This is a genomic window from Psychromonas aquimarina ATCC BAA-1526 (assembly GCF_000428725.1).
Classification (GTDB): domain Bacteria; phylum Pseudomonadota; class Gammaproteobacteria; order Enterobacterales; family Psychromonadaceae; genus Psychromonas; species Psychromonas aquimarina.
In genome coordinates, this window is record NZ_AUAM01000036.1 from 1 (window position 1) to 48,811 (window position 48,811).

At 42.8% G+C, this 48,811-nt stretch carries 36 protein-coding genes and 1 tRNA gene; 8 read left to right on the forward strand and 29 right to left on the reverse strand.

Annotated elements, in window-relative coordinates:
- The 11 genes from G337_RS26275 to G337_RS0113710 all read right to left on the reverse strand — a co-directional run.
- Positions 1–863: Ig-like domain-containing protein (locus tag G337_RS26275; RefSeq protein ID WP_037027516.1), on the reverse strand; the 863-nt coding region annotated here is incomplete at its 3' end.
- Positions 864–1,739: 876 nt separating this feature from the next.
- A complete protein-coding gene (locus tag G337_RS0113665; protein WP_028864393.1) occupies positions 1,740–2,459 on the reverse strand; it encodes a DUF445 domain-containing protein in 720 nt (239 codons plus the stop codon).
- A 370-nt stretch (positions 2,460–2,829) separates the two neighbouring features.
- Entirely contained in the window at positions 2,830–3,261 is a 432-nt protein-coding gene (nusB, locus tag G337_RS0113670) for a transcription antitermination factor NusB (protein WP_028864394.1), read from the reverse strand.
- Positions 3,262–3,266: 5 nt separating this feature from the next.
- Positions 3,267–3,734: a 6,7-dimethyl-8-ribityllumazine synthase gene (ribH, locus tag G337_RS0113675; protein WP_019616520.1), complete on the reverse strand. Its 468-nt coding sequence runs from the start codon at positions 3,732–3,734 to the stop codon at positions 3,267–3,269.
- A gap of 83 nt (positions 3,735–3,817) precedes the next feature.
- Positions 3,818–4,924 (reverse strand): bifunctional 3,4-dihydroxy-2-butanone-4-phosphate synthase/GTP cyclohydrolase II, encoded by a 1,107-nt coding sequence (ribBA, locus tag G337_RS0113680; RefSeq protein WP_028864395.1) that lies wholly within the window; start codon positions 4,922–4,924, stop codon positions 3,818–3,820.
- A gap of 25 nt (positions 4,925–4,949) precedes the next feature.
- On the reverse strand, positions 4,950–5,615 hold the full coding sequence (locus tag G337_RS0113685) for a riboflavin synthase (protein WP_028864396.1): 666 nt from the start codon (positions 5,613–5,615) through the stop codon (positions 4,950–4,952).
- Position 5,616: 1 nt separating this feature from the next.
- Entirely contained in the window at positions 5,617–6,762 is a 1,146-nt protein-coding gene (ribD, locus tag G337_RS0113690; RefSeq protein ID WP_028864397.1) for a bifunctional diaminohydroxyphosphoribosylaminopyrimidine deaminase/5-amino-6-(5-phosphoribosylamino)uracil reductase RibD, read from the reverse strand.
- A 109-nt stretch (positions 6,763–6,871) separates the two neighbouring features.
- Complete coding sequence (gene nrdR, locus G337_RS0113695; RefSeq protein WP_028864398.1) at positions 6,872–7,321, reverse strand: transcriptional regulator NrdR; 450 nt, start codon at positions 7,319–7,321, stop codon at positions 6,872–6,874.
- Positions 7,322–7,343: 22 nt separating this feature from the next.
- On the reverse strand, positions 7,344–7,670 hold the full coding sequence (locus tag G337_RS0113700; RefSeq protein WP_157619318.1) for a hypothetical protein: 327 nt from the start codon (positions 7,668–7,670) through the stop codon (positions 7,344–7,346).
- Positions 7,671–7,849: 179 nt separating this feature from the next.
- On the reverse strand, positions 7,850–9,115 hold the full coding sequence (glyA, locus tag G337_RS0113705; protein WP_028864400.1) for a serine hydroxymethyltransferase: 1,266 nt from the start codon (positions 9,113–9,115) through the stop codon (positions 7,850–7,852).
- A 275-nt stretch (positions 9,116–9,390) separates the two neighbouring features.
- Positions 9,391–9,861 (reverse strand): hypothetical protein, encoded by a 471-nt coding sequence (locus G337_RS0113710; RefSeq protein WP_028864401.1) that lies wholly within the window; start codon positions 9,859–9,861, stop codon positions 9,391–9,393.
- A gap of 330 nt (positions 9,862–10,191) precedes the next feature.
- On the opposite strand from G337_RS0113710, the gene ettA reads away from it, so the two are divergent.
- Positions 10,192–11,856 (forward strand): energy-dependent translational throttle protein EttA, encoded by a 1,665-nt coding sequence (ettA, locus tag G337_RS0113715; RefSeq protein ID WP_028864402.1) that lies wholly within the window; start codon positions 10,192–10,194, stop codon positions 11,854–11,856.
- Positions 11,857–11,964: 108 nt separating this feature from the next.
- Here the strand turns inward: ettA and G337_RS0113720 are convergent, their stop codons facing one another.
- Entirely contained in the window at positions 11,965–12,609 is a 645-nt protein-coding gene (locus G337_RS0113720; protein ID WP_028864403.1) for a porin family protein, read from the reverse strand.
- Positions 12,610–13,115: 506 nt separating this feature from the next.
- On the opposite strand from G337_RS0113720, the gene G337_RS0113725 reads away from it, so the two are divergent.
- A complete protein-coding gene (locus G337_RS0113725; RefSeq protein ID WP_028864404.1) occupies positions 13,116–14,324 on the forward strand; it encodes an acetate kinase in 1,209 nt (402 codons plus the stop codon).
- 84 nt (positions 14,325–14,408) lie between these two features.
- Here the strand turns inward: G337_RS0113725 and G337_RS0113730 are convergent, their stop codons facing one another.
- Positions 14,409–15,182, reverse strand: coding sequence for a TSUP family transporter (locus G337_RS0113730; protein WP_028864405.1), 774 nt, complete (start codon positions 15,180–15,182; stop codon positions 14,409–14,411).
- 130 nt (positions 15,183–15,312) lie between these two features.
- On the opposite strand from G337_RS0113730, the gene gcvA reads away from it, so the two are divergent.
- Entirely contained in the window at positions 15,313–16,200 is an 888-nt protein-coding gene (gene gcvA, locus G337_RS0113735) for a transcriptional regulator GcvA (protein WP_028864406.1), read from the forward strand.
- A 261-nt stretch (positions 16,201–16,461) separates the two neighbouring features.
- Here gcvA and G337_RS0113745 read toward each other — a convergent pair whose 3' ends face one another.
- Together G337_RS0113745 and G337_RS0113750 are read right to left on the reverse strand one after the other, a co-directional pair.
- Positions 16,462–16,656, reverse strand: a complete 195-nt coding sequence (locus G337_RS0113745) for a YwbE family protein (protein WP_028864407.1) — start codon at positions 16,654–16,656, stop codon at positions 16,462–16,464.
- Positions 16,657–16,808: 152 nt separating this feature from the next.
- Complete coding sequence (locus G337_RS0113750; protein ID WP_028864408.1) at positions 16,809–18,218, reverse strand: endonuclease/exonuclease/phosphatase family protein; 1,410 nt, start codon at positions 18,216–18,218, stop codon at positions 16,809–16,811.
- 836 nt (positions 18,219–19,054) lie between these two features.
- Here G337_RS0113750 and G337_RS0113755 point away from each other — a divergent pair.
- A complete protein-coding gene (locus tag G337_RS0113755) occupies positions 19,055–20,023 on the forward strand; it encodes a MalM family protein (RefSeq protein WP_028864409.1) in 969 nt (322 codons plus the stop codon).
- A gap of 166 nt (positions 20,024–20,189) precedes the next feature.
- Positions 20,190–21,290, forward strand: a complete 1,101-nt coding sequence (locus G337_RS0113760) for a glycoside hydrolase family 16 protein (RefSeq protein ID WP_028864410.1) — start codon at positions 20,190–20,192, stop codon at positions 21,288–21,290.
- A gap of 405 nt (positions 21,291–21,695) precedes the next feature.
- Here G337_RS0113760 and G337_RS0113765 read toward each other — a convergent pair whose 3' ends face one another.
- Together G337_RS0113765 and G337_RS27750 are read right to left on the reverse strand one after the other, a co-directional pair.
- Positions 21,696–23,570: a glycoside hydrolase family 17 protein gene (locus G337_RS0113765; RefSeq protein ID WP_028864411.1), complete on the reverse strand. Its 1,875-nt coding sequence runs from the start codon at positions 23,568–23,570 to the stop codon at positions 21,696–21,698.
- Positions 23,571–23,771: 201 nt separating this feature from the next.
- Positions 23,772–25,637, reverse strand: a complete 1,866-nt coding sequence (locus G337_RS27750; protein ID WP_051303256.1) for a hypothetical protein — start codon at positions 25,635–25,637, stop codon at positions 23,772–23,774.
- A 497-nt stretch (positions 25,638–26,134) separates the two neighbouring features.
- Between G337_RS27750 and G337_RS0113775 the strand changes: the two genes are divergently transcribed.
- Entirely contained in the window at positions 26,135–27,742 is a 1,608-nt protein-coding gene (locus G337_RS0113775; RefSeq protein ID WP_028864412.1) for a glycoside hydrolase family 16 protein, read from the forward strand.
- Between the two features lie 429 nt (positions 27,743–28,171).
- Positions 28,172–28,570 carry a hypothetical protein gene (locus tag G337_RS0113780; protein ID WP_028864413.1) on the forward strand — a complete coding sequence of 133 codons (399 nt, stop codon included), beginning with the start codon at positions 28,172–28,174 and terminating at the stop codon, positions 28,568–28,570.
- A gap of 191 nt (positions 28,571–28,761) precedes the next feature.
- Here G337_RS0113780 and G337_RS0113785 read toward each other — a convergent pair whose 3' ends face one another.
- The 3 genes from G337_RS0113785 to G337_RS0113795 form a co-directional block, all read right to left on the reverse strand.
- Positions 28,762–30,768: a methyl-accepting chemotaxis protein gene (locus G337_RS0113785; RefSeq protein WP_028864414.1), complete on the reverse strand. Its 2,007-nt coding sequence runs from the start codon at positions 30,766–30,768 to the stop codon at positions 28,762–28,764.
- 144 nt (positions 30,769–30,912) lie between these two features.
- The gene (locus tag G337_RS0113790; protein ID WP_028864415.1) at positions 30,913–34,068 is read right to left on the reverse strand and encodes a glycoside hydrolase family 3 protein; all 3,156 of its coding nucleotides are present in this window, start codon (positions 34,066–34,068) and stop codon (positions 30,913–30,915) included.
- A gap of 152 nt (positions 34,069–34,220) precedes the next feature.
- Positions 34,221–35,513: a carbohydrate porin gene (locus G337_RS0113795; protein ID WP_028864416.1), complete on the reverse strand. Its 1,293-nt coding sequence runs from the start codon at positions 35,511–35,513 to the stop codon at positions 34,221–34,223.
- Positions 35,514–35,946: 433 nt separating this feature from the next.
- On the opposite strand from G337_RS0113795, the gene G337_RS0113800 reads away from it, so the two are divergent.
- Positions 35,947–36,945, forward strand: coding sequence for a LacI family DNA-binding transcriptional regulator (locus G337_RS0113800; RefSeq protein ID WP_028864417.1), 999 nt, complete (start codon positions 35,947–35,949; stop codon positions 36,943–36,945).
- Between the two features lie 98 nt (positions 36,946–37,043).
- Here the strand turns inward: G337_RS0113800 and G337_RS0113805 are convergent, their stop codons facing one another.
- From G337_RS0113805 to G337_RS0113845, 9 genes are all read right to left on the reverse strand, one after another.
- Entirely contained in the window at positions 37,044–37,469 is a 426-nt protein-coding gene (locus tag G337_RS0113805; protein WP_028864418.1) for a hypothetical protein, read from the reverse strand.
- Positions 37,470–37,477: 8 nt separating this feature from the next.
- Positions 37,478–40,933, reverse strand: coding sequence for a hypothetical protein (locus tag G337_RS0113810; protein ID WP_028864419.1), 3,456 nt, complete (start codon positions 40,931–40,933; stop codon positions 37,478–37,480).
- 117 nt (positions 40,934–41,050) lie between these two features.
- Positions 41,051–42,034, reverse strand: a complete 984-nt coding sequence (locus G337_RS0113815) for an ABC transporter ATP-binding protein (protein ID WP_028864420.1) — start codon at positions 42,032–42,034, stop codon at positions 41,051–41,053.
- A 10-nt stretch (positions 42,035–42,044) separates the two neighbouring features.
- Positions 42,045–43,001, reverse strand: coding sequence for an ABC transporter ATP-binding protein (locus G337_RS0113820; protein WP_028864421.1), 957 nt, complete (start codon positions 42,999–43,001; stop codon positions 42,045–42,047).
- On the reverse strand, positions 42,998–43,978 hold the full coding sequence (locus tag G337_RS0113825) for an ABC transporter permease (protein WP_028864422.1): 981 nt from the start codon (positions 43,976–43,978) through the stop codon (positions 42,998–43,000). Before G337_RS0113825 ends, G337_RS0113820 begins: the two co-directional genes overlap by 4 nt.
- A gap of 9 nt (positions 43,979–43,987) precedes the next feature.
- A complete protein-coding gene (locus G337_RS0113830; protein WP_028864423.1) occupies positions 43,988–44,962 on the reverse strand; it encodes an ABC transporter permease in 975 nt (324 codons plus the stop codon).
- 53 nt (positions 44,963–45,015) lie between these two features.
- Positions 45,016–46,659, reverse strand: coding sequence for an ABC transporter substrate-binding protein (locus tag G337_RS0113835; protein WP_028864424.1), 1,644 nt, complete (start codon positions 46,657–46,659; stop codon positions 45,016–45,018).
- Between the two features lie 367 nt (positions 46,660–47,026).
- Positions 47,027–48,382, reverse strand: coding sequence for a glycoside hydrolase family 30 protein (locus tag G337_RS0113840; RefSeq protein WP_028864425.1), 1,356 nt, complete (start codon positions 48,380–48,382; stop codon positions 47,027–47,029).
- Positions 48,383–48,724: 342 nt separating this feature from the next.
- Positions 48,725–48,800, reverse strand: a tRNA-Val gene (locus G337_RS0113845).
- Positions 48,801–48,811: the final 11 nt, after the last annotated feature.

Here is a 48,811-nt window from a genome sequence, read left to right on the forward strand (position 1 = left end):
GCATCAATGGTTAAGGTGCCCAGTGCTGCCGGATTCGTTGAACCCGCCGCTTTAAAGGTACTGTCGTTATTGAAAGTAGTGTTATCCGTGGTATCGACATCGGTTAAGGTTAATGTGCCCGTCTCTTTTAACTGACCGTTATCAACATCCACATCTTCGATTACTGCACCGCTGTCGCTGTCGCTGCCGACTACACTGATTTCAGATTTGTCATCTACATCTGTGACATGGATTGTTGAAGTTGTTGTCGCAGTCGCACCGTCATCATCGCTAGTTACAAGGGTAATAACAGCATCACCATGGAAATTTTCAGCCGGCGTGAAAGTAATAGTACCGTCACTTTCATTAATCGTTACTGTACCTTGATGCGCAGGAACTTCTGCTGTTGTTAAAACAATAGTGCCGTCAATATCAGCGGCAGTATAACTGAGAGTAACACTGCCTCCGTCTTCTTCGATACTGCCGTTTTCAGCGCTTATTGTCGGGCCAAGGTTGGCAGCTTCAATAATTGTCTCGCTGATAATTCCAGACTGCTCTGATAAATTAAAACCTTGCGTTTCGAAATCTGTACTTGCTATGGTTTCTGCGCCGTCACGCGATAAACTCACCGCAGACGAGCTGCCGCCGTCATTTAAGTTTGTACCCGACGCCGTTACAATCTCTTCAACAGGCTCATCGTTACCTTCAATTGCAGCCTGAATTTTTTCTATTTCGCTTAACTCTTGTTTTTCAGCCTCTACCGCCAGTTTCTTTTCAGCGGCTTTAGTCAGCTTACTTTCATCTACTGCTGATAACCGGCTGTCTGCCTCGATAGAATCATTCGCTGAAACATCACTGTTGTTAATATTGTTAGTATCGCTCATGATTTTTTCTCCGTATTCAGGTAAGAGGCAGTGATGTTTATTATAGCAAAAGCAAGTTGCAGAGCATTTTCAGGTAAAAACAATGACGGCACTAATAAGTTCCTTTTTAATCAATATTATGCAGTATAAATTGAATGGTATTTGTTAATAAAAAATAGGTGTAATTAAGACAGTAGAAAATAAAAATGGAAGATGACCAAAAAACATACTGTGAAAATTTAGCGGGTGAAAATACAGCACAATCATAAAACAGTCAATGACACTGCAGGAGTGGAAATATACACAGCAATGCTTAATATTTGACAAAATCAGCATTTGAAAAAATGACATTTTGATCTGTTAATAATTCAGCCAAACAGTATTTGTAGACTTTTTATATTTTGATTAAATTTAAAGCGGGCATCAGAAAAATAAGCATTCATTTTGTTTCTGCTGACAGCACAAAACTCTATTACCCTGTAGAAAGTAATGATTAAATAATTCAAGCAGTTGCTATGTTTACAATATCACCCGATTATATCGAACAATATTTAAACAGACACTTGTATCGGATGAATAAAAACACAAGGCAGCAGTCAGCGGAATTTTCTGACCTGATACTGAGAATAACATAGGTTAAATATTGAGATTAGAAATATAGATAACTGACTGTATTTGCAGTGCGAATTATCTAATTTTGCCATTAAAGCCAGATAACAATCTTATGTCATTTTTTGTAATAAGATGTAACAGAGATTCTACAGCTGAAGTGTTTCATAATACTTTTGTTATTTTAAGAGAGGAAAAGTAACTATTAGAAGAGCAGTTTTTGTTTACAGAATATACGCGGGTGTTTTTCAGGCCTCAGGGAAGAAGCCTGGTAAATATCAGCTCTTTTTAAGCAACAACAAATGCACTGATCAGACCGATCAGACCGCCGAATACGCCGCCCCAGACAACCAGCCAGCCAAGGTGCTTTTTAATCATCGCCTGGATAATCTCTTTAACCAGCTGCGGGGTTAATTCATTTAAGCGCTGTTCAATTATCTGCTCAATTTTACTTAAGATATCCTGCATCGTTTCCGGCTGTTCAATCTCGTCTTTTAACAGGGCGATAAACTTATCATCTTCTGTTAATTCAACAATTGATGTTTTCATATGTTTAATAAAGGGTTCACGCAGCGGTGTTAGTGCTTCTTCGCCGCCGAACATGCCTAACATACCACCGAATGAAGATTCCATAATAACTTTTATTAAACCGTCATAGGTCGGGTTAAGATCTACTTTTTCAATAACCGGCTGCAGATTAAGGTGCGTCGGTGAAAGAGAGCCGGCACTTAAAAAACGGTCAACATTTTCCAAGGTAAAAAACTGATCCATCATTAATGAACGAATACCTTTTTTAAATTCTTCAAAATGTGCCGGAACAACACCAGAACCATATAAAAAAGGTACTTTTTCAAACAGCATAAAGACAGCTAGCCAGTTGGTTAACGCGCCGGAAAGGGCAAATAATCCAACCATGGTTAAAACAGCTGCTAACTCTGTTTCCCCCTGCATTAACCCGGCAGTTAGAATTAATGCCGCGGTTAAGTTAGTCATCAAACTCTTGTTCATTTTTATTCCTATTTTCTGACTCAATTTTGAACGAAAAAAAATCCAGTCACTATCTGCACTTTATACTTCATGCACACAGGTACTGGATTGTATATACCCAAACCACTTGAAGATGCAGATTCAGAGCTTAGCTCGGAAGTCAGAACAAGGCACAATATGCAGAGAATGGTTATTCCCTTTTCAAATATTGTAACGCCGTGCTGATTTTCGAGCTAGGCTCCCGCAGGGCAAGGCGAGAGTCAACCATCTTCAGCGTTATAAAACCTTGATGTAGAATGCTAGACCTGCGGCTTTATGCCTTGAATCTAGTCACCTCTCGACTTGCTGATTCCTGCATCTTCAAGTGGCTTGGGTATAAAACAGCTTTCAATTAATCGTTAGCAGTTTCTTCACGTAACTTTAAGCTGCGCAGTGCTTTATCTAAAACACCATTTACAAACTTATAAGATTCGTCGGTAGCAAAATCTTTCGCTAATTCAATCGCTTCATTTAATACCACTTTATGCGGCACATCGGTGCGGCAGGTTAACTCAAACATTGCGATACGTAATACTGCAAGATCAACCATATCAACATCACTGATTTTACGAGAAAGATACGGAGATAGTTTTTCATCTAAAGATTCAACACGGTGAACAACACCCGTTAATAGCTCTTTAAAGTATGGAACATCTGTTTTTGCAAAATCCTGATCAACAGTAAACTGATCAATAATCTGACCAACATTCAGTTGAGTGATCTGCCACTGGTAAACCGCTTGTACTGCAAATTGACGAGCGCGACGGCGCTCTGCAGGTTTCATTTTCATTATCCTAATTCCGCCATAACATTAACCATTTCCAGGGCACCTAAAGCAGCTTCACTGCCTTTGTTGCCCATTTTAGTGCCTGCACGTTCGATTGCCTGATCAATTGAATCAGTTGTTAATACACCAAATGCTACTGGTACATCAAAATCCATCGATACTTGTGCAAGGCCTTTATTACATTCATTAGCAACAAACTCAAAATGCGGTGTTCCACCACGAATGACCGTACCTAATGCGATAATTGCATCGTATTTTTTTGATGCTGCAACACGCTTAGTTGCAAGTGGAAGCTCAACAGCACCTGGTACACGAACCACAGTGATATTATCGTCTTCAACCTGACCTGTACGTTTAAGGGTATCAATTGCGCCCGCTAATAACTGCTCATTAATAAAGCTGTTAAAACGAGAGATTACGATTGCGATTTTCGCCTGTGGAGCAGCTAGGCCACCTTCAATTATTTTCATTTTCTACCCTTATTGCAAAATTTTGTGCATTCTAGCACATTTTATCTGTTTGTTAAGATAACGATCGTACTGTCAGTGAATGATTACTCAGTGATGTAATCAACCACTTCCAGACCAAAGCCACCCAGTGCATGATATTTTTTCTCAGAACTTAAAAGTGCCATTTTATGCACGCCTAAATCACGTAATATTTGCGAACCGACACCAACACGACGGCTTGCCCCCTGCGGTTTAGAGGCAACACGCTCTCCCGCATCCTGCTTAGCGATATGTTTAACCTGTTCGATTAACGACTCCGCTGTTTCCTGATGACCTAACATCACCAGTACGCCGCCGTCTTCTGCTAAACGCTGCATTGCATTACTTAAAGGCCAGGTACGAGCACCTAAACGGTCAGAGAAAAAGTTATCGCTGAAAGTGTTCTGTAAATGAACACGAACATTGGTAGTCGCGCCTTCTTTTATCTCACCGTTTACTAAAGCAAAATGAACCTGCTTATCAATGGTGTCCTGATATGCGACTAAATCAAAATCACCAAACTCAGTCGGTAATCTGCAGCTGCTGACACGCTCAATGGTTGTTTCATTGTTATTACGGTATTCGATTAAATCGGCAACTGTACCTAGTTTCAGGCCGTGTTTTTCAGCAAACAGTTCCAGATCAGCACGGCGCGCCATGGTGCCGTCTTCATTTAATATCTCAACAATCACACCAGCCGGCTCTCGACCTGCTAAGCGTGCTAAATCACAGCCCGCTTCCGTATGACCAGCACGTGTTAATACACCGCCGGCCTGCGCTTTAAGCGGGAATATATGACCAGGCATCACAATATCAGTAGGTTTTGCATCTTTAGCAATGGCGGCCTGAACAGTGACAGCACGGTCGGCAGCTGAAATACCGGTAGTGACCCCTTCAGCAGCTTCAATTGAAACCGTAAAGTTGGTAGAAAAAGCCGCAGTATTATCATCAACCATTAACGGCAGCTTTAACTGCTCACAACGGGCTTCAGTCAGAGTTAAACAGATTAAACCGCGCCCGTTAGTCGCCATAAAGTTAATCGCTTCAGGTGTCACCAGATCGGCGGCCATGATCAGATCACCTTCATTTTCACGGTCTTCATCATCCATTAAAATAACCATTTTACCTAAACGGATGTCTTCAATAATCTCAGCGGTAGTATTTAATTTCATGTTTATTCCTATTCGGTTTTCCGGCTTAACCTAAGAACCCGCTGCGGGCGAGCAGGTCCATTGTTGATTTATTTTTATTTTTAGTACTTTGTGAAGCTTGTTCACCTAACATCAGACGCTCTAAATAGCGTGCGATTACATCAACTTCTAAATTAACCTGAGTGCCGACTGCATAATTGACCATATTAGTCTGGGCGATAGTATGCGGAATGATGGTTAATTTAAAAGAGGCACCGTCAATTTCATTCGTGGTCAAACTAATACCGTCAACGGTAATTGAACCTTTTTCTGCAATATACTTAGCTAATTCATCGGGCGCTTTAATCCAGTATTCAACTGCACTGCCAAGCGGTGTAATCGCAGTAATTTCTCCCACGCCGTCAACATGACCGCTGACAATGTGACCGCCGAAACGGTCATTCATCTGCATCGCTTTTTCCAAGTTAACAGCAAAGCCGGTTTTGATCTGTGCAAAACCGCTGCGTTTAATTGTTTCATAAGAGACATCAGCATCAAAACCGTGTGCAGTTAAGCTGGTGACCGTTAAACACACACCGTTGTTAGCTATGCTGTCACCTAACTTAACATCACTAAGATCCAGACTTCCTGAATCGACACTAATGGTCATATCTTTTTCATTGTGTTTAATTGCAGTGACGTGCCCCACTGCAGCTATGATGCCTGTAAACATATTAATCTCGATTACTTATAAGTCGGATATCGTTACCAATTATCGCCACATCTTTAAGCGTTAACTGCACAACATCCTCCATTTTGGAATAGTTGGGTAAGTTTACTAAGTTTCTCGCCTGATCGCCCATTAATTTTGGTGCCTGATAGAGTATAAATTCGTCAACCAGTTGATTATTGAAGAACTCACCCGCGAGTTTAGCGCCGGCTTCAACCCAAAGATCATTAATTTCATATTTATTGAGCTGGCTGAGTAAAAGATTCAGGTCGATCCGCCCATGCCCGTCATCACTGCCGATAACCTGTTCCACTTGTGCTTTGCAGGCAATCGCGCCTAAATCATCACGCGGTTTCAATGACACTAAAAGTACCAGGCCTTCAAGGGAAAATAATTTTTCATCCAGATTTAATTTATTATGTGAGTCTAAAATAATACGAATCGGCTGACGCACTGAGCCGCCGTCAATTTCGCCGTTAAACATTGGTGCTTGTTTTAATTCTTCATAACGCACGTTTAAACTCGGATTATCGGCAATAACAGTACCGCTGCCGGTTAACAGCGCACTCTGCATAGCGCGGTAATACTGCACATCCACACGAGCATCCGGACCGGTGATCCACTGGCTCTGACCATTTTTCAATGCGGTTTTACCGTCCAGGCTCGAGGCCAGTTTAACTGTCACGCGCGGCTGCTTAACCTGCATGCGTTTAATAAAACCACGATTCAAATTAAGCGCTTCATTTTCTAATAAACCGACATCCACCTGAATACCCGCTTCCTGTAAAATAGCAATGCCCCGGCCGGCTACTTTTGGATTAGGATCCACCATAGCAATAACTACGCGTTTTACACCGGCTTCAACCAGCGCTAAAGCACAGGGAGGAGTTCGGCCGTAATGAGAGCACGGCTCTAATGTTACATAACAGGCTGCATTAACGGCTTTTGTCTGGGCAATAGCCAGAGCATTTATTTCTGCATGGGGTAAACCGGCTTTTTTATGAAAACCTTCGCCGACAATAATATTATTCGCGGCAATAACACAGCCCACATTAGGATTCGGTGATGTCGTAAAACGACCTTTTTTAGCTAACTCAACGGCATGCGCCATGTAGTGTTTATCTTGCTCAGTGAAATTTGCAGTATGCATGAAGTTACCATAGGTAAAAGCGATGCAGGCAGGTTATACCAGATCCACTAATTATCTATTCATTTAATTAATGTAACTAGTATTAAAACCTGTCCGACAGCTGAAATTATTATTTATCTAATTTGGCAATCTCTTCGCCAAACTCTTTTACATCTTCGAATGAACGATATACAGATGCAAAACGAATATAAGCGATCTTATCTAAACTTTTAAGTAATTCCATCACTAATTCGCCGACCATTTTTGATTCAACTTCCCGCTCACCTGTGGCGCGTAATGTTGATTTCAGTTTATTAACGGCGCCTTCAATGGCTTCAATGCTTACCGGTCTTTTTTCCAGCGCCCGGTTAATACCCACCAGCAGTTTATCATCGTTAAAAGGTTCACGACGACCGTCTGATTTAATTAAACGAGGCATCACCAGCTCAGCCGCTTCAAAAGTTGTAAAACGTTCATGGCATTCATTGCATGAACGACGGCGGCGCACTTGAGAACCTTCAGCAACTAATCGAGAGTCGATAACTTTAGTATCCTGCGCGCTACAAAAAGGACAGTACATAATTTCTCACTTTACTTTGCTATTAAATATATTCATTTTTAAAATTTTTATAACTATCTATACGGGTGAAATTAATTTTATCAATCCGTAATGAATCAATTCCAGTTTTTTGTAACTGCATACCTGAAATCCGTATTCCTAAATCAACATTAGGGCTGGGTATTAACAGCTTTTCCCCTGGCGAAGATACTTGTGCCGATAATTTTTGAGCAGACGGTAAAAGTAAATCAAAGCTCACATCCAATTCAGGGAAAAACGTTGAGAATTTATCATGAATCCAGCCTGCAATGGGAATATAAATCTCGTCTGGATCCCGTTTTCGACTACCCGCCGTACATTGATTAACCACACAACTGACAAAGAGATTCTTGTTTTAGCAGATAAAGGTAAATACAGCGTTTTTTTAATCCTAGGCTGCTGATTAAATAAGCTGTTAACTTTTATCAAAACCAAAGAGGATCAGTACTTTTTAACGTTAAAAAAAAACCGCACAAAAGTGCGGTTTTTTAGAGGCTGAGTCCGAGATACTTAACCGTAAACCGGGCACTCTTTGCAGAATACTGCAACTTTAGCTTTAACTGTTTCAATAACCGCAGCTAGTTTTTCTTCATCTTTAACAGCATCAAGAATGTCACAAATCCAGCCGGCAAGTTCAGCAGCCTGTTGTGCATTAGCACCACGACGAGTGAATGCAGGTGTACCGATACGCAGACCAGAAGTTACAAACGGAGAACGCGGATCATTTGGTACTGAATTTTTGTTAACAGTAATGTGTGCATTACCAAGCGCTGCATCAGCTTCTTTACCTGTAATATCCTGCGCGATTAAATCAACTAGGAAAAGGTGGTTTTCAGTGCCGTTAGAAACGATTTTGTAACCGCGTTCCTGGAATACTTTAACCATTGCTTTAGCGTTATCTAAAACGCCCTGCTGGTAAACTTTAAACTCAGGCTCAGCACACTCTTTAAAAGAAACCGCTTTAGCAGCGATAACGTGCATTAACGGGCCGCCCTGACCGCCGGGGAATACAGCAGAGTTTAGTTTTTTCTCAATTGCTTCATTGGCTTTAGCAAGAATAAGACCGCCGCGTGGACCGCCTAATGTTTTATGTGTTGTGGTTGTTACCACATCAGCAAACGGTACCGGATTAGGGTAAAGACCGGCAGCCACAAGACCGGCAACGTGTGCCATATCAACAAACAGGTAAGCTCCGACTTTGTCTGCGATTTCGCGGAACTTAGCCCAGTCTACGATGCCAGAGTATGCAGAGAAACCTGCAACAATCATTTTTGGCTTATGTTCAACGGCTAAAGCTTCAACTTCAGCGTAGTCGATCATGCCTGATTCCGGGTTAATACCGTACTGAACGGCATTGTAAATTTTACCTGAAAAGCTTACCGATGAACCGTGCGTTAAGTGACCGCCGTGAGCAAGGCTCATACCTAAAACAGTATCGCCAGGAGCACAAAGTGCCTGGTAAACAGCACTGTTTGCTTGAGAACCGGCATGCGGCTGCACATTTGCGTAATCTGCACCAAATAAAGATTTAGCACGTTCGATTGCTAGCGATTCTGCAACATCAACATACTCACAGCCGCCGTAATAGCGTTTGCCGGGGTAACCTTCAGCATATTTGTTTGTTAACTGACTACCTTGAGCTTCCATTACACGTGGGCTTGTGTAATTTTCTGATGCGATAAGTTCAATGTGGTCTTCTTGACGCTGAACTTCATCAGTAATTGATTGCCATAATTCCGGATCGTAATCTGCAATATTCATATCGCGGTTAAACATGCGTATCTCCTGCTTAGTATGGTGGGTATTCAGTTAAATCAAATTGATTTTCTTGATGCAGCGCATTTTACGCAAACTTTTGCCCCTTGCATAGGATAAAAAGCGTGAATAATTTTGTAACTAAACTTGAACAGAATTAATAGCCGTTTATTTAATTACATTTATCTTATTCTCCGGCTACACAGGGGATAGTTACAGCATTTCAAACTGATAGAAACAGTGAAAGGCTCCGGTAAATCAGATTAAGAGAGGTTTATTAAAGTATTTTCGATAACTCAGGCAGGTTCACTCTGGAGCATATGTAATAGAGAGCGTCCGACTAACATATCTACATCAGCAAGCGCATCTGCACCTAGTTTAAGCTCTACTAATGATCTGAACCGCTGCACAGCATTCACAGCAAGTATTGAAGGCTGCTCTTCAGCGATATGCACAAATAACATTTTCAAAATATTGCAGAAAACATTCTCCTGCAGAGCTGACTCCCAGCTGCGGATAAACTCCTCGCGTCCACCGTCAAGCTGCAGATAATCAACAAAGATAGGCATTACCCGGCCTTGAAGGGCTTCTAAAAAACATACTCGTGACGGGTAATATCCCTGAATCGTTGATATTTTCATTGCCGATAAAATAGAAATGCGTTCATATAAAATCCCGCTGTAACCATCCTGCAGAAAGATATCCAGAATAATGCTGTCAAGACGCTGCTTATTTTTCTCTTTTTCAACTCGACTTATACGGGCCATATTAACTCCATTTACTTTACGGGTCTTTTACTAAGCAAACTACACATGCCTTATCAATAGTACAATATCATACTTGTATTTCTGCGCAGCGCAGCTGCTTTATACTAAAAAAATACATAATATTTACGGATAAAGTATTTGTAAAAATTATGTACAACCTGTTATTCATTCACTTAACAACAACTGCGTCAGCATAAAGCATGCATATACTGCGTAAATCTGTTTTTACAGGCGCCTTTGTTCAAGTTATCAAAGCAGATAGATTGACGTGTCCGATAACTAGCCCCTACAATACGTCACTAAATTTTTTCCCTTATATAAAGGTTATTTATGGCACAGTTTATTTATAACATGAGTCGAGTGAGCAAGGTTGTTCCACCTAAGCGTACTATCCTCAAAGATATCTCTTTAAGTTTCTTTCCCGGTGCAAAAATCGGCGTGTTAGGTTTAAACGGCGCGGGTAAATCTACCCTGCTGCGTATTATGGCCGGCGTTGACAAAGAGTTTGAAGGTGAAGCTCGTCCGCTTGCCGGTACAAAAATCGGTTACCTGCCGCAGGAGCCGGTTTTAGACCTAGAAAAAAATGTCCGCGAAATTATCGAAGAAGCGGTCAGTGAAGTAAAAAATGCACTAACTGAACTTGACGGCGTTTATGCAGCCTACGCTGAAGAAGGTGCTGATTTTGATGCTTTGGCTAAACGCCAGGGTCAGCTTGAAGCAATTATCGAAACCCACGACGGCCATAATCTTGATAACCAGCTGGAGCGTGCTGCTGATGCACTGCGCCTGCCTGCCTGGGATGCAAAAATAAACGTACTTTCCGGTGGTGAACGCCGCCGTGTTGCGCTTTGCCGTTTACTGCTTGAAAAACCAGACATGCTGCTGCTTGATGAGCCTACCAACCACCTGGATGCAGAGTCTGTCGCATGGCTTGAGCGTTTCTTACATGATTACGAAGGTACCGTTGTGGCGATTACCCATGACCGTTACTTCTTAGATAATGTTGCCGGCTGGATTTTAGAGCTGGACCGCGGTTACGGTATTCCCTGGGAAGGTAACTACTCATCATGGCTTGAGCAGAAAGATGAGCGTTTACGTCAGGAAGGCTCACAGGAGAAAGCCCGCCAGCGCCAGATTGAAAAAGAGCTGCAGTGGGTGCGTTCAAATGCTAAAGGCCGTCAGTCGAAAAGCAAAGCCCGTTTATCCCGCTTTGAAGAGCTTAATAACCAGGACTTCCAGAAACGTAATGAAACTAACGAGCTGTTTATCCCGACAGGTCAGCGTTTAGGTGATCAGGTTATTGATGTTAATAATCTTAAAAAATCATTTGACGGTCGTGTTCTGATCGATGATTTAAGCTTTAAAATTCCTAAAGGCGCCATTGTCGGTATTATCGGTGCCAATGGTGCTGGTAAATCAACTCTGTTTAAAATGTTATCGGGCCAGGAAAAGCCTGATGCAGGTGAGATCATTATCGGTGAAACCGTGCAGCTTGCCAGCGTTGAGCAGTTCCGTGATCATATGGATGATAATATCAGCGTTTTCCAGGAAGTATCCGACGGCAGCGATATGATTAAGATCGGTACGGTGGAAATTCCAAGCCGTGCATACCTGGGGCGTTTTAACTTTAAAGGTACGGACCAGCAGAAGATCGTCGGACAGTTGTCCGGTGGTGAACGCGGACGTTTACATCTTGCTAAACTGCTTAAATCCGGCGGCAACATGTTATTACTCGATGAGCCGACCAATGATCTGGATATTGAAACACTGCGTGCACTGGAAGATGCGCTGCTTAGTTTTGCCGGCTGTGCCATGGTTATCTCCCATGACCGCTGGTTCCTAGACCGTATCGCAACGCATATCATCGATTACCGTGATGAAGGTGTAGTTAACTTCTACGAAGGCAACTTCAGCGATTATGAAGAGTGGCTGAAGAAAACCTTCGGTGCAGCTGCGGTTGAACCGCACCGCATTAAGTACAAACGTATTTCGTAACCTGCACTTAAAAAGTTAATAATTGAAGCCTCCTTACCCGGAGGCTTTTTTATTTATGAAAGAGAGGTGTTCAGCAGCTGCGCTGATTGTTATAACCAGCCAGAGCAGCTAAAACTTATACATAGCACCAAGATAAAGAGTGCCGATTTGTGAAATATAAGATGAATTATCGCGGTTATTGTAATCATTTGACAGGGTTGCCGCATACATGTCAGCTTCAAAAGCTAACCGGAATGTTAAACCAGTGGCCGTAGAAGGCTGATACTCTCCGCCGAAACCATAACGGAAGGCCACCCGTTTATCATCATTAAACATCACCTCTGACTGCCTTAAATCTATCACCGACAGTCCAGCGATACCAAAGGCGCGTAAACCAGTATCAAATGTATAACCGATATTAGCAGCAACAGCGACGGCACGAGGCGACAAGCTCCCTGCGGCGCTGCTTCCCGGCTTAGGTGTTAAACTGCCGTAATCACTATAACTCACTTCAACACCAACAATACGGTTAATATTTACTCCGCTGTAAAGTTTAACTGCGGTATTTTTACTTTCTAAATCAGAGGTGTAACTAATCGAGTCATCATCATCGTCAATAACAGCATTCCAATATTGCGAAGGCCCGGCCCCCAAACCGATGTAAAATCCAGATAATTCCGGTTTTGCTGTCAGACTACTATGATAAGGTGACTCATCGGCACTTACCTGCAGGCTGAACAGCAGTACGGCAGAAGCGTATAAAATATTTTTCATCTTAAATCCCTTCTCAATTTCAACACAGCGATACCCGGACAGCTTAAATATCAAAAATCAGCATATCCAGACTGCCTGGGTGTACATATAAAAAAATCACAAATATTTAACGTTACAAATATTGTAAGCAATGGGAGCAGATAAAGGCAAGAATCAACAGCAGCTATAGTTAACATTTATTGCTTAGGCGGCTTACAATTTCAAAATTACATTTCAAATTATCAGCACAACAAATCCCGATTCAGGTAAACAACAGCTGCATCTATTTAATATGCACTAACCTTTGAAAACAAATAACAACATTAGGCAAAAGGTTAATTAAAACTACTATTGTGATCTTAGTGCTTCCCGTGTAATCTTCGCCCGATTAAGCATCGTATCAGCAAATATAGCGCCCTGGGGCCCTCTTCTAGATTCTGCTGCGGTAACAAAATATAACTTTTATTAGGGTTCGATCTGTTTTTAGGTCTAACCCTTTGTTTTAATGTAAAAAAGGATATAAATAGATGAGCGCTAAGCTAATTCTTGTACTTAACTGTGGTAGTTCTTCTCTGAAGTTTGCCATTATCGATACCACCAGTGGTGATGAAAAAATTTCAGGTCTTGCTGAATGTCTGCATTTAGATGATGCGCGTATCAAATGGAATCTTGAAGGCGTTAAAGGCAGTGCTGATTTAGGCGCTGGTGCAGCTCATGAAGAAGCGCTTAACTATATTGTTAGTGAACTGCTTTCTCAAAAACCAGAGCTGAAAGAAAATCTATTTGCAATCGGCCACCGTGTAGTACACGGCGGTGAAAAATTCACTAAATCAGTTGTAATCACCGATGAAGTAATGAAAGGTATCGAAGAGTGTGTGGCACTTGCACCTTTACATAACCCGGCTCACCTTGTTGGTATTCGAGCGGCTCAGCATGCTTTTGCATCACTGCCGAATGTAGCTGTATTCGATACTGCATTCCACCAGACAATGCCGGAAGAAGCATTCTTATACGCACTGCCGTACAAGCTTTACCGCGAAAACGGTGTACGCCGTTACGGTATGCACGGTACAAGCCATTACTACATCAGCCTGCAGGCTGCTGAAGTACTAAACAAACCGGTTAATGAATTAAACATTATTAACTGTCACCTGGGTAACGGCGGTTCTGTTTGTGCAATTAAAAATGGTATTTCTGTAGACACTTCTATGGGTATGACCCCGCTAGAAGGTTTAGTAATGGGTACTCGTTGTGGTGATATGGATCCGGCGGTAATTTTCCACCTGCATGATGAACTGGGTTACAGCATTGAAGAAATCAATACTATGCTGACTAAAGAGTCTGGTCTGTTAGGTCTGACTGAACAAACTTCTGATTGTCGTTTTGTTGAAGATAACTACGAAACAGATGCTGCTGCTAAACGTGCAATGGACCTTTACTGCTACCGCCTGGCTAAATATATTGCTAGTTACACAGCAGCGCTGGACGGTCGTTTAGATGCAGTAGTATTCACCGGTGGTATCGGTGAAAACTCAGCACCTATCCGTAAGCTGACGCTAGAGCGTTTAAGCTTGTTAGGCTTTAAAGTTAATGAACAGGCTAACCTGGCAAACCGCTTTGGTAAAGAGTCTAACCAGGGCATCATTACTGATGAAAACAGCACAGTGGCTATGGTAATTCAAACTAATGAAGAATGGGTTATTGCTCATGACACACTAGACTTAGTAGAAAAATAATTTCAACTAAGTACTTCTTCTAAGTACGAGAAAGCCTCCGATTTATTCGGGGGCTTTTTTTTACCTTTAATAAAGTGAGCAGTGTTACGACAACAGCAGGTACTGACTGGAAAGCAGCTTTACACTCATTAGAACTGACATGCTGACAACCAGTGGTTTAATCATTTTCGTGCCCTTAGTTAAAACTAAGCGTGAGCCTAATGTTGCCCCCATCGCCTGCCCTGCCAGCATTATTGCGCCTAGCAGCCAGAATACCTGCCCGCCGAGAGCAAAAAAGATCAACGATGCAATATTAGTTGAGAAGTTAAGCACCTTAGCATGGGCTGTTGCTTTCGCTAACCCGTATCCGGATAGAGACACAAAGGCTAAAGCAAAAAAACTTCCGGTCCCAGGGCCAAAGAAACCATCGTATAATCCGACTCCCATGGCGGCCGTTAAAGCAAACAGCCCGGGGGTTAATACCTGATGACGATCATCTTCCGTGATCTTTTTTGAAAACAGGAAATAGCCGCCGATCGCCAGCATTAAAAACGGCAGCAGCATCTCTAATATCGCAATATCAATAAGCTGCACCGCAATTGTGCCTAGTGCGGCTCCGATAAAGGCGCACAGTATCGCCAGCTTCATGTCACTCAGTTTAACCAGCCCCTTGCGCACAAAATAAAAACTGGCAAAAAAACTGCCGCCGCAGGCCTGGAGCTTATTAGTTGCTAAGGCGGCTGTCGGCGGAAGCCCGGCCCACATTAAAGCCGGGATGGTTATTAAGCCGCCGCCGCCGGCAATCGCATCAATAAAACCAGCAAAAACTGCAGCGGCAAACAGCAGAGCGACAATCTCATGGGAAAATTCAAATAACATTTGTTAAAACTCCACCTGTCAGGATAAAAATCACTGTGCTATTAATACTTGGTTTGCACAAATACTGCAAAGGAGTTATCGTCTTGGTAATGTGAGAAATACTCACACGTAATAATTATTGGAAATTAATATGCATTCAAATTTTCCACCGCTTAATTCATTACTTGCATTCGAGTCGGCCTCAAGACACTTGAGTTTCAGCAAAGCCGCTGATGAACTTTTTGTCACCCATGGAGCCGTCAGCAAACAGATAAAAGGCCTGGAAAACTATCTCGGTGCCGCACTCTTTTTACGTCAGCACCGCAAACTGGCCCTTACCGATGACGGTAAACGCTATCTGCCGCAGATCCGGAGTGCTCTGCAGACTATCAGTCATGCAAGCGATGAAATAAAGTCACAGCAGATGCGCACACAAACCTTAGCAATTAACGTGCTGCCCAGCCTGACCATAAACTGGCTTATTCCGAGAATGGAAGAGTTTAAACAGCGCTATCCGCATCTCTATGTGGATCTTTCCATTGGTGATTTTACTGTGGATTTTGAGCAGACCCACTGTGATATTGCTATTCGAAGTGCCACCAGCAGGCCCAGAAACTGCAGCTGTATAAAACTGATGGATGAAGATTTGTGCCTAGTTTGTGCACCGCAGCTGGCGGCGCAGCTAAAAAGTATCGATGATATTAACCATATGACCCTGCTTAAACATACAACTCGTGCGGAGTTATGGCCGTACTGGTCAGAAAAAGTGGGGCTGACATTAACCGCACAGCAGCAGTTCGGCATGGAGCATTTTTATATGCTCAGCCAGGCGGCGGCCAGCGGCATGGGTGTTGCTCTTATTCCACGCTTTTTTATCGAACAGCAGCTGGCAGACGGCAGCCTGGTTATTCCCTTTGCCAGCAGTTTCAGCAGTCCCTACAGCTATTATGTACTAACCCCGAAATCAGCTAACCTGCCCTTAAAAGCGCAGGTTTTTATCGACTGGCTGCTGGAGTTATTTGCTCCCTATCGTAATTAACGGCTCAGCATTAATTTTGTATAACTTTAACACGCCCTCTTATACCATTCCGGATAAATAAGTGAGCAATTTAAGCGTAGAAAAAATCAATCATATCAAGGCATGAGTTGCAGTAAATGGTTGTTCCCTTTACAAAACTTATAACGCAGAGATGGTTTATTTTAACCAGCATAAAAGATCAGATACTTATTCAGACTGGTATTATATACCGGCCGCTGGAACTGTTTTCACCCTGCGTAGTCAGCTTGATAATATAAATCATTATTCATGAATAACTTTAACGCGTCCTACTGCACCGCTTTCTAAACGTACTTTAATACCGTGCGGATGATTAGACGAATTAGTCAGAATATCTTTAACTGTTCCATCTGTCAGTCTGCCGCTGCGCTGATCCTGTTTTAAAACTATCGATACTGATAAGCCTTTTTTAATATCCGCTCTGCTGGTCCCGTTCATCGTTATTTTCCTGTTAAGTATTTGATACAGAAGTCTGCCTTAAGACAGCCATGAAGGTCAATAGAGCTGGTAAAGCAGTTAAACTAAATCAGAAATGAAAAAGCACCGGCCTTTATTCAAGGGCGGTGCTGAAATTTTAATAAAGGTGCAGATTAAAGTACTACATCAATCCATACCAGACGGTGATCTGAAGAGATGTCTTTACCACCGCCCTCTTCACCGACCAGCTCATCATTCATCAGTTTACGCCCTTCTTCGAAGGTCGCAGGCCAGAATACGCCAGAGTCAGTTACGGTTAAGTCACTTGACGGAATCGTGTAATCCATACGCAGTCCACCATCACCGGTAATGCGGTCCGGATAAGTTGTATCCCAGTTTTCTTCTTTACACTCCTGCAGAGTAATACATTCCGGGCCGCCGTAACTAACTGGGGCATAAACACCGTTTGTTGCTTCCACGTTAACATGCTCACTGTTCAATAAGTCATTAATGGCTGTTAAATCACCGTCACCGCTTATCGGATCGGCATTTAAATCGCCCATAATTACAAATGACGCATCATCAGCTAATCCGCCGGTCACCCCTTTATCATCATAAATGTAATCACCGCTGCCGTTACCTGAAACATAATCTAACCAGAAATCAACTTCAGCACGGTTAAGCATCTTATTGTTCTCGGTCAGCGTATCAAAAACCGGCGGTGTAGGGTGAGACAACAACAGGTGAACGACTTTATCGCCGTTTTCTGTCGGCACAATAATCGGCGCATCAACATGGTTTTTAGAAGACATTGGTTTCTCTGCCCATGCTTCTGCTGTATACCATTGATCACCACATGCCATACCTGCTGGAATCGGATTATTTTCATCATCACAGTTAGTTATTGTCGGGTTTGTTTCCCCCGGCATATCTTTCCACTTAAATGTCTGGAAAGTACGTACTTTATCTTCATCAATTGGATACATTGACAATAATGCAAACGCATACTGACCATGGTAAAGACCAAAGCCCCACGCATCATCCGGGCCGCCGTCAACCACACCGTCACGATCCAGATCAAAACCGCTCATTAAACCGGTATTAGTCTGGTAGTTATCAGAATACGGGAACTCAATCGGCTCAAGCATACGCACTTCAGTAGAGCTTGCGCCTTCACCGTTCTGCGCCACAGCTAAATAGTTCTGCTGAAAACCTAACAGCGCTGTCGTATCTTCAGCAATACCGTCGTTATTAAATTCATTCATCAGGATCACGGCTGGACGCTCTGTCTGAATAACTGCAGCAACATTACGAATCTGAATAACTTTTTCTGCAGCTTCTAAATCTTGTTCAGATAAGCTCCCCTCAAACCAGCCGGCAATTAAGATATCCTGCTCAGCTTTAGTCAAACTCATTTCATCTGCTAACTGTTCGAATGAAGAACGGTCGAATGACAGATTATAAGTGGATATTCGAACGAGCTTATTTTCAGGGACCGGCTCCACAACTGGAGCTTCGCTGTTACAGCCGGTTAATAACGCAAGTGATATTGCAGCTGCGGCTGCCGTTTTTATTAATTTCATTTTCTAACTCTACATTGATAATAATCTATAGCTGGTCCCTCAAGCTTTCGAGTGCATTCTATAGAACTGAAACAGCAGAAACTATGAGCTGGATCCAACTTTTGGAGGTAGTTAATTCACCATATTTTGACCTGCCTTTTTATTGATGCTTTTTTGTTGATCAACAATGGCTAACAAAACAACAGAAAGAAATAAAAAACAGCACAAAACAAGTACATGTAATGTGCGTGGTTAAATTGAAGTAAAATACCAACTCACTCAAAAGCATTTGTATATTTGATATATTTTTAATAAAGATATATTTAACACCCACTAAGGGGTAATATGCTAATCTAAGAAAACAGACAAAAACAACTTATTTACTCAATCAGGTATCTTTTTCAAAATTCAAGATTACAGTCAGGCCTAACTACCTTCGGCTTCGTAAACTCACCTTTAAACTGGGTAAATTTTACAGTTTTGAATTAAAGGTGAAATCATAGTGAGAAGAATTGTGTCAAATTCACAACCAGCAGCTTTATCAGCCTATAAAATGTTCGTTTATGAAAATTAAGTCGAGATATTAAGTTTGTTAGCGCAAACAAAAGACGCTAGAGGAAATCAGCTTCATCTAATTTTTTATTAAAAAAGCACAACTTCAAATTAACAGGAAATTGTTGCCCTCCAAAAATGAAAGCGCTTCCTTTTGTTGCTTTTTCGCGCTAATGTTCAGCTGTCACTACTGCTGTTTAACAAAAAACAAGCAGTATCTATAACGTCTACATAAATAATAACGGTCGTTTATTCAGCAGATACTCTTTTATGCAGGACTGAGTAAAAGTAAAAAGGAATAGAAAATGAAAAGAATACTCGCTATTGGTTTAGCTCTATTAACCACAGCATGCGCTGACAATAAAAGTATGGTTGTTGATTACGGCGCGACTAACACTAAAGAGATGCAGCAGATTGATCCCGCTGTCAGTTTTCGCGCACTTGAACAGGCGCCTTTATGCTGTGACTCGTTGAATCAACTGAATTACCAGCAGATAAATCAGCCGGGTAAATTCGATTTCAATATTACACAGAAAAATGCGGCCTTTAACTTCAGTACAGGCAAATCATTTGTTCAAGGGTTTACACTGCCGCAGGCAAATGGAACTGTTAAAATTTCGATATCTGCGCCTATCGTGAGCAGCGTATTTGTACCGACAGTTTTGATACTGGATGAACAATATAAACCTATGCAGGTATATGGTGAAGAGACAATTAAGTACGACAGCGGTTCGTTATTAAATGTTGACCGTTTCTTCGGAAAAATTGAACTGCCGGCAATGTTTGCAGATGGAAGGCAGGCAAAATACCTGCTGGTACTTACAACAGAAGAGGCGATGAAAGGCACAACCAAACTTGCCGAACCCTATGCACCGGCCGAAACATTAGGCCGCACTGATATTGTCAGCAGAATACATCTCGATCAGCCTCTTCCACATACAGCTGTTGGAGTCTTTAGACTCGCCTTTGACTATCTGCCGAACAGCCATACTTCAGCACAGAAGATGGTAGAAAAAACGGATTCTGAGAACAGCCGACAGAAGGCCGAAGCACTGCTTGTTGAGCAAAGTGTAACTGCGCAGGCAGTTAGCGAAGCAGCGCTCAGCAGCTCAATACAGCCGGAAACCGAAGCGATGTTTATAGAGCTTATAAACCAGGCAGTTAAAAACGGTGAGTCCGGCAAAGCGCTTCGTTTTGTTGATGAAGCAGAACTGGCCGGCTCAAACAAAGCCCGTGATGCATTGTTTGAGGCAATGAAAAAGTACCAGAAATAAAGTGCCCTCCGGCTTCCTGAAGGTAAAAATTTAGGAAGCCGAAGCATAAATACCTTCCTGTGATCAAACTATAACTTTCCTGGTAAACACCTTGCTCTGCCCGACTTCGACACATAAAACAACGCAAAAGAAAGCGCTTACTTTAAATCAAGTCAAAGAGGTTAAAATGGAATATAAGCTCGAAAAAAAACAGCATTCTTTATCCGATAAATACCGCACTATTGTGAGCGGAGCCTGTCTGCTCTGCTTAACAGCCCCTGTATCCGCGGGCTGGCAGGTGCAGTGGATCGATAAGTTTGACGGCAGCAGCGTTAACTGGGATAACTGGACTGCGCAGACACAAGCCAATTATAACAATGAAGTGCAGTGTTATACCGATGATGACAGTTCTGCAGAAAAAAATTACGACATTTCCAACGGCACATTAAAAATTATTGCCCGCAAGAAAAACATCAGCTGCCCCGGCTTAGGCGGGGCTCAAAAAAGCTGGACCTCCGGGCGCTTAAACGGCAAGGATAAAAGTGAGTTTCTTTACGGCCGGATTGAGTCCAGAATTCGTTATCATAATTCAGAAGGCGGTACCTGGCCTGCATTCTGGATGTTAGAAAACCGCATCCAGGAACAGCCCTATAAAAATGATAATGACTTCAGCCATTGGCCGAATCCCGGCGCAGGCGAAATTGATGTCTGGGAATGGTTTTCTAATCGACCTGACAGCTATATCACCAACTTTTTTAATGCCGGATCTGACTGCGGCTTTGAGACTTTACACCACTACACTGGCGGTGCTCCAGACGTACTAGACTGGCATAATTATGCGTTAGAGTGGACAAAAGATGAGATATCCTTTTATATAGATGAAACACTGGTTATTTCACAAGATGTCAGTAACTGCAGCCAGTATGAAGAGCCGATGTTTGTGCTGCTTAATGTAGCAATAGGCGGTATGTTAGGCGGCAGCATTGATGCAGATCTGCACAAAGCAACTATGGAAGTGGACTATGTTGCCCATTGCACAGCGACAGATGAAAACAGCACAGCCTACTGTAACGAGAGCACACCGGGCAGCCTGTCTTCTGATGATGATCAGGTACCTGCAGAGAATCAGACAATAGATGTACCTCAAGCTGCTGATGACCAGACCGTTGACCCCTCTCAGGCAGCAGACAGTCAAGATAACAGCCAAAGCGGCGGAAGCATAAGCAGTTCACTATTGTGGTGTTTAGGTTTAATCGGCTTAGTTAGACGTCAGAGGAGAACGGATTAATTTCAGCCCTGCCCTTACAGCAAATGCTCCCGGCTGCATTTGCTTTTTCCTATTCAGCTTCTCCTGACACAGCCTTTCCTATCAGACCTAACATTTACTGCCGGCATAGCTAGCTATAATCAGCAGGCTAGTACCAGCCTGTCCACTCAGTGAATATAAATGAATTTATTTCCTCTGATTTAGACGCATTATAAAAATCAACAGGAGTATTCGACTTAAGTAACAACTAAAGAAGTTAAGTAAAAAAAGGAGGAATTAACTCTTTAACTCTTTAACTCTTTAACTCTTTAAACTATTGAGATTAAGAATGGAACACAGAGAATAGAGACAAAAAAGGCCTTAAATCACTGTTGTTGGATTCAAGGCCTTTTAAAGTGCCGCTATAATAAGCGGCCCTAGACAGGATTATTTTTGGAAAGAGATGTTTCTTACTTCAATAAGTCCACCGTCAATATCCGCACTGCCGCTGAAATAAATTAAAGAAGTTACATCTGTAAAATCAGGAGATCCCTTAACAAGATCAGTCACTGCAATCTCATAAGTTACCCACTCGTTTGTAATCGGGTAACTGCCGGTTCCGAAAACAACATAATTATTTGTCTGCGGTCTTGTCGGATTGTCATATAAACCAGTCTGGAAACCGATATTAATTATCGATGATGTTGTGCCCTTAATATCAAACTTTAATGTACCAGCTTCAAAGCCGCTTAGATTTTCCCCTGCATTACCAGCAAGTCCAAGAGAAGCTCCCCAGCCCCAGTCTTTAGCCGTACCTGCGGTAGGTGCCGTTGTTACAGTAACCACACCCCCCTCTTCTGCAATCCAGGAAGTATCTTCCCAGGCAACCGCTGATAACCCGGTATTAGAAACGGCAAATGACTCACCATCTACCAGCCCGCCAGTTACCGGAGCAGGTTCGGGTGCCAGTACACTGTCTAACACCGCTTGTTCAACACCTGCAAAACTCTTAGTAACAGCATTTCCATCACGCGTTAAACCGTCAAACACACCGTCATCAACCATATTCCAAAGTACGTATTTTGCTTTACCGTCGATATCAATCAGACCAAAATGTTTTTCTGAATCACCAGTATTATCTGCAGATCCTTTCCATGGCTCATCAAAAGCCTGGAAAAAGAATAATGCAGCACCAAATTCATTTGACCAGGCACGCATTGCGTCATAAAAAGCTTTCTGTTTATATTCGTCTGCGGCTTTAGAGCCCTCATCACCATAGTTTACATTTGTTTCCGATGCCCAGCCTGTCTCACCAATATGAATAGGTTTAGGAGCGATATCTAAACTCAACATATGATCCTGCGCAGTTTTAAACTGAGCAAGCGCTTTTTCTTTAGCTCGAATCATAGCTGCATCGGCCTGCTCGAGAGCAGTTAATGATGTTTCACTTTCAGGGGCTAACCAGAAAGCACTGTCATAGTGTGTATCATGGAACGGATAAGTGTGTAGTGAGATATAATCAACCGCGGCAATCAGTGCATTCATATCTGCACTCGCGTAATCACCTTGAGCGGCCCAGACAGCATGATTATCAGAGCTGGTGATCCAGATACTTTCATTAATGCCGCCGCTGACCTTTAAGGCCTGCAGCGTATTAACGTGATTAAGGATAATAGCCGGTGCAACATGATACGGCGCCCAATGCACCATAGCTTCATTACCCACTGCAATTACCTTTACGATTTCAGGATAATCTTTAGCAAGCTGAATGCCGGCAGCCATCTCATCCGCATTTGCCGGATTTTCTTGATCATGAATAACCTCCAGCTCGGTCCAGGAGTTTAATGCATCAATCCAGATACCCAGCATCACATACATTTCAAAGCTTGAGTCTTCAGTCATCAGTTCATCAATAGCAGTCAGCAGATTTTCAGTATTACTCTTACCATCTTCACCAAGATAACCTTGAGTGTTGTAGGTTCTTAATACTTTAATGCCCATGGCTGCTAAGATTTTCAGATCTTCTTTCTGCTCTGCAACACTTGGCACGTCAGCACCCGCTTGACGCGTAGTAGAACGCCAGGCTCCGTAGGAAATAGCCGGATAATTAGGGTTACCTAAAATCTGCTCACCAGATTTTGCTGTAGGAGCATCTGCAGCTATAACCTGAGGCTGCAGTGCAGATGAAGATGAAGATGAAGATGTATCCTCAGCTGTTTCAGCGGGTGTTTCAACGCTTGTTGTCGTCGGCTCATCTGCACATGCAGAGATAAATATCGACATCACTGCCGCTAAAAATATTTTATAACTTCTTGCTTTCATTGTACTTCCCTTTTTAAAAAATTTATTGACCATAATGCTGTGCTGTTAAAGTGTTTCATCAGTTTCGAGGCTAAACTCCTGTACTCTTTTTCCTGAGCTGTTTATCTACTATTTAGCAGCAGTGTAAGTTCACTCAGGCAGTACTGGTAAGCGCTTTCTTTTAAGCATAAAAACACCAGCAGCACTGCGCGAAGTAGTTAATTATTGTGCAGAAAAAGTAATGTTATCGAAGTAAACAACTGTTTCAGCTGTTCTTTCTGCGTCAGTGAAGTCTGGGAAAACAGCTAGTTCCGTAAATACTGCCGGACCTCCATTACCAATACGCGAAGAGAAGTCAAAGGTTAGCTCCTCCCACTCATTGATCTTGGTATTACTGACTTTAAGCTCGCCTTCAGACCACTGAGATGCAGTCGCAAATTTAATACCAACAGGGCTAATAGTCTCTTTATAAACCATTATTTTCACGATGCTGTTACCTGCATCTAATGTAAAGGGAGTGTATTCGAAAGTTTGTGTTCCAGCCCATCGAGCACCATCAGCCCGGGCGGTAAACTTAGCAACTGTATTTGAAGTATTTATACCAGACGTATCTAGATTGTTGACAAACTCAAGCGCTGGATTATCAGTATTCTCAAAGGTACTCCAAGCTAACTGAGAATCTCCCTCAAAATTAACAACAGCAACTGGGTCAACTGGGTCAACTGGGTCAACTGGGTCAACTGGGTCAACTGGGTCAACTGGGTCAACTGGGTCAACTGGGTCAACCGGGTCAACTGAATTTCCCGTGAATGAAACATTATCAATATAAGTAGTCGTATCGGCACTTCGTTCAGCAAAGTCAGGGAAAACAACAAAACCAGTGATATTCTGTGTTTGTTCATGACCGACATGACTGGAGAAGTCAAAAGTTAACTCTTCCCACTCATTGATTTTAGTATTGGCGACTTTGATCTCACCAGCGGATCCCATGCCGTCGCCGTTATCCTGCTCAAGCTTAAGACCTACATCACTGATTGTGTCTTTGTAAACCATGATTTTAATAATGCTGTTACTGCTGTCTAAAGTGAACGCCTCTAAATCCGCTGTATTGACACCGGCCCATGCCTGACCTGCTTGTGGAGTTAAAATCTTAGCTGCTGTTGCTGAAGAGTTAACTGCCGAGTCACTAACGGGGTTAGCAACAAACTCAACGGCGGCCGCGCCTTCAAATTCAACCCAAGTTAGCTGTGTACCTTCAAAATCAATCGCATAATCAACAGGGTCAACTGGATCAACTGGATCAACTGGAACAACTGGAACAACTGGAACAACTGGAACAACTGGAACAACTGGAACAACTGGAACAACTGGATCAACCGCATTTTCATTGAAGACTATATTATCTACACGATAAACACTGCCCGCTCCTTGTCCCCACTCAGGGAAAATCATTACATTATCAATAGATGTAAGATCCAGCCCCTGATTTGCCAGCTCTGACAGGTCAATACTGATGCTTTTCCATACACCAATTTCTAGTGCTGTTATTTCAACTTGTGCATTCTCGCCACTGGCCCCTTCTGCATCACTGCCGCCGTTACTCTCAAGTTTAACAAACCACTGTGTCGTACTTACTGCTCTGGTTAACTCTGCCGTGGGAGCAGTGACAATTTTCACATCTAAATCCAGCGTACCTGTCGCTGAAATTGCACTGACATCAAGCGGTGTGCTGCTTCTAAAACCTAAAACCGTATCGGCGTAATCACCAATCGAAAACTCAGTAACGATGCCGTGACCGCCGCTTGTTTCAATCGGGAAGGCTGCCTGTGATTCAGTGCAGCAGTCAAATGTCGTCCAGCCGGATTTAGCCGCATCAGAAAAAATAGTGACATTGTTGGTGCCTAAATCAGGATCGGCAGCCGGGTCTGTAACCGGATCTGTAAGCGGGTCAGTAACAGGGTTTACAACCGGATAAGCAGTCGAATCGGCAGCAGTAATTACCGGATCATCTGCACATCCGGATAAAGCTAATGCTAAAGACGCTGCAAGTACTGCGTTTGCTAACTTAAAACCTTTAATTGTTTTCATTTCCATATGTTCCTTTCGAGTTAATGTATGTTTTACTATTGATATTTGACAAACAAACCTTCATTAAAGTAACCGCTTTCTTTTTTGCTTTAATAAAAAGTAACTAAATCAGTTTCAACCCCTTTAAGCTCTATTAGTTAGATAGAGCTGTCATTGACCACCTGAAACTCAGTTAATCACTTTACGAAACGAGTATATAGGACAAAACTTCGGCAAATAGTGCCCCGAATCACAAAGGTAAGCGCTTTCATTGATTTGGGTCACAAACTCAATGTGAATTTGAAAATCATAGGATCTTTGCCAAAAACAGATATTTAATAACCATTTTTTACAGTTTTTTCAGAGAAAAACTGCTGTTCACTCAAAAACAGTTGTGAAACAGCTCTCAAATAGCGATGTTATTGCTGTTTATATGAACGGTTATATTTTAACTCTAATAGAACAGTGCTATAAAGAAAGCGCTTACAATGCGTTTCATCCATATAAGGAAAGGATAAATGAAAAGAACAGCATCATACCCGGCATTCAAAATATCAGCGGCGGCATTAGCAGTAACACTGGCAGGCTGTGCATCTGACAGCAAAGTTGCGCCAGCAGATGATGTGCTTGAAAAAACATCAACCCCGAAAGCACTTGTCCTGACAGCCGAGCCGCTGCAGCCTAGTGACAAATGGGATTTACTCTGGAGTGATGAATTTGACGGCAGCGAAATTGATAAAAAGAAATGGGAGCGTGTAGAGGACTGCTGGGGCGGCGGCAACAATGAACAGCAGTGTTATACCCGTCGTGACAGCAATGCTTTTGTCAAAGACGGCAAGCTGAATATTGTTGCTAAAAAAGGAAGCTTTACCGGCCCTGATAATGCAGACGGCAACCCGGGTACTAGAACCCTGCCTTATACATCGGCTAAATTGCGCTCCGTGAGAAAAGGCAGCTGGAAATATGGACGTTTCGAAGTTCGCGCAAAACTGCCCTCTGGTCAAGGCACCTGGCCTGCGATCTGGATGCTGCCGACTGACTGGGTTTACGGCGGCTGGGCGGCGTCTGGTGAAATTGATATTATGGAAGCGGTTAATCTGAAAACACCTTCGACTGAAACAGGCGCGCCTGAAGGCGAGTTAGAATCACGTGTATTCGGCAGCCTGCATTATGGTAAACCCTGGCCGGACAATGTATTTACAGGTCAGGCGACACATCTGCCGGACGGCGTTAATCCAGCCGATGACTTTCATACCTATACCATCGAATGGGAGGAAGGTGAAATCCGCTGGTATGTTGATAATGTCCATTTTGCAACACAAAAACAAGACGGCTGGTACAGCCAGCATATGCAGGATGGGATTTTTGTAAGCGGAGGCGAAAATGCGCCCTTTAATCAGAAATTCCATATGCTCCTGAATCTTGCAGTCGGCGGCAACTGGGCGGCGAATGCAAATAACGGCGGTATCGATTCGTCTGTATTCCCGCAAACATTAGCCATTGATTATGTGCGTGTTTACCGATGTTCAGCAGACCGATGGAAAGGCAAAGGCTGTGCAAGTATTTCTGATCAGGCTAAATTAGTTGAAGGTACTCCGGAGCCTGAAATTCTGATAGGTGACGGTAACTTCGGCAAGGGCCCTGTTTTTGATGTCTACAAGGATGAGTTAAGTGTCGGCATGGCTTTTGACGGCTACAATCCTGACAAAGTGGTCACTCAAGAACAAGTTGAAGAAGCTGGTAGAGGTAAAGTGTGGAAAATAACTAAAAGCGGTGAAGCTGGTAATGTTTATTTACGTGCACCTAAAACAGATCTCAGCCACTGGATGGACGGCGGTCAACTGGTATTTGATCTGAATGTAGAAAGCACAGAAGGTGATACCGAACTGCTGGTAAAAATGGACAGCGGCTGGCCTAAAGCGAGTGATATCAGCGTCATACAGCCGCCTGCAGGCACGTGGAGCGAAGTACGTATTAATGTTGCTGATTTAATTGCCGGCGGCAACAGATTTTCAGCTGGAAACCAGGCTGATATCAAAGCCATAAGCAACGTACTGGTTATTGAACCTTTAGGTGTAATGACCTTAAAAGTTGATAATATTCGTTTTGAATATGCGCCTGAGTAAACGCTTATTAAAGTGAAAACTAACTGTAATGTGGTTGTATTCAGTAATGAATCAACCACATTATTTATTTAAACAGCCCTAATCTACTTTGATGCTTCAGCACGCAGTATAGATAACCCTGTCAATTTCAGCCGGAGTAACAGCTAATGTCTGCCGATCAAAATAATTATTTAACGACTGCATTAGGGGCTGTTGATCTTTACCGGTTGAATTTTGTTCTATCTCAAAGCGTTTTGATCGCGACGAACGAGATGTAGCTTAGTCACCTAAGTAAATTTCGTTCAACAAAGAGCAAAACGCTTTGAGATGAACCCGAAGGGCAACGCTTGCTGACAATTTCTACTGCGTTATCGTCTATTTATGTAGAATAACTACACTACATAGACTCTGCCTTGTATAAATAGCCAGCAAACTGTTGCAAAAACAACCTTGAAAGATCAACAGCCCCTAATACATACTGTTTCAGCCTCTGCCGCAGCACGCATTAATGCAGCTGAAGCAAAAAAACAGTCTATATATTGTTTGAGCGGCTTACTTTTTGTATTCTCCATAAGCTGGCTTTTACTTTATTTAGAATTAAATATTCTCATCGAAATTACAGCTGCATTAGCAGTAACACTGGCAGGCTTTGTCTCTGACAGCAAAGCTTCAACGGCTGATAACACAGTTAAGCCCCCCGTTTGCGAAACGCTTATACCTGCAGTTAAGCCGTTAACGCTTAGTGAATCATGGGATCTGCTTTGGAGTGATGAATTTAACGGCGCCGAAATTAACAAAAAGAAACGTGAGCATATAGAAGACTGCTGGCTCAGCGGCGACAATGAGTAATAATATTATAACCGCCGAGACAGTAGTAGACTTTAAAACAAGCAGTAAGCACTCACCTGCAGCGATAGAAAATTTCCCACAATAAAAACGAATCCCCCCGCACGGCTCAGTTCGGAGTTTATTCGTTATTAACAATAGTTCTAATAAACACCTTAACAAGTAAGTGATGACTTACTGTCAATTTAATTATTCTAGACTTTAAAGCGATGCACTAAGTCATTCTGCTGATGCGCCAGTTGATCTAGTTCAGCGCTCACCTGCGCAACCTGTTCCATTGATAAACTGTTGCTGTCAGCTATCCGGCTAATATCTTCCAGGCTGCGTGCAATGGAGTTGGTTGTTGAACTTTGCTCTGCCGCGGCGTGCGTTATATGGTAACTCATTTTGCTGATCTCAATTATATTCGCCTGAATTTCTTCCATCGCACTATTTGCATCAGATGTCTGGGTTAAGCTTTTATTCATTTCACTGACGCAGGACTGCATGACTGTTGATGCCTGCCCGGATTTCTGCTGCAGATTCTGAATCATATCTTCAATTTCGGCCGTAGATTTAGTGGTTCGCTCAGCCAGCACCCGGACCTCATCTGCGACAACCGCAAATCCCCTGCCCTGTTCACCGGCACGCGCGGCCTCAATAGCGGCATTCAGTGCTAATAGATTGGTTTGAGCTGCAATATGACGGATAACATCTAAAATAGAGCCGATATCACTGCTCATATCCTGAACCGTTGAAACCACTTTAACCGACTCATCAAGATTCTCAGACAACAGGTGAATGGTAGAGATATTGTCACTCATCACAGCCCGCCCGGTCTGTGCAGCGGCTTCAACATCACGCACTTTATCCATGGAACTCTGCGCACTGGCTGCAACATCTTTCACGGAATGCTCCATCTCCGTCATAGCGGCGGCAACCGATGCAGTCTGCTGGCGCTGTTCATTAAGACGCACCTGCGACTCACTCATTGTCGACTGATTCTGCGCAGCCACTTCCGCCAAATTACCCGAGGTAGAACTTAATTTGTTAAGAATATCCTGCAGATTCGACGCCAGGGTATTGATATGCGCACTAAGCTGGTTGAATTCGATAAATGTATTACCGTGAACTCTCTGAGTCATATCCCCCGCAGTTAAGGCCTCAAGTGTTTTAAGAATAGAAACCAGGGGTTTACGCACATTTTGTGCCAGTAACCAGGCAAGAAACAGAAGAAATACTGTCACCCCTGCCCCCATCAGGATCGCCTGAGTATAACCATCTAGATAGATCTGATTAGCATTATCAATCGCGCCGCTCATCAGTTGATCAGCCTCTGCGCGAAACGCTTCAAGGATGGTCATTGCCTGGTCAACTTCAGCGGCAAGCACCGAAATATTGTCATACAAAAGATTTCGCGCCTGTACATATTTAAAATGCTGATCAAGGACACCGCCTTTCTGCCCCGCGTCCTGAATAAACTGCATGGTTGATTTATCAAACTCTTCCTTAAAACCCGGCAGCTGAGTAATAATGCCCTGATAAGCAAACTTTAGGCGCGTGACACTGCGTTTGTTTGTTTTCATCGCCTTGCTGATTTTACCGATATCTTCACTAGACAATGCATCTGAAGTAATTATCTCTATCGACTTTAACTTAGCGAAATAACCTTTAGCTAATAATTTAACCGTATCCGTTCCTTTGTCGTTAATATATTCGATCATGCCTAAGCGTAAATCTGTCTGTAACTTCTGGAAACGGCGCGCGGTTTTCTGTCGCAGCAGCTGCGCATTCAGCTGGGTTTTATAATTAGCCATCGCTTTATTGGATTCAGAAAAATAACGCTCTTCCAGCGCGAGTAATTCACTTAACTGATCGTTCAATGCAGAATGAACAGCTGAAATTTCAGCTAATTTGAGCAGCGCTTCACTAAAATCCTGCTGCGCCAGGCTGAATTTATTCTCGTAATCCAGCATACGCTGCGCATCTTGACTGGTTAGAAAATCTTTAAATATTTTGTCTGCAATTAATAACTTAACACTAGTTTGGTTGGCGAAAGTAAGCACCGGCAGCGCATCCATATTCACCGACTCGAGCTGTTTATGAATACGGCTTGTGCCGTTCAACATTAAAAGAACGGTTGCCACAAACAGCAGCACCATCACTGCAAATCCGCCATACATGCGTTTTATTACCGAGGTTTGTTTATTATTTTTTATCATATTCCTAATTTCCATTCCGGGAGAAGAGGTATATACCCAAACCACCTAGATAAAGATCCTGAATAATAAGTAGTTTGGCTATATAAGCGGTCATACTGAAGCTTAATAAGAGGAAAGAGGCGCCCTCTTTCCTCTTATCCCCTTTTATTTAACTAAGCGGACATTTTTAAAACTAAACTTGACGCCCGCCTGGGGATTAGCCCAGGCAGGTAATATGACAAAGGGTTTAGCAATTCTTTTGATGATTTCATCAGTAACTAATTTGTTAACCGGTACTGAAACAGCAGTCCATTTACCAGCAGGAACAGCCGGCAGGAAATATTCCGGGCCGCTGCTGGCCGGGCCCTCCATTTTAACTACCAGTCCGTCTGTATTTGCGCCGTAATCACTAACCAGCAGTTCAAACTGCAGCGTCCCCTCTGCTGCATAGTTAGTCAAATTTTGTGTTTTACCACTCAAAATAACCACGCCTTTATCTGTTTCCGGGCTGCCGGCCTGGTAGCTTACATTCACCACTGTCTCACCGTTATCACTGACTGTTTCGATGCTGATAAGATCCGCAGCGGGACTCCAGTCGGTTGTATGCGCACTCCATACTGAAACACTCGGACTCCAGGTGTCACTCCAAAGAATAGAGATGGGTTCATCTAACGGAAGGAGCGGCTGCTCGGTTAAAGATGCACAACTAAGCTGCTCAGGAGCGGCATCAATACTGCGGGGCACAAAACGGATTTCACCTAAATCAAACTCAGCTTTCCCCGCAGTCGTTATCAGGAAGGCGGTATTTAATAACGAATAGTCCATGCCTTTTTCGGCAAAGCAGCTTAACGGAATTTTAATCCTTGACCATTCATTGGAGACAGCGGGTAAAAAGTCATTCATTTTGACTTCACCTAAACAGGGCCACTCACAATGCATTGCAATTTTAGTGTCTGCTGCTGGTGTTTTGATCATACGAATATCGAACTGCAGTGTTGAATCCGCATTCGCATAGGCATTTTTATCCAGGGTTAAGCCGTTCGTCGTCTGCATATACAGCTGCGCGGCACTTTTTCCGTCAAACAGCACATTTAATGCATCCTGCTGATGTTTGTAGTTAATGGGTGTTGTTGTTAAACCGCCAATTGAAGTTTTACTGCCGTTGGAAACATCTACACCAGCCCAGCCGTTTGCATCCCCGCCGATCCTTGGTGTAAATTCCGCCGAGGAGTCACGGCCGAAAATTTCCATATTACTTGATGCAGTACCGTTATCCGGTGCATTCTGACCACAACCAAAATCTCGAGGATCCAGAGGCAGATTATTTAAATCCAGCTCAGAGGAAAGAACTGCATCATAAGAAAGACCGTAGCCATAAACAAATAATGGTTTATGCTCGCCGCTGATATCCTGCTCGGCTGCCGGGGTTAGATAGTCAGGGATATTAGGTGCGGCGCGGTTAATCGTTGTTGAACATTTTTTCATCGGCCACGAATATGATAAACGCCCGCTGAAGTCCATACCCTGTTTATTAAACAATACATCAGTAATCCCCCCCGCTTCAGTGCCGGGAAGCCAGGCCGCCACAAACGCGTCTGAGTGATTGATTTCTTCATTAACATAAAGCGGACGACCGGAATAGAAAACCGTTACAACCTTCAAGCCGGCGGCTTTAAGCTCTTTGATTTTTTCTAAATCAGCCAGATAAGAGGGTTTAATAGTCGAAAATTCTAATGTCTTATTGGCTTTTATATCACCAAACATTTCAGCATAGGGATCTTCACCGATAACCACCACCGCCACGGTGTTTTCGTCAGCGTCACTAATTTTTGTAATGATATTTTCACTGCCGACCACACTCTGCAATGCTCTCTGCAGGGTTACTGCACCAGGAAAATCATCTTCAATAGTGTTTTCACTGCCCTGCCAGGTTAATGACCAGCCGCCGGTTTGTTTCTGGATATCATCAGCCGCACTGCCTGCGATTAAAATTTTCTGATTGTCGGCTAATGGTAAAATATTGCCGCCGTTTTTTAATAATACCAGCGACTCACTTACCGCCCGGCGGGCTAATGCGCGATGCTTATCTGAACCAAGCAGTTCTTGGCGCCCTGCAAGTGGACGTGCAGACGGTTTAGCTTTATTCCATAAATCAGCACGCAGTTTAACGCGTAAAATACGTGTTACCGCATCATCAATACGTGATAATGCAATAGTACCGTCATTAACCTGTGCAATCACATTATGATAAAATGCCTGCCAGTCACTTCGTGCTGTCACCATAAACACATCATTGCCCGCATTGACCGCAGCCGGACAGTCTGCAGCGCTGCACCCGTTGATTTCACTCTGGCCGTTCCAGTCTGTTACAACAATCCCGTCAAAACCCATTCTGTTTTTAAGCACATCGGTGACCAGATATTTACTGCCGTGCAGTTTTTTATTGTACTTGCCCTCTGCAGCCTGGTCATAATTGGCCTCGTTATGCCAGGAGTTAAATGAGGTCATAACCACCTGGGCACCCGCTTCTAATCCGGAAAAATACCCGGCAGCATGAATATTACGTAAATAATCTTCTGAGTAATGGTTCTCGCCTCGGTCCACACCGTTCTGCGTCCCGCCGTCACCAACCCAGTGCTTTACATTGGAAATAACATGACTGTCGCCGGCAAGCCCGGCGGCCCCGCCTTGAATACCGGCAACCATACGTCCGGCATATTGATAAATAATCTGCGGATCTTCTGAGTAACCTTCATATACACGCCCCCAGCGGTAGTCTCTCGGAGCAGCAACCGTCGGTGCAAATGTCCAGTCAAGACCGGTAGCGGCAATCTCCAGCGCGGTCGCCTTGCCGATTTCATAAATAAGATCCGGATTATTGGCAGCCCCTAAACCAATGTTATGCGGGAAAACGGTCGCTTTAAAAACATTATTGTGGCCATGAACCGCATCGGTCGCCCACATAAATGGAATTTTAAACCCTCGTCCTTGATAAGCCTCTTGTAAAGCTAACCAGTATTTATCTGACTCTTTCGCCCAGTCCTGTGCGCTAGAGTATTTATTATTATTAGGCCAGCCGCCGCCGCCGTTTAATAGTGAGCCTAATTTATAGACTTTTGCTTCCTGAGGTGTCACTTCACGCAGATCCGGCTGAATCATCTGCCCGACTTTTTCTTCAAGCGTCATTAGTGCCAGTATTTCTGTTATTCTTTTTTCAATTTCAGGATCTTTACCGACCGCACTTTTCACCTCCGGCCACTGTGCAAAATAAGGGAGTTCAGGCTCTGTTACTGTGCTTACTGAATCATTTCTCTCTAACATGGTGCAGGCTGAGCAGGCAGCAGCGGACACAATCACAGATAACATCAATTTTTTACTAAAGAACATAAATATAACTATTCCAATATTAATAAAATGAAAAGGGCCGTCACTCTATGAATGACAGCCCTTGAAAATTAAACGTTATTTAATTCTTACCACCACATATCAGCCTGCAGGCCGACAATGAAATCATCATCACCAGCGTTAGTTGCGGCGTGATTCAGGTAAGTACCCAGCAGACGAATTTCAGGTGCAGGGCCCTGGCCCGTGCCGATAATCCAGGTTGGTGCGATAGTCGCTTTAGCATTATTACCACTTCCTTCCTCACCCGTGGCACTTTCCCAGTGGGTATACTGCGTACCAAATTCTGTAGCAATCATGAAATTATCGGAAACAGGGAAGGTTGGACGAATCATTGCTGATGTCCAGTAATTTGAACTGCCGTCATCATTATCATTGTATTGAGCCTGCAGCGCAGGGAACAGATTAATGCCGTTTTCCAGGAAGTACCCCCCCCAAAGTAAGAAACGCGCAGACACATCATCTTCGTCAATATAAGTCATTTGATCCGGACCTGGTCCGCCGGCAACATAACCGTTGTAGACATTCAGTGTGCCGCCTAACAATTGATTGGAGCCTAAGCCTTTACCAGCCTGAACAATTACTTTAGAGAAACCATTTCCTGGAAGACCAAGGAAACTGTCAAGGTGAGCAATACCCGTTAAATCATAACCTTTTTCGGCATATTCGTTACCCGCTTCATCCCAGTTATCAGGCATAGCTTTAATCTGACCATGCAGCTCGAAACTACCAAAATTTGCACCGACATGAACAGAATGCATAATGTTATTGGTATTTGTTGACCCCCAAGGGTAAGGGCGTCCATCAGCATTATTTCTATCACTGGTCATATAAGCGAAATCAAACTTAGTATCACCGATCTCATAATCATTCACACCAATACCTAAACCAGACATCTGCGTGTAGAAGAAATCTGTCATAAAGATATAGTTGTCTTTTCCGTAATCACGTTTACCGGCCCAGAAAGTACCTGTCTCTGTCAGACCGCCAAATTCAACATATGTCTGCCCGAAGCCCATACTGTTACTTGATGAATCGGCATCAACTGAAGAACCCAGCGCTTTATCGGTACCCGTACCGGCTACTGCAACATGAATGCGGATAGATTTACCGTCATCGAATGCCCATTTTTTTACCAGCTCAAAATTCATATCATTATCGGCTTCAAGACCCAGACGACCTAGTGTCTCTTTACCGCCCTGCCATGCTGAACGTTTAAAGTCATCTTCTGCGCTTAACAGCACGCCGGAACGAAAGTAGCCGTGAAATTCCATACCATCGGTTGTATCTGCATGAGCAGCACTAGTAACTGAAAGACCCGATGTTGCAAGAAGACATGCCAGGGTTAATTTTGATAGTTTCATTGTAACTCCATAATTATATTGCTTTCCGTGTATTAATAAATAAAGCACCAAGAAAGCGCTTTCTTTTATTGTTATAAAAAAAGGCCGGACATGATCAGATAATATCTAAAACCATCAAAAACCCGCCGGCCAATTTCTGAAACAAGTATAAAGATAAAATTAAGGATGAAAAGTGAGCAACGTCACCAAAGTAAGCGCTTTCACGGGATCTTGATCACACTATTAGATCTCCTGGTAAAACTTAGCGGATCATCAGATGAAAGATATTAAGAGAGCCTGATATGCCGGCGCTTATATTTCTGCACCTAAGCTGAGCATAGGATACAGCCTATAATGTGCGGACATCCTCAGAACTTAACGAAAGCGCTTGCAGAGTCTTAATTGAGCATTCAAAATTGAAAAATAACATTTAAAATATTCTCAGGAGAGTAAGTTGATCACCATTAAGGAAGTATCCGAACTTGCCCAGGTTTCTCAGGCGACTGTTTCAAGAGCTTTAAACGGCCACTCAACGGTAAAAGAAATAAATAAGATCAAGGTGTTTGAAGCAATAGAAAAACTGGGCTATAAACCCAACGCCTTTGCTCAGGCTCTGGCATCGAGTCGTTCAAATAGTATCGGCATGCTGGTCGGTACACTTGAAGGCCCTTTCTACGGACCTTTGATGCATAACGCTGAAAATGCTGTTCGTAAGAGAAATATGCATTTAATTGTTACTAGTGGTCAGGAATCAAAAGAAAAAGAGACAGACTCAATTCGATTTCTTCAGTCTAAGCAGGTTGACGGCTTAATTATTCACTCGGATATGTTATCCGATGATGAATTAATCAAGATAGCTAAAAATACACCCGCAACCGTTATTCTCAACCGCTATGTACCAGAATTAGCGAACCAGTGTATCTGCATCGATAATGAACTTGGCGGCTACCTGGCCACTAAACATTTACTTGAATCAGGCCATAGCAAAGTTGCCTGCATCACCGGACAGCTTAGCAAAATTGACAGCCGTGACCGTCTGCAGGGATATCGAAATGCACTGACAGAGTACGGTATTCAGTACGACGCCAGCTTGATTGCAGAAGGACGCTTTGATCATGACGGAAACCATGAAAAGGTCAGACGCCTGCTGGATCGAGATAATGGAATCACCGCGATTTTCTGCCAGAACGACAATATCGCCTTAGCGGCTTATGATGTATGCAGTGAAAGAGAGCTGATTATTGGTAAGGATATTTCTATTGTTGGTTTTGATAATGATACCTACAGTCAGCATATAAGACCCAGACTTACGACGGTTAACTTTCCTGTCCTGGAAATGGGGGTTGAAGCAGCCAACTGCGTACTCTCTTTAGTCCATAAGGAAGAGTATTTAGTCAATAACAAACTGGCTCCGGAATTAATCGATAGAGACTCAGTGAAAAAATTAAATTAATTAACGGGAGTCCCGTCCGCTCCCTCATTCAAGATCTGCAGCAGAAAAATTTCCTGAAAAAAAGGCAGATACACTGCCTTTTTAATACTTAAAAATAATTACGACCATAACGAAGTGGTTATTTTCAGCAGCCGCTGACGGACACTGTCATCAATAATAATCGATGGCGAGTTCGCATCGCTGGTATCACTGTTTTCTACAATCAACACCTTAGCGTCTTCACTCAGTGTATGCGTATGGTAAATACCGCGCTTAATATTGTAGGTTTTATTGATCTGCATATCCCAGCTGATAATGTCGATTATACAGCCCTGCTCATCCAGCTCAGCACAAAATAAAATGCACTTACCCGCTAACAGTATGAAAACCTCATCAGTTTCGTTATGACACTGAAAATTACTAATTTTATCAGCCTGCAGCTCATCAATATAATTGAGCATGGCAACCCGCCATGTCTGAAAATCAACGACGGGAGAATATCCCGCCGTATTAAATTCAGACACCTGTAAAAGGTGACTGTTCACAGTAACTCCTAAAGTGTTTTCAGTAACATAGTTTCCGGGATAGAAACAGTAACCTGTTTAATACCGCCACTGCGTGAAAATATCTGACGACTAAGCATTGGATTAAGCGATAAGGAGTTCAAGTGCAGTGCTTCACTATTTTCCAGCTCCACCTCTACCTTAGCAGCCCCATCCTGCACTGTCTTATAAACAAAAGGAACTTGGCAGTAAGTAAATGCCAACGTTCCTGCACCAAGACTAATGCTCTGCTGTTCATTACTAAGGTTAATGAAATCAAATTGATCAGCTTCAGATAAAAACTCAGCTTGTTTAAGCAGAGAAGGTTTGAACTGAATTTGACCATCATCAACCAGTAAACCTAATTCACCAAAGCGGGTCAGAATCTCTTCTTTTACCTGCCCTGTCATTCCCGGCTGCTGAGCACCAGCCTGTTTAGGCGTATGCGAATAAGGGTCAGTCGGGAAAGCACCGTAAACATCTGGCGTTTTATTAAAACCGATACCAGCACGTACTTTGTAATAGTACTCAGCAAGTTTCTGTGCCGCATCAGACTCTGGGTTTAACTGCAATGCAGCAAAATAATTTTCCTGAACAGCCAGCAGTAATTTAGAGACCATATGCCAGTAGATAGAGCCCAAACCTTCGTAACCGAACATAGTGCCTGAACGACCGGTAAATGCCTGATGATTAAACACTTCTTCGTAACATGTAAATACATCAGTTAAAGCGTCAGGATCGATATCCTGATAATCCGATTTAACCGCCTCTAACGCTGTTGATAAAACACCGGCATTTTCAAAGTTGGCATTAAAGTGATAAGCCCCCTGTGCATCCACTTCAATAACACGGCGATCGTCTTTTGCAAGCATCGCTTTAAGCAGCGGATTAGCCTGTACACGTGCCGAATTGATAGTGTTTTTCTCTGCAAAGCGGGATAAATCACGATCCGGATAAAGCATAAATGTATTTTGATCTGCGCGGAACATTTCGCTGGCATATAAGTTATCCAGCAAAGTCACAGCCTGTTCAGGTGATAATACGCCGGCAGACAAAACTGCCACCTGACCTTCGAGCATAGGATAAAGCAGATCCACATTCACACTTTCAGGCGTGTAATTAATAATATTATAAGCATTATAGAGGCCGTCTTTACGCAGGTTAGTTTTAATACTTTGATCAATGACCTGCAGACTAGCAGCCAGCATCTCTTTAATGAAAACACCGTCAATACTTGTTTTTCCTGAGAAACCATTTTCATAAACAGCCGCACGGTAGTCTGCTGATGCACCAGCCAGTTTACGCAGTACTTGATTTCGCTCTTCACTGCTGATATTTCCCAGCTCAAGCTGCAGATTAGCCTGCTGCAGGATTTTCGAAGTACTAATAACCCAGTCAGCCAGTTCAGTTGAAAGCTGTACATGACCCGTATTGCCTGTTAATAATTCTTGTAAAAAAGCAACATAGCGGCGCATGTAATACAATGTCACCATAGATAAACCAGTACCGACAATCGCATTATTAGCATCATTCCATTCTGGTCTCTGCGTATTTAACCAGATTCCGCCGTCTACAACTAAGTTACCGAGTTTAGCTAACAGAGGTACGAGCAGTTTCTCAGTTAAGTTAACCATATAAACATTATTATGCGCATCTAATAATAAGCGGCCGTCACTACCAAACTCATTAACAAGATTCTCGATAAGAGCCTGTTTATCATCATTGAAGATAACGGTATTTTTAGCGTCAGCAAATAATTTTTCAACGCCTTCAATTTCATAGGGAACATTTGCATAACTGAAAATTTCAGCAGTTAATAACTTATTCAGTTCCTGAGGCTGGTATTTCTGAGATAACTCTAAGAATTTAAGAAGGTAAATAATCTGATGATCACCCCAGTAGCCGATATTACTCCAGGCATCGTCAGCTTCTAACAATTCCCAGTCAACCCCCGCTTTGGTGATACGGTAAGGATTGTAACCATCAACAGTTGATGCATTAACAAACTTAGAAATAAACGACTTAATGAAATTAGGGTAACTAAGGCCCAGCGCTTCCCAGTTCTGGAAAATATCACGCCAGTTACCCTGATATGAGAGCAGTCTATCGCCGTTCTCATCTTTCAGTTTAATTTCAAAATGGTTCCATGGACGGCTTGGATCACCATGACGACGGCCGAAGGTTAACGGCAGGTATTCATAACAAAGACGGACTAGCTGCGGATCGTTCTGCTCAGCAGCCAGTGCGATCAGCTCCTGGTAATCAATACGTTCAGGCAGAGTCTCTGTAAATGCACGGCAGTTTTGCGCGACAACTTTATTTGAGTTGGTTAAAGTTTTTACAAAATCCTGCTTTTCTACCCAGTATTGATCAACAACCACACCGCCGCGCATATTATTAAATAAAACGTTAGCATAGTGATGCACAGTAGTCTCTTCTTCGGCTGTTTTCTGGTAAGCATCACTGCCCGCCATCAGCGTAAGAAGATCCTGGTGATTGGCTTCAATCGAATGTTTAATATTACTCTTAACAGCAACGTTAGCCTGCAGATTGTGCTGCAACGTAACAATATCACTATGCGTTTTATCAATATCAGCGATTATCTGCCAGCTGTTTTCCTGTCCACCGTCAAGCTGACAATTTTTATGAATGAAATATGCCCCTCTTAAACCACGACGCAGCGTTTCGCTGCTGATTTGTTCACCACGACGAAAAGCACCAAGCTGCTCACTTGACAGTAAAATAGACTGACAGTTTTCTACAACACTAAATACTGTTGTAGCCCGCAGTGATTCAGCAGGATCTGCGCGGTCACTTAACTTGGCATATAAACTGTATGTTGCCAGTGTCGAGTCTGGTAATAATTCATTCCACTTGTAAGCATCAAGTAACGCACTGCTGGTCTGCATCAGAGCAAGCGGCGCATTAGGCGGCAGAATATTTTGAATACCGTCAATAATTTCAAATTCAACAGCCTGCTGAGAATCATTTGTTACTGTCGAACTGCGTACAAAACCGTATTGTTCACTGGTTGCCCATTGATATTTAAAAGTCAGTCCCAGATCAAAGTTAATTTCTTCAAAAATAATCTTATCGCCGGCAACATTTTTATAAAGGTTGCGCTCAACCTGATAAAGACTGTTATGCTGCAGATTAAACGGCTCCCACTGTTTACCGCCGTTTTCTGTGAGTACTTTAACAATGGTTTTACTACCGGTATTTTCCGCACTCTCATGAATATAATCCACTGATTTATATGGAAACAGTGCATTTTCCGGTCTGACTCTACCCGCAGATAAGCAGCCGCTGGATGAAATAAACAGCCAGTGATCACTTGCTGATACAACACTGATAAAAAATGGATTCATCTGATCCGCATTTTTGATCTGGTAGTATTTATCCCCGTCTATGGAAACAAATTTCCCCGATATATCACTCGATGAGTTGTTACTATTTTCGTTTGTCATAATTAAACCTAAATCAAGAAAGCGCTTTCTTTTGAAAGCAAAAAAAAACAGATACCTAATACAGATAAACCAGGTTATCTGTGTAAGCACACAAAATTAAAACATAAAATTTACAACTTAAATGTTGTGGCAGCGGATAAAGTGATCCTCTGCTATTTGAGTTACTTCAGGGAAGCTCTCATTACAGCAGTCTAATGCACGAGGACAACGCGCTGAAAACGGGCAGCCTTTAGTGTCCGGCTTCCACATTGGTATTTCGCCTTTTTTAGCACCTAGCTCTCGACGACCGCTTTGACCGGCTTCCGGAACAGCAGACAGCAGTAACTGCGTATAGGGATGCTGTGGTGTCTGCGTGACTTTATCGCTGCTGCCCCACTCCACCATATGCCCGACGTACATAACCGCCGTTTTTTCAGCGAAATATCTTGCCGTTGCAATATCATGGGTAATATACATAAACGAAATACCGTGCTTATCTTTAAGATCCGCCATTAAGTTTAAAATACCTAGGCGAACGGATACATCGAGCATCGATATCGGTTCATCGGCTAAAATTACTTCAGGATCTACGGCTAGTGCTCGTGCAATAGCAACACGCTGTCTTTGCCCGCCGCTAAGCTCATGCGGATATTTTTCAGCAGTTTCAACAGCAGGAAACAACCCCACTAATTCAAGCAGCTCATAGACCAGCTTGTCGATTACTTTTTTATCTGCACGCTTATGAATAAGCAGAGGGCGCGCAATATGATGGTAAATTGAATGCACAGGATTAAGTGATCCAAACGGGTCCTGGAAGATCATCTGCACCTGACGTGCATATTCCAGCGTACCGTGATCATCAATATACTGCTGCAGCGGTTTTCCTTTAAAGATAATATCGCCGCCGGTTTTTTCATAAATACGTGTTAAAACACGGGCACCAGTACTCTTGCCTGAGCCGGATTCACCAACGATAGCCAGTGCTTCACCTTTGCACAAATCAAATGACACATCATTCACCGCACGCATATAACTGTTTTTACTGCTTGATTGTCCAATCGGAAAATCTTTAATCATATTTCTGACTGAAAGCACTACTTCAGGTTTGTTTGTCGTATCCATCATTGATTCCTTATAACTTGTGACATGCAGCATGATAATCGACATTCAACTCAATCAGCAGCGGATCATCTTTCTTACAGATATCCATACAGTCTGCGCAGCGGTCCTGAAAATTACAGCCGCTAGGTAAACGCAGCAGATTAACCGGATCGCCTGGTATTCCGTAGAGACGTTCTTTCGGCCCGTGAATAGTCGGAAATGATGCAATCAAACCTTTTGTATAAGGATGAGACGGCTTGCTGAATACTGTTTTAGCATCACCGATTTCAATCAGATTACCCGCATACATAACACCAATACGATCTGCAATTTCACCCATTAAACTTAAATCATGACTGATAAATAATATTGAGAATCCAAACTTTTCTTTTAAATCGTATAATTCATTTAAAATTTCACGCTCTACTACTACATCTAAAGCTGTGGTCGGCTCATCCATAATGATCAGTTTCGGTTCAAGCGCTAATGCAATGGCAATAACAACACGCTGTCTCATGCCGCCGCTAAGTTGATGCGGAAAACTTTTCAGACGATCACCATGAATCCCTACAATACCCAGTAACTCTTTGGCTTTTACAGCTGCTTGTTTAAAACTGATTCTTTTGTGGGCTACGATTACATCGGTAAGCTGTTCGCCAATGGTAATAACCGGATTTAATGAGTTCATTGCACTCTGGAAAACAATGGAAACATCATTCCAGCGGAAATCACGCAGCTCTTTATCGGACATTTTTAAAACATCACGACCGTTATAAATGATTTCTCCCTCAGATATCAGTGCCGGCGCTTTATGTAAACGTGTTATTGCAAATGCCAAGGTACTTTTGCCGCAGCCCGATTCCCCTGCTATGCCTAATGTTTCACCTGGAGCAATCGTTAAACTAACGTTATTAACGGCTCTTGCTACACCATTTGCAGAAACATAATCAACACACAGGTTATTAATTTCTAAAAGTGCTTCTTTCATAGTAGACCTCGACGTTTCATTGTTTCTCTATTCATTTTTTTCCATAACTTCATATGCGGACCAGTTTTTAGTTTCGGATTACTGACCTGATCAATCGACATATTAATTAATGCGAGTGCGCCGCCCGTTAATGCTAAGGCAATAGCAGGAACCAGCATCTCCCACCATGCGCCGGTATATAAAGAAGAAGATACCTGCGCCCAGTAGAGCATTGAACCCCAGCTTACTTCAGTAGCATCACCTAAACCTAGAATACCCAGACCCGCTTCAGCGCCCATTGCGTAGATCACTGTGCCGAGGAAACCACCAAACACAATTGAAATTAAGTTAGGTAGAATTTCAACCAGAATAATGCGGATTTTTGACTCCCCCATCACCTCCGCAGAGATAATGAATTCTTTGTTTCTAATTGCCATCGTTTGTGAGCGAATTACTCGTGCTCCCCACGGCCAGGAGGTAACGCCAAGCAGTACTGTAATCACCGTCGAACCAACCTGCCCCAGAAAGGCGGCCAGTACAATCAGCAGGGGCAGCTGCGGGAATACCAGAAACACATTAGTGATAAAGTTCATCCACTCATCAATTTTACCGCCCAGGTAACCCGATGTAACACCGACTGCAATCGCGATAGTCATCGCAATGATGCCGGCAAAAAGGGCAACGGTCAGGGATTTTCTTGCACCGTGAAGAACCTGACTATATACATCTCGCCCATTTCGTGTTGATCCCAGTACATGCTCTGCACTTGGTGCCTCATGCGGTCTGGCAACACGTTTCTCCGGGTTATGCGTACTTAATACAGGTGCAAATAAAGCACCAAGCAGAATCACAGTTATTAAAGACACACCAATAATAGCCGGCGGATTACCGTGGAAAAATGCTTTAGTTTTTATCCATGCAGAGTGACACTTCTTTTTAAACTCGCTTTTATGACCCGGCACAGGTGCATTAGCATCTGATGTAATTGAGTTATTCATATCTATACCTTATTTAGAAATTCGAGGATCAAGCCACACATAAAGCAGATCGGCTACAAAGTTGGCTGTAAGAACTGCAGAAACAAGAATCAGCAGGATTGCCTGAATAAGCGGATAATCTCGCGCCATAATGCCTTTAAGCAGGATATTTCCCAGGCCCTGATAGTTGAATACTACCTCTGTCATAATTGACCCTGCGAAGGAGAAACCAATCGCCATCGCTATTGCAGTTGCAACCGGTAAGATTGCATTGCGGCCTGCGTAGCGGTACATCACACGATAACTGCTTAAGCCCTTTGCTTCAGCCATGGTCACGTAATCTTCACCAAGGACATTGATCATTGCATTACGCATATTAAATACCCAGGTGGCAATGCCCACTAAAATCATTGAGCCCATCGGTAAAACCGCATGTTTTGCAACACTGCCGATAAATTCCAGAGTAAACCCAGGATCTATTGCCGGGTCATAAGTATATGCAAGCGGTAATAGCTCCAGCTGCAGGCCGAAAAAGTAAAACAGCAGCAGTGCTGTTACGATATATGGGAAATTACTAATAAAAGCTAAAAACGGCGGGACAAACTGTCCGAAGAATCCTTCGCGGCGGTATGATGAATAAGTTCCAATTGTCACCCCAAGAATTAAAGCTACAATTAATGAGCCTAATGCTAGAAACATGGTCCATGGCAGAGACATACCGACAACGGTTGTAACATCGATAGGAAACATCAAAACTGACGGTCCAAGATCAAGAGTAAAAACACTTTGCATGTATGAGAGGTATTGTTCAAAAACATTACCGTCTACAAAACCATACATCTCTCTTACTGCATCCATCTGTGCAGGATCCATTTTACCCTGTGCAGCGGCGAATAACGCATCAATAGGATCACCGGGCATCATTCTCGGCAGCATAAAGTTAAATGAAATTGCGATCAGGAAAGCAGTGAAATAAAAACTAAGTCGGCGTAATAAGAAACTCATAATTTTTTCCAATTGTTAAAGAGCCGCAGCGCGGCTCTTTTGATAGAACTCGGTTACTTGAGGTGAAGATTGTTGATAATCAAGTTACGCTTGCCGCCGTCATACCAGACAGGCTGAACATAAGGATTTTCCTTGCTCGGCCAGCCGACTAACTTCGCAGTACTGTACTGGAACCAGGTTGCATTGGAGAACAGTGGAATAAACGGTAAGTTTGCCGCCGTAAACTCCTGTAGTTCATCTAATATAGCCTGCTGTTTCTGCGCATCATTTGTTAGACCAAAGCTGTCAATCAAAACATCTATTTCTGGCGAATGCACGCCGTGACCTGCATGCCAGCTTTTGCCTATCTGTGACGTTGAGAAATATGCCTGATAAGCCTCGATCGGATTTGTCGCAACCATTGACCAGTTAATTGACATTTTGTAATCACTGTCTTTTAATCCGCTGTCATAAACAGCCCAGTCAACAGTTTTAACGTTTGCTTTGATACCAATTTCTTCATAATACTCAGTAACCATCTGTACTACTTGAATCCAGTCGGTCCAGCCGTTTACAACATTAATGTCAAATTCGACTCTTTTGCCGTCTGCCGTGTCTCGGAAACCGTCTCCATCAAGATCTTTAAGACCAGCGGCATCGAGCAGCTGCTTGGCTTTCTCTGGGTTAAATTTAGTAATATCCTTGTACTTTGCGGTTACATCCTTACTGATATATGGTCCGTAAAGTTCAGCAATACCAGCTGCATTGAAGTTGGCTGTCGGATAACCGTAAGCCGCGATATCAACAATCTCTTCACGATCCAGTGCCATTGACAAGGCTTTACGCACATTCAAATCGTCAAAAGGCGCTTCTTTAGTATTTACATAAAGATGGATAGCGTCGTTAGCCGGGTACCAGTAATGATTATTTTTAGGATCTGTGGCCACAAACGTATTATCAATATCAGCAATAAAGTTAGATCCCCAGTCAATTTCACCCTTCATTAATGCAGGCTGCACTTGTGAGTTATCGTTGTATGAACGGAATGTTATACAGTCAATATACGGGCGGTTAGGCAGGTAGTAGTTGTCATTACGACAAAGCTGCATCTGCTGCGGTTTAAGATATTTAATATCAGTCATCGGGCCGCTGCCGACAGGATCTGGATTGGTAAAGGTTGGTAAGTCTTTATCTGCAACTTTACTCCAGATATGTTCCGGTAAGATATGATATTTAGGCAGACCCCAGATAAATGTCGAATCTGCATTCTTCAATTTAAAAACAATTGTCTTAGCATCCGCCGCTGTGACGCTCTGCAGGTTTCCGGTTGCCCAGATCGCTTTTTGGTCAAATGCAGGTGCAGCCTTAGTCATTGTAAAACTGAATGCCACATCTTTAGCCGTTAACGCTTTGCCGTCGGACCAGCTCAGGCCGTCACGAAGCTTAACAGTAATAGTTTTCAAATCTTTCGAATATTCAGCAGACTCAGCTAAACGGTATTCAACATTACCGGTCATGTTATTAAAAACCATCAGCGGCTCATACAGCACGCCTTCAAACAGTCCACCACTTGTATATGGATTGAAGTTCTCAACGAAACCAGTATTTATAATAGGAACTGTTAATATCCCCCCTTGTTTAATCTCTTCAGCCATAACACCGTTTGCTGATACCAGCAGGCCGCATACGATCGATGCTAAAATCTTTTTACTACGCATTAAATAGTCCTTTTTAATTTAAGATAACCGAAAGAAAGCGGTTACTTTTCGTCGTATGAACAAATACTGTTCAGTCTCGTAAATTTAAACACCCGGCAAAGAAAGCGCTTTCTTGAGGTGATACTATGCTGCGGAAACCGCTGCAGCAACCTGATTTATTAGAAAGCTGTACTTCGATCACACTTACACAATAGTAGCCTATTCTCAGTGCTGTCTTTTGTGCTTATTGCTAATTAAAATTAAATATGAATAATCAACGTGTTAAATAAATTAGAAATATAAATAGGGGAAGTCTGGAAGATTGGCCTGCTGATATTGCTAAAAAGCTCCTGAAATTAGCGTTTCAGGAGCTTTTTGATAATAAGGATTAAATAACCACAGTCTGTATAGATCTTGCAGGCATAGAGATATAACAGCCCTTATCTATATTATGCAGCGCATAGGTCAAATTTTGTTGTGAATTGTTGCATACGACAATTACCTTTTGTCCGTCAGGATTAATAAAGCCGGTTGTTTCGATAACATCTGTTGTGCTGCACACCGCGATTCGCTTTGCACCTTTTTTTATAAATTTAGAAAAATGCGCGAAATAGTAGTACGAGGGGTTAATGATTATCTGGTCATTAACAGTATCACCGATAATAGGCGCACTGCATAAATTGTTAACATGATTCGGTCCGCCAGTTTCATCAAGAAAAAGATTCCAGTCACACCAGGCAGAAGTATTATGATTCAAGTCATTAATTATTGAGTGTGCATAACGTTCACCCACCTTCCAGTCTCCAATATGAGGCCCGCCTTCCTGGCACCCTTCGGTAAACCAGATTTTTTTATCCGGATAGACATCATTGATCAATTTCAGATTCTGATAGTTGTCTCCCATATACCAGTGAATACCGATACCGTAGACATATCTGCAGGCGGCTTTATCATCAAACATTTTCTGAGCCCGATCATACGCCTCGGCACGATTATGATCCCAGCAGACTAATTTAATATGCCCTAAACCCTGCTTTTCCAAAGTCGGACCAAGATAATCACGGACAAAATCACGCTCTTCTTCTGAAGTATATACACATGAGTCCCATACCTGAGTCGCCGCCGGCTCATTCTGTATTGTCAGAGCAGATATAGTGATTCCCTCATCCTGCATCGCTTTAATATATTTACAATAATAGAGTGCCCATACCTGCCGGTATTGAGCTTTTAACTTCCCGCCGTGATTCATCTGCCCGTTAGTCTTCATCCAGGCAGGAGGACTCCACGGAGAGGAAAACAGTGTTATCTCATCATCAGATAGCTGTTTAGCCCATTCAATCATTGGAATTATCTGCAGCTTATCCCGATCCAGATTAAAATCTTTCAATTCCGGATCTTCCGTTTCACAGCATGCCCAGTTGCCTAAAGAAAAATCACAACTGTTGATATGGGTTCTGCAGAAGTTATAACCTATTCCTTTGTGCGGATGAAAATATGCTTCCATCATCTGCTTCTGCTTATCAGGGCTCATTCTATTAAGCACATCAGCAGCAGACTCGGTAAAAGCACCACCGAACCCTTCCCACTCCTGAAAAGTCTTTGATTCATCCATATAGATCCTATGCAGTTCACCTGCATCGGTATAAGTTGTTGTATCCTCCTGCTCATAACCTTCGTGCAGATCAAGCAGATCCGTTTCACTTAAAAGAAAATTGCTGTCTTTAACTGTTTGGTAAAGTTTCATTATTTCTCCAGTAATTCAATTAAAACTAGAGGAAGTTTAAAGTATCAACTACTCAACACCACAAAAGAAAGCGCTTACAAAGATCTGGCTCACATTATATTTGTGCGAAGATAACTCATAAATTACAAATTGATTTTCTTGAGCAGCTAGGCTATATAGCCAATTCGGATTGATTTTAAAGCTAAATAGTGCGCGATTACTTTCGAGAAAAGTTTACGGCAAAGGGAATAATGCGCTCAAAAAGTCAGGATGGTATATACGTCACAGATAAATAACACTATGAATTCATATAAAAGAAAATATCATTATGGATAAAACAGAAGGTGCGGTTTACGTTAAAGATGGTGGGCGATACTGGGCTTGAACCAGTGACCCCCGCCTTGTAAGGGCGGTGCTCTCCCAACTGAGCTAATCGCCCATCTTTAAATT

Excerpts from the sequence above, each read along its gene's own strand:
- gcvA (WP_028864406.1), top strand. The coding sequence starts at position 15,313 with ATGCATTCAAATTTTCCACCGCTTAATTCATTACTTGCATTCGAGTCG.
- G337_RS0113775 (WP_028864412.1), top strand. The coding sequence starts at position 26,135 with ATGAAAAGAACAGCATCATACCCGGCATTCAAAATATCAGCGGCGGCA.
- G337_RS0113785 (WP_028864414.1), bottom strand. The coding sequence starts at position 30,768 with ATGATAAAAAATAATAAACAAACCTCGGTAATAAAACGCATGTATGGC.
- G337_RS0113720 (WP_028864403.1), bottom strand. The coding sequence starts at position 12,609 with ATGAAAAATATTTTATACGCTTCTGCCGTACTGCTGTTCAGCCTGCAG.
- ribBA (WP_028864395.1), bottom strand. The coding sequence starts at position 4,924 with ATGAAATTAAATACTACCGCTGAGATTATTGAAGACATCCGTTTAGGT.
- G337_RS0113685 (WP_028864396.1), bottom strand. The coding sequence starts at position 5,615 with ATGTTTACAGGCATCATAGCTGCAGTGGGGCACGTCACTGCAATTAAA.
- G337_RS0113810 (WP_028864419.1), bottom strand. The coding sequence starts at position 40,933 with ATGACAAACGAAAATAGTAACAACTCATCGAGTGATATATCGGGGAAA.
- G337_RS0113750 (WP_028864408.1), bottom strand. The coding sequence starts at position 18,218 with ATGAAATTAATAAAAACGGCAGCCGCAGCTGCAATATCACTTGCGTTA.
- G337_RS0113820 (WP_028864421.1), bottom strand. The coding sequence starts at position 43,001 with ATGAAAGAAGCACTTTTAGAAATTAATAACCTGTGTGTTGATTATGTT.
- G337_RS0113835 (WP_028864424.1), bottom strand. The coding sequence starts at position 46,659 with ATGCGTAGTAAAAAGATTTTAGCATCGATCGTATGCGGCCTGCTGGTA.
- nrdR (WP_028864398.1), bottom strand. The coding sequence starts at position 7,321 with ATGTACTGTCCTTTTTGTAGCGCGCAGGATACTAAAGTTATCGACTCT.
- G337_RS27750 (WP_051303256.1), bottom strand. The coding sequence starts at position 25,637 with ATGAAAACAATTAAAGGTTTTAAGTTAGCAAACGCAGTACTTGCAGCG.
- ribD (WP_028864397.1), bottom strand. The coding sequence starts at position 6,762 with ATGCATACTGCAAATTTCACTGAGCAAGATAAACACTACATGGCGCAT.
- G337_RS0113840 (WP_028864425.1), bottom strand. The coding sequence starts at position 48,382 with ATGAAACTTTACCAAACAGTTAAAGACAGCAATTTTCTTTTAAGTGAA.
- G337_RS0113725 (WP_028864404.1), top strand. The coding sequence starts at position 13,116 with ATGAGCGCTAAGCTAATTCTTGTACTTAACTGTGGTAGTTCTTCTCTG.
- ettA (WP_028864402.1), top strand. The coding sequence starts at position 10,192 with ATGGCACAGTTTATTTATAACATGAGTCGAGTGAGCAAGGTTGTTCCA.
- nusB (WP_028864394.1), bottom strand. The coding sequence starts at position 3,261 with ATGAAACCTGCAGAGCGCCGTCGCGCTCGTCAATTTGCAGTACAAGCG.
- G337_RS0113665 (WP_028864393.1), bottom strand. The coding sequence starts at position 2,459 with ATGAACAAGAGTTTGATGACTAACTTAACCGCGGCATTAATTCTAACT.
- G337_RS0113730 (WP_028864405.1), bottom strand. The coding sequence starts at position 15,182 with ATGTTATTTGAATTTTCCCATGAGATTGTCGCTCTGCTGTTTGCCGCT.
- G337_RS0113745 (WP_028864407.1), bottom strand. The coding sequence starts at position 16,656 with ATGAACGGGACCAGCAGAGCGGATATTAAAAAAGGCTTATCAGTATCG.
- glyA (WP_028864400.1), bottom strand. The coding sequence starts at position 9,115 with ATGTTTAACCGCGATATGAATATTGCAGATTACGATCCGGAATTATGG.
- G337_RS0113790 (WP_028864415.1), bottom strand. The coding sequence starts at position 34,068 with ATGTTAGAGAGAAATGATTCAGTAAGCACAGTAACAGAGCCTGAACTC.
- G337_RS0113760 (WP_028864410.1), top strand. The coding sequence starts at position 20,190 with ATGGAATATAAGCTCGAAAAAAAACAGCATTCTTTATCCGATAAATAC.
- ribH (WP_019616520.1), bottom strand. The coding sequence starts at position 3,734 with ATGAAAATAATTGAAGGTGGCCTAGCTGCTCCACAGGCGAAAATCGCA.
- G337_RS0113755 (WP_028864409.1), top strand. The coding sequence starts at position 19,055 with ATGAAAAGAATACTCGCTATTGGTTTAGCTCTATTAACCACAGCATGC.
- G337_RS0113765 (WP_028864411.1), bottom strand. The coding sequence starts at position 23,570 with ATGAAAGCAAGAAGTTATAAAATATTTTTAGCGGCAGTGATGTCGATA.
- G337_RS0113825 (WP_028864422.1), bottom strand. The coding sequence starts at position 43,978 with ATGAATAACTCAATTACATCAGATGCTAATGCACCTGTGCCGGGTCAT.
- G337_RS0113795 (WP_028864416.1), bottom strand. The coding sequence starts at position 35,513 with ATGAAACTATCAAAATTAACCCTGGCATGTCTTCTTGCAACATCGGGT.
- G337_RS0113830 (WP_028864423.1), bottom strand. The coding sequence starts at position 44,962 with ATGAGTTTCTTATTACGCCGACTTAGTTTTTATTTCACTGCTTTCCTG.
- G337_RS0113710 (WP_028864401.1), bottom strand. The coding sequence starts at position 9,861 with ATGGCCCGTATAAGTCGAGTTGAAAAAGAGAAAAATAAGCAGCGTCTT.
- G337_RS0113815 (WP_028864420.1), bottom strand. The coding sequence starts at position 42,034 with ATGGATACGACAAACAAACCTGAAGTAGTGCTTTCAGTCAGAAATATG.